Here is a 57671-nt window from a genome sequence, read left to right as displayed (position 1 = left end):
ACGAATAGCGCCTTGGGCTAAACTGAGTGAGTCATCGACAATCACTCGGTCTGGGTCAAAGTATTGCTGAACGCCGAGTCCATCACAGGTACCACAAGCGCCTGCTGGGTTATTAAATGAAAATAATCGTGGTTCGAGTTCACGCATGCTGTAGCCGCAATGTGGGCATGCAAAGTTCGCGGAAAACACCACTTCTTCACCGTCTCCATCCATTGGCGCAACAACAGCTGTGCCACCAGAGAGCTCAAGGGTCGTTTCAAATGATTCCGCTAGGCGCTGCTTGAGATCGTCACGAACTTTAAAGCGGTCAACCACCACTTCGATGGTGTGCTTTTTATGCAGTTCAAGCGTTGGAGGATCAGACAAATCACAAGTTTCTCCATCAATACGTGCGCGGATAAACCCTTGAGCTGAAAGGTTCTGTAAGGTTTTAACGTGCTCACCTTTGCGCTCTTTAACGATTGGCGCTAAGAGCATTAACCTTGATCCCGCCGGCTGCTCAAGCACTTTGTCTACCATTTGGCTGATGGTTTGTGCTGCGAGGGGGACATGATGATCCGGGCAGCGTGGCTCTCCAACACGAGCATATAATAAACGCAGATAATCGTAGACTTCGGTAATCGTACCGACGGTTGAACGCGGATTATGAGAGGTTGATTTCTGCTCGATGGAAATGGCTGGCGATAACCCTTCAATATGATCGACGTCGGGCTTTTCCATCAAAGATAAAAATTGACGGGCATAGGCTGACAAAGATTCCACATAGCGTCGCTGGCCTTCCGCATACAAAGTATCAAAGGCAAGAGATGACTTACCTGAACCGGATAAGCCTGTGATAACAATCAGCTTATCACGAGGAATCGTCAGATTAATGTCCTTGAGGTTATGGGTTCTTGCGCCGCGAATATCTATTTGATCCATGGGGTTCGCTCTGTAAATTATGCTGTGGGGCTAGTATTACATAGTGTGATAAATGTTCAAAGAACAACTGTATAAAAAAACAGCCCTTGTGCTGAGGATAAAAAAAAGCAGCGTTAATGCGCTGCTTTTTATGTTCAGTAGTTAGGGGGAATAACTGCTGAATTATTTCTGTGATTTTTGAGTCGCTTGCTTACCTAACGTCGACACTTTGTCGTCTTTTAGGTATAGGTTTTCGTAGCAGTAGTTCGTTGCTTCGATATAACCTTCAACGCTACCACAGTCAAAACGATGACCTTTGAATTTGTACGCTAGTACACAACCTGATTTTGCTTGTTTCAATAGCGCATCAGTGATTTGGATTTCACCGCCTTTACCTGGTTCAGTACCTTCAATAAGCTCGAAGATATCCGGTGTTAGAATGTAACGACCGATGATCGCAAGGTTGCTTGGCGCTTTACCTTTTTCTGGTTTTTCCACCATGTCTTCAACGCGGAAGATGTTATCTTTGATCATCTCACCAGAAATCACACCGTACTTGTGCGTTTCATCTTCAGGAACTTCTTGAACCGCAACAATTGAACAACGGAACTGCTTAAACAGTGATACCATTTGTGCCAGTACTCCGTCACCTTCGTTTACACAAAGGTCATCCGCAAGTACAACCGCGAACGGTTCATCACCGACTAATTCACGACCTGTTAAAATCGCGTGGCCTAGACCTTTCATTTCACGTTGACGAATGTAAGTGAAGTTTGCGCTGTCGATCACTTCACGAATATCGACTAATAGCTCTTCTTTGTTCGTACCGCTAATTTGATGTTCTAGCTCGTAGTTTTTATCAAAGTGGTCCATGATCGAGTGTTTGCCTCGACCTGTCACAATGCACATGCCATCCATACCAGCATCGATGGCTTCTTCTACACCATATTCAATCAATGGTTTGTTTACCACTGGCATCATTTCCTTAGGCATTGACTTAGTTGCAGGTAAAAAGCGCGTACCATAGCCAGCTGCGGGGAATAGGCATTTTTTGATCATTCTGAATCCCTTATCTTTCTTATTACGATAATTTGACTAGACAAACCTTAACATGCTTTTTGTGGAGAAATAACGACAGTCAGTTCGAAAATGTGCAATTTTAGGCTTTGGTTTAAATTTAAGACAATATGTGCTGTTTTGCCCACGAAATGGCTTGGGCACGATTTCGTACAGAAAGTTTCTTAAAGATCTGATACAGGTGCGACTTTACGGTGAACTCACTGATAAAGAGATCTTCGGCAATCTGTAAGTTCGACGCCCCGGTCCTTAAACTTTGCAGAATCTGAACTTCTCTGCAGGTGAGATCAACCACGACAGGGGTACGGCTTTGGTCTATCACATGGCGGTAATAGTGTAACAACTGCGCACATACCTTTCTTGGTAACCAGTTTTGGCCATTGATGATTTCAGCGCAGCCTTTGGCAATAGCCTTATTATCCTCTTTATACCCAAATAGCCCTTTTAAATTCCCGAGTTCTAAAAGCTGCTCTGTGGTTAGACGTTTCGGTACATTAAACACGATGGTTTCAAAGTTTTTATCGGTCAGCGGCAGGTCACGGACTTGCTCTGTGAGGAGGTGAATACTTTGATAATCAATTAGCAGAATTTTATGTTTGTGTTTTTGTAGTGCCATCATAAGGCCCTTGGGCGAGATTTTGGGAATATCTAGAGCGAGGTGATGTTCAATATCGTTTACTTGAAGGTAATTGGCGTTAGGGTTATCACATAAGTGATAAATTGTACGGGTATAACTAGACTTGCTGACCATCTCTATGTTCTCCAAAGATTTTTTGCAGAATATGGTGCATAGGGTCGGTACAGTGCTAATCGAATCATTGCTTTTGCGCCTAGTTTCATAATTGACGGTAAGTAAGTGGTTTGTCAGTAATATTGTTGTTGAGTTGACTCGTAAAATGTGAGGGTGAATGACGGTCAGCGATCGCAATCGATTCTGTTGGCAATACAATTTGTACCTCACACAAAGCGTGGTATGCTAATGCGCTATTTTTAAGTTACACACTCATTAATCAGACGGAGCAGAACATGGCGAGCCGTGGAGTAAACAAAGTCATCCTCGTGGGCAACCTCGGACAGGATCCAGAAGTACGATACATGCCAAGTGGTGGCGCAGTTGCGAACATTACTGTGGCAACTTCAGAATCTTGGCGCGATAAGAGTACTGGCGAGCAACGTGAAAAGACCGAATGGCACCGTGTTGCTTTGTTTGGCAAATTAGCCGAAGTGGCTGGAGAGTACCTACGTAAGGGCTCTCAAGTATACATTGAAGGTCAGCTGCAAACTCGTAAGTGGCAAGACCAAAGCGGTCAAGATCGTTTTACCACTGAAGTCGTGGTACAAGGTTTTAACGGTACCATGCAAATGTTGGGTGGTCGTGGTCAAGGTGGCGGTCAAAACCAAGGTATGGGCCAAGCACCACAACAGCAACAGCAAGGTGGTTGGGGACAACCTCAACAGCCAATGCAATCTGCGCCACAACAAGCGCCAGCACAGCAAGCACCTCAACAATCCCAGCCTCAATATAACGAGCCACCAATGGATTTTGATGACGATATCCCGTTCTAGGGATGTCATCGACGAAAAAAGCCGCGGTTTCCGCGGTTTTTTTATATAGTTAACAAGAGATTGACCTTCTCTCATGGACGGTTTTAACTACGCAATTTTTTTAGCGTAAGCGCTTTGGTTGAGTTAGCCCTTTGCGCGATGGATAAGGATGTCATTATACAATGAGGTATACCCCTACTTTAAAGCTCAGTACTCGCTTGGTGGCTTTTGTCACGATGATCGTCATCAGTGCGATGTTCATTTTGTTTATTGGTGGCACATTGTCGCTGCGCAGTTTGGGCCAAGAGTACGTAGAGCAATCTCTGCAAGGCATTGTGGAAGTGGTGGATAAGGAGATGGAAGATCCTGATGCTGCCTACTCGATGCAGCGTTGGATGCCCAAAATGCTGCAAGCTTCCAACATTGTTGAAATGCAACTGTCCTCCTCGTTTGGTGTCGTTTATCGCTACAAAGATACCTCGATGCGCATCGACGAACGTGCGTTGTACGAAAAAACTTATGTACTAGAAAGGAATGACGGATATTCCATCACCTTTAAAGTTCGCCCTCCTTATCTGGGATACAATTATTCTCTGCAAGCCTTCTCTTCGCTCTCTTTAGCTATCGCGCTGGTGGTGTTTTGTCTTGTGCGTGGTGTTAAGTGGTTGAAAGAGCAATTACTCGGTTCTGAATTGTTGGAAGAACGGGGAAGAATGATCCTCGCCGGGCGAGTTGAGCAACATGCCAAAGGCGATGAGCGTGAATGGCCGTATACGGCGAGTGAAGCCTTAGACCTTTTGATTGAAGAGTTGCAGGATGCACGTCAAGAACGCAGTCGGTTTGATACCTTTATTCGGACTCAGACCTTCTTGGACAAATTGACGGGCACGGCTAATCGCGTGCTGTTTGATAGCAAGTTGGAGTCGGCTTTATCTGAAACGGGTTCTCAAGGCGCTGTGTTCTTGATCCGTTTGGACGACTGGGAATCGGCGATTGAAGAAGTTGGGTTACAACAGGCGAATGAGTTTATTGTTGAGGTAGGGCGCAATTTATCTAACGTGATTCAGCGCTATCCGGATATTACGCTCTCACGATATTACGATGCTGAATTTGCGCTATTTGCTCCGCAAGTTAATAGTAAAGAAGCAAGCTCCATTGCGGCGCAATGTTTGAAGCAACTCAGTCGCATACAGCCGCCTAAACCGCTGGATCCAGAAAACTGGTGTCATATCGGAGTAACAAGTTATCGTGAAGGTGAGCGACAAAACCGGATCATGGATGAAGTCGAAACGGCGCTAAAGAGCGCACGAATTCAACAAATGAACACGTGGAACCGCTTTGATAAAGCGTTTGCTCAGCAAGATGAACGGGGGAGTGTTCGCTGGCGCTCTCTGTTTGATCAAGTAATGGTGCCAGAGAAAATATTAGTTTTTGAGCAGGCGTGCTATCTGTTCGATGAGCAAATGAAAAACGTGCTGGATCACCGAGAGTTATTTATGCGCCTTCGTGATCCTGATAAAGGTGTGATCAAAGCGTCGAAGTTTGCTTCAGCGGTTGAATTAGTCGGTTATCAAGCGGTGATGGATAAAACTCAGATGACGGTTGTGAGTCAACATCTTAAACAGCGAGATACCGAACAAAAGTTGTCCATCAACCTGCACGTGACACCATTTGCAGAGCGCGACTATTTTAAATGGTTTAGAAATGAGTTGCTGCAGCTCTCAATTCGGCAACGTAGCGCACTGGTTTTTGAGTTTTCTGAAGCTAAAGTTGTAAAACATTTGGATTATATGCGTCCGGTAATCAAAATGTTGTCGGGGTTAGGTTGCCAAGCCGCGATAAACCAAGCCGGGCGTTCGATTGTTAGTACGCATTACCTAAAAGAATTGCCTTTTGGTTATATGAAACTACACCGTAGTTTGATTAAGCGCATCGACCAACGGCATGAAAACCAGCTATTTGTACGTAGTTTGCTTGGCGCGTGTGAAGGCAGTGGCACTAAAGTTGTTGCGGTTGGGGTCGATAGCGAGGCTGAGTTAAAAACATTGCAAGATTTAGGTGTTGAAGGCGTTCAAGGGCGATTAGTCGCGAATGAGCATCAAATGTTGCCTCCTCCACAAGTTGAGAATCAAAAGCCGAAACAAAATAAAGTCCAAGTAGGTCGACGAAATCGGTGGCGTAAGAAATAATACAAAGGTATGAATATTCAAAGCTTGTTATCTAAATTCAGCAAAACGGCGTCTTACCATAAAAAATTTGTGGTCATTGTGCAGCCTGATGGGTTGTATTTTGCTGGTAAACATCTTGCGCAATTGCCGCAATACGTTGAGTTGTCCAGCCCGTGGCAAGACGTGTTGGTTGAGACGTTACAATCCGCTGATGTTAAAGAATCGGTGCTCGATGTCGTTTTGCATTCGAGTTTTTACCAAACCTACCAGATTGAGCGCCCGAATATTCCTGAAACCGAATGGGAAAGTGCTCTGCCTTTTTTATTAAAGGACTTAACCTCAGAAAAAGTAAGCGATATTGTCGCTCAAGCCTTTCCGCTGCCCTACGGTAATCGCATTCAATGTTATGTGGTCAATAAGCCACTGATTGTTCAACTCGCCATAAAATTGGCTGAGATGCACATTCAGCTTGGAAAAGTTCTGATAGAAGATGATGTTTGGCCACTTGTTGATGATGTACCGAACTCATTTTTGCTACTGCAGAAGAGTAAGCAAAGCCAATATAAAGTGAGCGCGTTGGTGTCTGGCTCATGTGTGTTTCAGCGTACCATTCGCGGCGTCACGTCACCGTTAGTTGGCGGGGCAACCAGTAGTTTACAACTGGACAGCATTGCCTTAGAGCTTCAACGTTCGGTGGATTACCTCTCTTCGCAACTTAAAGGCACCCATATCCACCAAATGAAGGTGTGTTGTGACGGTGAAGATTCAGCTTTACTGGCGAATGAGTTGACTCAGCGACTCAATGTGAATGTTTCACCACTTTCGAGTCACCAAGAGCTGTGTGGCCATATTCTTGCCGTGGCTGCCAGCCAAGGTAAGCCGACGCATATCGACTTATATCTCGAGTCCCTAAAGCCGAAAAAAGAGCATTTAGGGCTAAAGACAGTGCTCGCGGGTTGGGGCATTGTCGCACTGTCATTATTTGCGGCTTGGGGATGGTTGGTGTTTGAACAGCAAGGCCTTAAGCGCCAGGCCGCTGCGTTAAGTTCCCAACAACAAACGCTTGATGACCAGTCAAAGCAATTAAAACTGCAGCTCGCGCAACACAAACCCTCGGCTGACAAATTATCCGCAGTGGAACGCATCAAAGCCGAAATCGAGGCGCAAAAATCGGCGCTGAATTCTCTACAAAATTATGAGCTTCAAGATCACGCCGGTTTCTCTGGCGTCATGAGCGCGCTGGCCAACATAAACCGCACAGACATTGCTTTAAACTATATTAAAGTTGAGGGGCAATATTTTGATTTAAAAGGCTTAGCCAAAACTCCTCAAGCCGTTCCGAGTTGGATCAAGCAATTCAAACAGGAGCTCAATTTGGTCGGGCGAGCTTTTGATAAGCTCACTATCGGTCGAAACGATCAGCAAGTGATCACGTTTGAGCTGAATACTAAGCGGGAGAGTAACTAGTGGAACGCTATTTACAATTGATCAACGCTCGCTATTCCGAATTCACTGACCGTGAGAAAGGTCTGGTGATGTTGTGCGGTTTTGTTGCGATTATTTTTGGTCTGCTAACCGTATTACTCGACCCGAGTTATCAAGCCAACAAGAGGTTGGCAAATGAGATTTCTCAACGCCAACTGGCGATCCAAGCTCTTGAAAGTAACAACATGGTGATGAGTGCTAAGCTCAGGCGTGACCCAGATATCGAGGTTGATAAACAGCTTAAAGCACTGACCAAGCAAAGCCTTGCGCTGAGTGAGCGTTCCGCCAATGTGGTCAAGAATTTCATCACGCCGGAAGCGATGGCGCATCTGCTGGAAGATGTACTGAGCAGCAGTCAAGAATTGAGCTTGATTTCACTGGAGTCACTGCCTGCGAAACCGATTATCGGCCAGCAATCTCAAAGCAATACCGGATATTATTTACATCCTATGCGGCTTGAAATCAGTGGGAATTACTTTGCTATTCAGCGGTATTTAAGCACGCTGGAGGCTTTTGAAGCGAAATATTATTGGCAAAGTTTCGAGTACCAAGTGGCGAGTTATCCGACCGCAACCGTCGTACTTCACGTCTACACATTAGGGACGAGTGAGGAGTTTATCGGTGGCTAAATTTATCTCGAGGTTGTTATTTTTCATGGTGTTACTGGCGCCGACGCTACAAGCCGCGTCCAAGGATCCAACGGCGCCGCTGTCTTGGAGTGCGCCAAGTGCAACATCATCCCGCAGCCAGGCGGTCGTTGCTAAACTGCCCACATTACAAAGCATTACATGCAATTCGTCATGCCAAGCGGTGATTAACCAGCAGGTCGTCAATCAAGGGGCGAGAATCAATGGTTACCGAGTTCAAAGCATTAATCCGGATTTTGTCACGCTGACGCGTAACGGAAAATCTTGGCATCTTGAATTATTCTCTTTAGATATAAAACAATAAGGTATTGATAATGCGTCAGGCGGTCATCGTTCTCGTTATCTCATCTCTGGTTGGTTGTTCAATGGGGCACCGTGATCCGGTTGAAACCAAGCAAGCCTTGAATCAGGCGATCAACGAATCAAGCAGTCATAACCTTCAGCAACTGCCAGCCTCGGTTGAAGCTGACTTAATGCCCGATTTAAATAGCCATGACAGTGTGGCGTTGCAAGCCATGAAGCGTTTTCGCATTCAGGCGAATGATGTGGATGCGAAAGCGTTCTTTGCCAGTTTAGTCAAAGGCACTGAATTTAGTACTGCAATTCACCCGGAGGTTACCGGGCGAATTACGGTCAATCTCAGTGATGTCTCTCTGGATGAAGTGCTGAATGTCGTGGGCGATATGTATGGCTACGAGATTGAAAAGAACGGCAAGGTCATTCAGGTTTTTCCCGCTGGATTACGAACCGTGACTCTGCCCGTTGACTATCTGCAGCTAAAGCGTCGTGGACGCTCGCTGACTTCGATTACCACTGGCACCATTACCAATACCGATAACAGCAATACAAGTTCATCGTCAAACACCAATAACTCTTCAAACTCCAATGACAGTGATAGCGGCTCCAACTCCGAAAAAGGGGGGACTGAAATCGAAACCACCAGTGAAAGTGATTTTTGGCCTCAATTGCAACTGGCTGTTTCGCAATTAATTGGTAGTGGAAAAGGGCAAAGTGTTGTTGTTTCACCGCAAGCGAGTGTGATCACGGTAAGGGCTTATCCCAATGAGATTCGCGAGGTAAGACGTTTCCTTGGGGTTTCTCAACAACGGTTGCATCGCCAAGTCATTTTAGAAGCCAAGATTATGGAAGTGACATTGAACGATGGTTACCAGCAAGGTATTAACTGGTCAAAAGCCTTTTCGTCCAATGGAACCAATTACAGCTTAGGCCAAGGCTCGGTGGTACGTGATACTGATGGAAACATTGTGACCTCAGCATTAGCAGGTTTGGATGCGATTGGTAATCTACTTGGTGGTCAAACGAACTTAGTGATTTCCAGCGGCAGTTTTGATGCCGTGCTGTCGTTTATGTCGACTCAAGGTGACGTGAATGTGCTGTCGAGTCCACGTGTGACGGCCTCAAACAATCAAAAAGCAGTGATCAAAGTCGGTACTGATGAATATTATGTCACCGATTTTTCCAGCGTGGTTGGCAGTGGAGATAACTCAGAACCCTCCCCAGAAATCGAACTGACGCCATTCTTTTCCGGTATTTCGTTAGATGTGACGCCGCAAATAGATGATTCCGGAAATGTCTTGCTGCACGTTCATCCAGCGGTAATAGACGTGGCTGAGCAAATCAAAGAGATTGGTTATAACGATTCATCGATTACATTACCCCTCGCGCAAAGTTCGATCCGTGAGTCAGACTCTGTGATTCGTGCTCGAGATGGTGATGTTGTGGTGATTGGAGGTTTGATGAAGTCGAGCGTGGTTGAACAGGCGACAAAAGTGCCGTTTTTAGGTGATGTTCCAGTTCTCGGGCATCTGTTTCGTAGTAAGAGCAATGTGACCGAAAAAACCGAATTGGTTATTTTGTTGAAACCAAGTGTCGTCGGTGTTGATACATGGCAAAAGGAATTGGAACGATCGCGCTCTCTACTGCAAGACTGGTTCCCCGAGCAGCAACCGTAATTTGTTATGTATCTGACGCACTTTGGTTTTTACCAATACCCTTTTCACCTGACCCCAAATACCGAACTTTTTTTAGGGTTAGCGCCTCACTATGAGGCGATTCAAACCGTCAATAGCGCGCTGGCGATGGGGGAAGGTGTTGTGACCGTCACGGGTGAGGTTGGTACTGGAAAAACCATGGTGTGCCGAATGTTGATGTCACTATTTTCTGAACAAACTCAGCTGGTTTATTTGCCAAACCCATGTTTGTCTGACCAAGAATTGCGTCAAGCGATCGCCAAAGAGCTGGCGATTGTTGACAGTGATGCAATCTCTGTCGTTGATGACATTCAGCAACGTTTAGTTGCGCTCCATCGACAACAGAAGCAAGTTGTGGTGTTAGTTGATGAAGCTCAAGCGTTACCCGACAGTGCGATTGAAGCTTTGCGCTTGTTTGGTAATTTAGAAACTGCGCAAGATAAATTAATGCATATTGTCTTGTTTGGGCAGCCGGAGTTAGATCAGCGTTTAGCGCAGCATCACTTACGACAGTTTAGGCAGCGGATTTCATTTCGCGCTAAGCTACGTCCGCTCACTTTGCAAGAAACGGTGGCGTATATTGATAGCCGCTTGATGCAGTCGGGTGGGGATGAGCGCATTTTCAGCTTGAATCATAAGCGCGCAGTTTGGCGAGCCAGTGGTGGCATTCCGCGCTTGATCAATCAGGTGTGCCATAAAGCCTTGCTGATGACCTACAGCGCTCAGCAATCGAGAGTTGGCAGTGAGCGTCTGTTTGAGGCCATTCATGACACCCTAGACACCTATAAGCCGAGATTTAAACGCCCACTGTTATGGGGGTGGAGTCATCCATGAGTAAGATAAATCAAGCATTGAGTGAATTGGCTTCCGAGACCGGAAAGAGCCCAAAAACGTTACAGCGAGCGTCGTTACCTGAAGTGAAGCAGCGCCGGGGTCTACCTTGGCTTATTGCCGGCTTTACATTGAGCATGGCGGTAGGGGGATGGAGCTTAACGCTTCAAGCGCCAAGCGAAGCGATGATCGTTGGCAGTGAGCCGATTGCTTCATCGGCCCCTGAGAAGGCGCGTTCAACCCTATTATCACCTACCAGCAAAATGCTGACCACCAGTGGCGCAGTGTTTCCACTTACATCATCAACGACGTTACACAGCCGGGAGCAAGAGGCTAAGCGTTCTCAACCCCAGTTAACGGCAAAAGTGGATTCAAAACCCCAAGTCACACCAAAAATAAAAGCCGTCAGCCAGAGTTCACCGCCAGTGGCAGAGGCACCGACTGTTTCGCCTCAAGTGAGTCAACCAGGCCGCGTGCATATTGAACAAGTCGACATGACGCCACGACAGTTGGCGACGAATGCTGAGCAACGTGCGCAAAAAGCCCTTGATAGCAACAACCTGAGTGAAGCCATTAGCCAGTATGAAGATGCGCTGCGTTATATGCCAAGTGATGAGAAAGTTCGTCAGACATTATCTGCGCTCTATTACGGTAAAGGAGAAACTCGTAAGTCCGCCGATTTATTGCAACGAGGTATTGAGCGTAATGTGAATAGTCAAGCGTTGCGTATAGCGTTGTCTAAGTTATTGATCAAAGAAAGCCAACAGCAAGCGGCGTTAACGCCGCTTTTGTATTTGCCTGATCAAGCGAGTACTCAGTATTTATCACTACGAGCCGCTTTGGCGCAAAAAGTGAATCAAGATGAAATCGCCGAGCAGAGTTATCAAAAACTGGTGGAGATTGCGCCTGATAACGGTCGATGGTGGATGGGGTTAGGTATTCAGCAAGAGCGAGGATTAAAGCCACAACAGGCGCTTATTTCTTATCAATACGCTTTGCAAAAGTTGGGACTTTCTAGCCAATCACAGCAGTTTATTCGTCAACGTCTCGCATTATTGACGCAGCAAGGGGAGTCTTCTGGTGCAAATTAAATTACGTAAACGGCTTGGCGACCTGTTAGTTGAAGAAGGGATCATCACTGAATCTCAAGTAGAACAAGCCTTAAGTGCTCAAGCCACTACCGGGACGAAACTCGGTGCGACTTTAATCGAGCTTGGATTCCTTTCAGAACAACAGATGCTGACGTTCCTATCGCAGCAGCTTGATGTTCCTTTAATCGATTTAAGCCGCGCTCACGTTGATATTGATGCGGTGCAGCTGTTACCGGAGGTACATGCCCGACGTTTGCGTGCTCTGGTCATTGGCCAAAATAGCGATATTTTGCGTGTGGCAATGAGTGATCCCGCGGACTTGTTCGCTCAAGAAGCACTGCTGAGTCAGTTACCGCAATATGCGATCGAATTTGTGATTGCGCCAGAGAAGCAATTGGTCGATGGTTTTGACCGTTATTATCGTCGTACCAAAGAAATTGCGTCGTTCGCCGAGCAGTTACAAGCTGAACACCAAGTCACTGATGCGTTTGATTTCAATATCACTGATGCAACAGACAGCGACGAAGTGACGGTGGTTAAGCTTATTAATTCGCTGTTTGAAGACGCCATTCAAGTCGGGGCATCGGATATTCATATTGAGCCTGACATCAATGTCTTGCGTCTTCGTCAGCGTATTGATGGTGTACTTCATGAAACGTTACTCAATGAAGTGAATATTGCCCCCGCCCTAGTACTGCGCCTTAAACTGATGGCCAATTTGGATATTTCAGAAAAACGTTTGCCGCAAGATGGCCGTTTTAATATTCGAGTCAAAGGCCAATCTGTTGATATTCGTATGTCGACGTTGCCTGTACAGTATGGTGAAGCTGTGGTCATGCGTTTGCTCAACCAGTCATCGGGCGTGCGTAAACTTGAAGAATCAGGTTTGCCTCATCATTTGCTCGAGCGTTTTCGTCGTCAGCTTCGTCGGCCACATGGCCTGATTTTGGTGACTGGGCCAACCGGTTCCGGTAAAACCACCACCTTATACGGGGCGTTAAGTGAACTGAACCAACCAGGAAAGAAAATCATTACCGCAGAAGATCCGGTAGAGTATCGTTTACCTCGAGTGAGCCAAGTTCAGATCAATAGTAAGATTGCATTGGATTTCTCAACGGTTCTGAGAACCTTTCTGCGTCAAGATCCAGATATTATCTTGATTGGTGAGATGCGCGATCAGGAAACGGTGGAAATTGGTCTGCGAGCTGCATTAACGGGTCACTTGGTTCTGAGTACCTTACACACCAACGATGCGGTCGATAGCGCGCTTCGAATGATTGATATGGGCGCGCCGGGCTACCTAGTGGCGAGTGCAGTGCGAGCCGTTGTTGCTCAGCGACTAGTGCGTCAAGTCTGTAATGACTGTAAAACCGAAGACACTCTCGATACCGCACGTCAACAATGGCTGACTCAACGTTTCCCCAATCAGCAGCATGCAACATTTGTTCGTGGGCGCGGCTGCCAAAGCTGTAATTTGACAGGCTATAGTGGTCGAATTGGTGTGTTTGAAATGTTGGAGTTGGATCAGCCGATGATGGATGCTCTAAGAATTAACGATGCCGTGGCGTTTTCTCGCCAAGCACGTCTATCGAACGAGTATAAGCCTCTGATTGTCTCCGCAATGGAGCTGGCGCTCAGTGGCACCACCAGTTTGGATGAAGTGATGGTTCTGGGGGAGGGTGATAGCTCAGGCCATAGTGAAGCGATTTATTTGTAGGTTTTCATGGCGATATTTCGATACCAAGGTCGTAATGCGCAAGGCGCGCAAGTCTCAGGGCAAGTCGAAGCGGCGACACAGGAGTTGGCTGCAGAATCGCTAATGAGTAAAGGTGTGATTCCTACTTCGCTCAGCGAAGGTAAGGTCCGCACTCAAAGCAGCTTCGATCTTAAAGCCTTATTGACGCCTTCCGTACCACTGGAAGTGCTTGTGATCTTTTGTCGTCAGCTTTATAGCTTGACCAAGGCGGGGGTCCCTCTCTTAAGGGCGATTAAAGGTCTGAGTCAAAACAGCGACCATAAAACCTTAAAAGCGGCTTTAGAAGACGTTAGCCAAGAATTGGCCAACGGCCGTAGTCTGTCGAGTTCGCTGCAAATGCACTCGAATGTATTCAGCTCGTTATTTGTTTCGATGGTTAATGTCGGTGAAAATACAGGCCGGCTGGACCAAGCTTTGCTTCAACTCGCTAACTATTATCAACAAGAGGTTGAAACACGTAAGCGAATTAAAACGGCCATGCGTTACCCTAGCTTTGTGATTAGCTTTGTTGCTATCGCTGTTGCGGTATTAAATCTCAAGGTCATTCCGCAGTTTGCTAATATGTTCCAACGTTTCGGAGTGGATTTACCGCTGCCAACGCGAATTCTAATCGCAACCTCTGATTTTTTTGTTAACTACTGGGCCTTTATTGTGGCTCTGTTAGTTGGCTCTTGGTTTGCTTTTCGAGCTTGGCTGAAAACCGCTAATGGTCGAGAACGTTGGGATAAAGCGCGGCTGAGAATGCCGATTGTTGGCTCTATCGTCAATCGGGCTCAGTTGGCGCGCTTTTCTCGAACTTTTTCGCTGATGCTGACCGCTGGTGTTCCTCTCAACCAGTCATTATCGCTGTCTGCAGAAGCGCTGGATAATCAGTATTTAGAAAACCGTCTTCAGGAGATGAAGTCGGCGATTGAAGCCGGTTCGACGGTTTCTACCACCGCTACCAATACCGGAATCTTTACGCCCTTAGTGCTACAGATGATTTCGGTGGGTGAAGAAACTGGGCAAATTGATCAGTTGCTACTGGAAGTCGCCGATTTTTATGATCGCGAAGTCGATTATGATCTTAAAACTCTCACCGCGCGTATCGAGCCTATTTTATTGGTCTTTGTAGCGGGTATGGTGCTGATGTTAGCACTGGGTATTTTTCTACCTATGTGGGGCATGCTTGATGCGATTAAAGGCGGATAATTTCTTCCTTTTGACGACAAGAGTATTGCCAGTTTCCTGCGTTGGTGCATTTTCTTCTTATCTCAATGCCTCTTATCTAAAGGGGCTGTCCCGCTTATCCCTTTTGTGTTTAAGGTTCACTTTTACATCAGCAAAGTGATCTAACAACCAATATTTTCGTTTAAATTAAAAACAAAGCGCATTAGCGACAATTAATGCTTTTCTATTTAATGCAAAGTCTATAAATTTAATTTGCGTATAAACTTTTCGCTTTGTTTTATTTGTAGTTATATGTTCTATAGTAGTAAATACTATTTTGCGTATAATTAATTCGTTGAGTGTTGGTGTTTATTTATGCCTCATAAACAAGTGGGTTTTACTCTTGTCGAGCTGGTGGTGGTCATCGTTATCGTTGGTCTATTGGCGGTTGCAGCCCTACCTCGGTTTTTAGATATTACAAACGAAGCCAAAAAAGCCAGCGTCGAAGGCGTGGCTGGTGGATTTTCGACAGGTGTGTTATCTGCTCGTGCTCAATGGGAAGCAGAGTCAAGACCCTCAATTTCGGTTGATAGTGAGTCGTACAACAGCGTCAATTATGACGGGGTAAACTTTTGGCTAACTCGTTCGCGAACCAGCTCTGGGGCGAGTACCGGTTATCGTGATGGCTATCCGTTAGCAATCAACACCGGTAATTCCAGTTTTCCTACAGAAATAACAGCCGATGACTGTATCGACTTAATGGAGAATTTACTCCAGAATCCACCGCAAGTTGGGTCGGTTGGTGACGCAAACAGCAATTCAAATATTAAGTATTCAGCGCAAGCCGACGGGACAAATGCCACTTGCACTTATATTCAGCAAGAAGGCGGCTCAGAGCACCAATTTGTGTATGACGCTCGGACTGGGCGAGTCATGGTGACGTTGCAATAGTTTTGTAAGTACATAATACCTATGAGAGAAAATGTTATGAAAAGACAAGGCGGTTTCACTCTAATCGAATTAGTAGTGGTGATTGTTATTTTGGGTATCTTGGCTGTGACGGCCGCGCCGCGTTTCTTGGACTTACAAGGCGATGCGCGTAAAGCATCACTGCAAGGATTAAAAGGGGCAATGCAAGGTGCTGCAGGTATTGTCTATGGTAAAGCAGCTATTGATGGTGTGGAAAATTCTGATACCGTCGTTTCAGTCAGTTCAGGAAGCACAACAGTTGATACTTTGTTTGGCTTCCCGACGGCAACTAATTCGGGGATTGGTAGCGCAGTCGCTGGGTTAAATGACTCTCAAGGTGATTGGGCTCCAGTTAGTGGTAGTGTTACATCAACAAGTATCCAATACACCTTTAATGGGCGTGATACTGCAACTGGTTGTAATGTTCAATACAATCAGGCTACGTCTGCTTCAGAGCCGACAATTACTGTCAATGGCGAAAGCTGCTAATTAAAAAAAGGCCAGCAATGCTGGCCTTTTTTCACTTCCTTCTAACCATTTTCATCTATGTTTAGATAAACATCCTATCAAGCTAGAGAACCATGCGCCGCACTGTTGATTCCGGTTTCACCTTAGTTGAATTGATTGTTGTGATCATTTTGATCGGCATTGTGTCGGTTTATGCCGCAAGCCGTTTTTTTGGTGTCGATAGCGTCTCAGCACCGGTTGCTAAAGAGCAAATTATTTCTGTTATTCGTCAAGTGCAACTCACGCGAATGCAAAATAATATCAATGAATTAAGTTCCTATTGCCGTGACAGTGCGCCTGCGTCGTCAGCCCAGCGTCAACAATGTCTGCGCAGCCGTTTGGTCATTCAGCCTCACTGTATTGGCAGCGCTCAAGCATGTTCATTGACTGACTTGAGTCAACGCAGCGATGCGGTCGCTTTGTCCAACCTAAACTTTTCAACGACCACTGTACTAAACGAAGTGGATTTTGATTTGCTTGGTAATCCTCAAGGCAGTGCTGGTAATGGTTTCACCATTTCGATTCAAGGGTTGGACAGCCGTGCCAGCGTGTGTGTTAATCCACAAGGCTATGTTGGTGGAGTCTGCCTATGAAGTGCCCCAAAGCGCGTGGATTTACGTTAGTTGAGAGCGTCGTAGCGATGGTGATTATGGGCATCGCGATGGTCACGATAGCGTCTTTTTTATTGCCTCAAGTTTTACGTTCTGCTGACCCTTACTACCAAATTCGCGCTTTAGATCTTGGGCAAAGCGTGATGTCTAAAATGTTGGCGCGGGGCTTTGCGGATAACAGTGATTTTAACGGCGGTAATTGGCGTTGCGGCGACGATAACACCTTGTGTTCAACGCCGTTAGGGCCGGATGGCGAAAGCGCTCCACAACAATTTAATGATGTTGATGATTACATTGGCTGTTGGGTGCCAACTGGTAGTGCGCAGTGCGGTGACCTTAATATTTTAGCGGACGACACCAGCGGTGAAACCTACCGTAATTTTCGCCTTGATATCGCTGTGAGCAATGACAACTCTGACGGTTTTGCTCCACAGACCATGAAAAAAATCGAACTCTCGATAACCATTCCGAATCAGTCACCAGTTGAATTGCAGGCTTGGCGAGGGAACTACTGATGAAATTAGGTGCTCCACGCGGTTTTACATTAGTCGAAATGGTGGCAACGATTGTTGTTAGCTCGATACTGATCCTTGGCATCGCAGGTTTTATTGAACTCGGCACCACAGGTTACGTTGATTCTGTTGAACGAGGACGTTTACAAACTCAAGCCAAATTCTTACTTGAAAAGATGAGCCGTGAAGTACGTCATAGCATTCCGAATCTGGTTTCTACCGATTCTCCCGCAGGCTACGAAACTTGTCTAAACTTTTATCCTATCGACCATTCCGGTTTTTACACTGTTTCCGGTGCCGATCTGCAATTTGTTATTGGTGATGACTATACGAATGAACAGATCGTCGATGTAGGCAAAAAGCTGATTATTAACCCAGCGCGAATGGCGGATATCGACAATGCGATTGAACTGACCTCCAGTAATACCAGCATATCTGGCGCGGTGTTTACCGTCACAGATGGTCAACAAGCATTAGTCAGTGAATCTGTGGCTAAGCGTATGTATCTGTTTAGTCGTCGCGTCGCTTATTGTTTGCCAAGTACAGTGAAACCATCCCATTTACAAAGGGTTGATAACGGGCAAGCGGTCGCCATTTCGGACAATATCGTGACACAAGCCGAGTTTCGTTACGATCAAACGGATCTTCGCCGCGGTAGTTTGATTCATATTGATCTTGATCTCACTCAGAATGGTGAGAACAACCATTACCAGCAAGATATACAGGTGCTTAATGTCCCCTAGTTTACGTAAGCAAAAAGGTAACCTGTACATCGTGGTCATTTTTGTACTGGTCGTGATAGGGTTTTTGGCTAGTGGTTTGGCCAGAATACAGTGGTCAGATAACGATGCTCAGACGCGTAGCGTGCTGGGCGCACAAGCTTGGCTGATTGCTCACTCGGCCAATGAGTGGGCGCTGACTCAGCTTTATCCACTGAGAGAAAATGACCAGCCTTTTGATTTGGCAGCTCATTGTCAAAACCTTGCACCCGCGCCAGACACGCTAGAAACGGCGAGCTGCCGTGAAGTCGAAGTGACATGCAGTGCCTCAGCCAGTGAGGTACCTGACGCGTTAAAGTTTTATCGTGTTGAGGCGCGAGTGCAGTGCGGTAGTGGGATTAACTTAGTGGAACGACGCCAGCAAGTTTGGGTTAGAGAGGTGGAATAGATGAAATGGTCGCCGTTTTTTTCGGGAGTATTGCTGACCTTGTGGTCATCATTGGTCAGTGCTGCTTTTTTCCCTTCTCAGTGTTCCAGCATTGAAACCAGCCAAGACTTCTCGGTAAGCTTTAGTTTGCGTCCTGCGTTACTTCAAGAAACCGTATATATCACCAAGCGCAATCAAGATGGGTTTGTTGTTGCTTGGACTAACGATCGTCTGATTCGACGTGCTGCAATCCATGATAGGCAAACTCTGCCTCTATTTAACTACAATATCTTACTTCAGTATGAACACATTCGCGGAAAGCGAGGTGTGTTGACCTATTATCTTGAGCGCAATGGCAGTTGGGTTGAAATTGATGCCGTCGAGGCCGATGTTACCGATTTGTCGGCAGCGATAGAGGTCTCTGGGATTAATGTGCAGAACTTAGCGTGTTCTGAAGAGATCGAATTTCCTGAAGCTGAGTCGCTTAACCTTTGCGAGTATTTTCCCGATCCGATTCAAAGTAACCGTTACGTGTTAGGTGTGCCATTTTTCACTGACTTAGTCATTGGCGGCGATCGCAATAAACTCTATTTGCCAACGTATTCACCGATTTCTTTCTCATCCGTGGCGACTAACCCCTTTGGGCAAAGTGGTTGTGTGTACGGCAGTTCAAGCTCGGTCTCGGGCTGCCTATATAATCCATTTTTGAGTTACGCTAACTTTCCACCGCAACTGGCCACGTTTATCCCAAGTTCGAAAGATGTTTTTTGCACCAACAGTTGCACGGAAACGCTTTCTCCTGGGGCTTATCGCACCATTACGATTGGTTCTAATGGCAGTACGGTGACGCTTTCAGCAGGAGAGTATTGGATAAATACGCTTAATTTCTCAACCAACGATGCCAAGCTTAACGTCACCGGTCAGGTGGTGCTTCATTATAAAAACTTATTAATTAATGGTGACCGAGTAAAAATAAACAGTGAAGGGAATGCCGACAATTTGGTTTTAATTGGTCATGGCACGAATTCAGGGATCACCATCTATAACAATGATGTTTCCGACCGAGCACATTGGTATGTTGACCCGGATAATCTTTTTGGCGTCAATGGCATAGTGAGTTACGCAGACCGTTTCAATTGGCGCGGTGCAATAACCGCAACACGGGTACGATTAGGTGGACACGACAGTCAAATTTCCGCTTACGCGCCACAAAGTTGTGCGCTGTTTAATAATAACTATGCAATCACTATGTCGCCGAATACGGATATTAGCTTGATGTGCGGCGATGAACGCCCTGAGTTCTTAGTCAGAACGACCAACAACGCGTTAGGATTTTCAACTCAAGTGAATGTCGACGTGTTTGATTCGAGTGGTAACGCGGCTTCGGGGGTGACACTGGTGGTGACGGACGGCGTGGGCTCCGGTTCTGGGAGTGTTTTTACCTCTAACAGTGAAGGGCGTTTGCGTTTGCAAGTCGTGAGTGACAACCCGGCCCTAGTGGCTTTAAACCAAAGTTACTCATTGAAAGTCACAATGGCCGTCGATAATAATCAAGCGGATGTGAGCACATTTCGCTATGTTCCATTTAAGTTTGCTGTCGACGATCAGCAAATCATCGCAGGCCAAGAGACCACCATTGACGCTCAAGTACTGGCGTGTGATGTGGATGGTGGACAAGTGGTAGCAAGCAATTATGCTGGCTCACCGCAAGTTACCCAGCGCGTCGATTACCCGAATTCATCGGACGGGGGAATTGAAGGGGTATTAAGTTATCAACCTCAATTTAACCAAGGGCGTTCTACGGCGTCGTTAACCCACAGTGAAGCTGGTCAATTTACGGTCACGCTGCAAGATAGCCGTTATGATTGCTCTGAATTTGCCAGTTGTCCTGTCGATGGAAGTGGCGTGCTACAAGGTAGTTTCACTTTGTATTCTCGCCCATGGACGTTTGCAATTTGTGGTGACAATGTGCAACAGGGGACCAGTGAGTCAGGGCTTGGTATGGTTGCGGCTGGTGAAGGCTTCGACCTGATCGCAAGGCCGATCCGTTTTACGACTCAAAGTGACAATCGCTGCAATCTCGATTTGGTCACCCAAAATTACTTCTATTCTGATGCCAGCATTGATGCCAGTTATTCTCTGGATACCCCTGAGTCTGGTGTGCTAGGCGCTTTGTCTTCCAGTCGTGGTTTGAGCCAAGTGATTGGCGCCGCAGATGTGGTGAATCAGGGCTATCTATTTAACCAACTGCGTTACGATGATGTCGGAAGTATTGATTTTCACGTTACCGAAACAGGCAGTTTCTATTCCAATATTTTACAAGGAATAGAAACATCACGGACCTTAGGTCGTTTCTACCCTGCTCAGTTTCGAGTGTTGAGTAATGAGTGGGGTTACCCGGGAACGCAATCTTTTATCTATATGAACCAACCGTTTGAATCTGTTGGTTATCAAGTCGAAGCGCTTAATGCGCAGTTTGAACCGGTCCAAAATTACCCGTTGTTTAATCCGGGTTTACAGGCTCAGTTTGATATCACAGAGCCCAATTATGATGACCGTTTTAGCGCGCCGCGAATGGCAGGGGCTTGGCAACAGATTGATGGGCGGTCGATTGGCGCATTTACCCAATCCGGAAGCGATGATTGCTTAGACGGCTTATGTTGGAGAAAACTTGCTGATTTCACCCCTGACGGCCCGTTCAATATGTTGGCTGAATCATTGACCACCGATTTGCAGCTTACGGGCGACCTCATTCCCGGAGATGGTAATGACAACCAAGACCCAGTGAATTTTGCCGGTAATGACAATCAGTTTCTCATTCAGCCGGATATTCGTTTCGGACGAGCTCGGCTTGAAAGTGTCGGAGGGCTGGAAGATCAACAAATTCAGGTTCCTTTAAGTGTTGGGTATTGGAATGGCCAACAGTTTGAGAAAAACGTTGATGATGATTCCACTTCATTCAATGGTGAGCACTTTTGTTCACAACTCATTTGGTCTGAGGGCGGGAGTGGGGCATACTTGTCTGGCAGCGGTCGCGTGTCGAGTGGCTCTTTCTCGTCATTGCTTGCGCAACAAACGGTTGTGGGGAAACAACAAGTTCGCTTTTGGCTGCGTTTAGGTCTTCCTCAAACGGATGGTGATTGCGTTGCCTCAACCAATGTTTTACCTTGGCTTCGTTATGATTGGGCACAAGCTCAAACTGATGAACAAGATCCCTCCGCTGTTGTGACTTTTGGTCTATATCGAGGCAGCGATAAAGTCATTTTTCGTGGTGAGCGAGGAATGACTGGGCAGTAAATTTTGGATATTTTGGGGTTTTAGTTAGGAATCTGTTAGAAATTGCGGGTTTCAGCCCATCTTTCCACTTCATTGCCTTGCTGTAATGGCAAGGCATTGGTAAATTTAGAGCAATTTTCTTTCTTCTAATTCTTTCAGGACGAGCGAAGAGTATGTTCAAAAAACTTCGTGGCATTTTTTCTAATGACCTATCTATCGATTTAGGTACTGCCAACACTCTTATTTACGTTAAAGGACAAGGTATTGTTCTTGACGAACCTTCCGTTGTTGCGATTCGCCAAGACCGAGCTCGCGCAGGCAAAAGCGTCGCGGCTGTTGGTCACGCTGCTAAACAAATGCTGGGTCGTACTCCGGGAAATATTTCTGCTATCCGTCCGATGAAAGATGGTGTGATTGCAGACTTTTATGTCACCGAAAAGATGCTGCAACATTTCATCAAGCAAGTGCATGACAATAGTGTACTTAAGCCTAGCCCTCGTGTACTGGTCTGTGTACCTTGTGGATCAACTCAAGTTGAGCGCCGCGCAATTCGTGAATCGGCCCTAGGTGCTGGTGCGCGTGAAGTGTATCTGATTGACGAGCCAATGGCGGCGGCAATTGGTGCTGGGCTTCGTGTATCAGAACCTACTGGTTCCATGGTGGTTGATATCGGTGGTGGTACCACCGAAGTTGCGGTTATCTCACTCAATGGTGTGGTTTACTCTTCATCTGTTCGTATTGGTGGTGACCGCTTTGACGAAGCGATCATCAATTATGTGCGCCGTAATTACGGCAGCTTAATTGGTGAAGCAACCGCCGAGAAAATCAAGCACGAAATCGGTTCTGCTTACCCAGGCGATGAAGTGCAAGAAATTGAAGTTCGTGGTCGTAACTTGGCTGAAGGTGTACCACGCAGCTTTAGTCTTAACTCAAATGAAATTCTTGAAGCCTTGCAAGAGCCTCTAACAGGTATCGTATCAGCAGTGATGGTAGCGCTAGAGCAGTGTCCGCCAGAATTGGCATCAGATATCTCTGAAAACGGCATGGTATTGACGGGTGGCGGTGCGCTACTTAAAGACCTTGATCGTTTACTGACTGAAGAGACCGGTATTCCTGTGGTTATCGCCGAAGATCCATTGACCTGTGTGGCTCGTGGTGGCGGTAAAGCACTAGAGATGATCGATATGCATGGTGGCGATCTTTTCAGTGAAGAATAATAAGACTTTGACGCCGAATGGGGTCAACTCTCGATAAGCAGGAACTCAATCAATGAAGCCGATTTTTGGCCGAGGACCTTCACTTCAGATACGTCTGTTATTCGCCGTCATTCTATCAGCCAGCCTTATGCTGGCTGATAGTCGTTTAGGTGCGTTTACTCAAGTACGCTATATATTGAACAGTGTGGTCGCGCCAATTCAGTACGTTGCAGATTTGCCACGTAGCATGTTCGACGACTTTTATGAGCAGTTCAATACACGTCAGCGCTTGATGGATGAAAATCACAGCTTTAAACGTGAAGTCCTCAGACTGAAGAGCGATATCAGCCTGCTCGATCAGTATAAAGAAGAAAACCAGCGCTTGAGAAAGCTGCTGGGGTCTAGTTTCGTGCGCGATGAACGCAAAGTCGTCACTGAGGTGATGGCCGTCGACACCTCACCGTATCGTCACCAAGTGGTGATTGATAAAGGCCGCACTGATGGCGTTTATGCTGGGCAACCTGTCGCCAATGAACGAGGCATTGTCGGTCAAGTCACTTTCGTGTCGGCTCATAATAGCCGGGTGCTACTGCTTACTGACGCTAACAGTGCGATTCCGGTACAACTGCTACGCAATGACATTCGAGTTATTGCTTCCGGTAACGGCCAAATTGACCGTATTCAACTTGAGCATATTCCAATCAGTACCGATGTTCAGGAAGGTGATGTGCTTGTTACTTCAGGGCTCGGTGGTGTCTATCCAGAAGGGTATCCGGTCGCGAAAGTCTCACTGGTTGAGCGAGACTCACGCCGCGAATTTGCCTTGATTGAAGCCGATCCTGTGGTCGATTTTGAGCGACTTCGTTATTTGCTACTCATCTGGCCAAATGATGTGCGTCAAGATCGTGTTCAATCGGCGATGCCGGAACAGATGACAGAGGAAATCAGCAGTGACCAATAAGTTTTTTCAAGGCCGCTTTGTCATCATCGTAACCTTTCTTGTTGCGCTGACCTTACAGACCATTCCGTGGCCAGGTGTTCTCGACTTACTCAGACCGTCTTGGCTATTACTCGTCGTCTGTTATTGGGTCTTGGCGCTCCCTCATCGTGTGAATGTTGGCAGTGCTTTAGTCCTTGGTTTAATGTGGGACTTATTACTCGGCTCAACGCTGGGCATTCGCGGTATGATGATGTCTATCGTCGTGTATTTAGTCGCACTTAATTTCTTAGTGATGCGTAACATGGCGCTTTGGCAGCAGGCGATTTTAATCGGTTTGCTCTCTATGTTGCTGGATGTATTGATTTTCTTTGGTGAATATTTGATCCAAGACGTTGCATTTAATCCGCTATCACTGTGGAGTGGGCTAATAAACTGTATACTTTGGCCATGGATGTTTTTATTGCTGCGTCGTATCAGACGCCATTGGCATATTAAATAATATGGAATCACCAACACTGATCCTCGCGTCTGGGTCTCCCAGACGCAAAGAGCTTCTTCATCAACTTGGCTACCAGTTTGAGGTCGTCAAACCGGATGTCGAAGAGTGTCAAACCGCCGAAGAAAGTCCGGTGCAGTATGTAGAACGCCTTTCGCAAGACAAAGCATTTGCTGGTGTGCAATTAGCCCCACCGAATGCAGTGGTGATTGGTTCGGATACCATTGTCGTCGCGGGTAGTGACGTTTTGGAAAAGCCTCAAGATCTAACGGATGCCAAGCGTATGTTACTCAGATTATCTGGTACATCGCATCAAGTGATGACAGCCGTGACTGTCGCCACACAAACCAAACACAAGTCTGTTGTTGTGACAACGGATGTATGGTTTAAAGCTCTAGACCAAGCAGAAATAGAACAATATTGGCAGTCTGGAGAACCATGCGATAAAGCTGGCAGTTATGCTATCCAAGGATTGGGTGGGCGATTTGTAACTCGCATCGAAGGCAGCTATTACGCTGTTGTAGGATTACCGCTATTTGAAACTGACCAGCTCTTGCACGAATTTTTATAATTTACTTTGAGGTGTGCTCATGAGTGCAGAGTTGTTGATCAACGTGACCCCGAGTGAAACTCGAGTGGCCATGATTGAAGGAGGTTCACTCCAAGAAGTACATATCGAACGTGAAGCAAAGCGTGGTATTGTTGGCAATATCTATAAAGGCAAAGTGAGCCGTGTGCTGCCAGGCATGCAGGCGGCGTTTGTTGATATTGGCTTAGATAAAGCCGCCTTTCTTCATGCCTCCGATATCGTCCCCCATACTGAATGTGTTGCCGAAAACGAAAAACAGCAGTTTCAAGTTCGTGATATTTCTGAGCTGGTTCGTCAAGGGCAAGACATCGTGGTGCAAGTGGTGAAAGACCCACTCGGCACCAAGGGCGCACGTTTAACCACAGACATTACACTTCCCTCTCGTTATCTGGTCTTTATGCCTGGTGCCAGCCATGTTGGTGTCTCTCAGCGTATTGAAAGCGAGTGTGAACGCGAGCGATTGAAAAAAGTCGTTGCTGACTATTGCGATGAAAACGGTGGTTTTATCATTCGTACTGCGGCGGAAGGCGCAGATGAGAAAGAGTTGTCTCAAGATGCGGCGTTCTTAAAGCGTTTGTGGTCGAAAGTGGTGGAGCGCCGTTCTAAATATAAAACCCGCTCAACCCTGTACGGTGAGCTTGGTCTATCCCAACGTATTTTGCGTGATTTTGTCGGAACCGAACTGACAAAAATTCTTGTCGACTCTCGCCTTGAGTTCGAAAATTTGTTGGAATTTACATCTGAATACGTGCCAGAGCTGTCTGATAAGCTTGAGCTGTTTGAAGGTGATAAACCGATTTTCGATATGTTCGACACCGAAAATGAGATTCAACGTTCATTAGAACGTAAAGTCGAACTCAAATCTGGTGGCTATCTGATCATTGACCAAACAGAAGCAATGACCACAGTTGACATCAACACCGGAGCGTTTGTCGGTCGTCGTAATCTCGAAGAGACGATTTTTAATACCAACATTGAGGCGACTCAGGCTATTGCTCGTCAACTGCGCCTGCGCAATCTCGGCGGTATCATTATTATCGATTTTATCGATATGACATCAGAAGACCACCGTAAGCGAGTGTTGCTGTCATTAGAGGCAGCGCTGAATAAAGACCGAGTAAAAACCAACATCAACGGCTTTACCCATCTAGGTTTGGTTGAGATGACCCGCAAACGGACACGAGAAAGTATTGAACATGTTTTATGTTCGACTTGTCCTACTTGTGAAGGGCGAGGCAGTGTCAAAACTGTAGAAACGGTGTGTTTTGAAATTCTGCGTGAAATCACTCGTGTTAATCGTGCTTATGATTCGGATAAGTTCGTAGTTTATGCTTCTCCAGCGGTCGCTGAAACGCTACAAGGTGATGAATCGCATGCACTCGCAGAGCTTGAGGTGTTTATCGGCAAGCAAGTTCGTATTCAGTTAGAACCTTTGTATATTCAAGAACAATTCGATGTCGTTATGATGTAAGGCTGTTTGGTGAGCTCGACTGCTACGCGTATATCACGCTTTTTGCTTTGGCTATTGGTGATTTTTCTTGTCACCTTGGCCATTGCGGTAACCACACTACGTATTGCGTTACCTAAGTTAAACCACTTTCAATCTGAAATTCAAACTCTGGTTACGAAAGTGACAGGTGTAGAGATGCAGATCGACAACATCAGTGGTTTCTGGCGCAATACCCATCCGTCTATCTCGTTGCAAGGCATTCAAGCTAAGCTGCCCAAAGGCAGTCATGTTAAATTTGCCGCGGACAAAGTGGATGTCGAATTTGACCTCGTGCAGTCAGCGATGCAATTACAGCCTGTGATTGCAGAACTGACCATTCACCAATTGGGACTTGATGTCAGTTCCATCGACTTTTTCTCTTTGCAGCAAAACCCAGTGAACCAAGAGGATAAGCCCAAACGTAACGCGGTGCAGATTCTTGATGATCTCTTCCTTCGTCAGCTAGATAACTTCTCGCTTATTGACTCAAATGTGATTTACACCAGTGTTGATACCGGTGTTCGTCAATTGAATATTGAAAAACTGAATTGGCGTAACCATGGACGTCGCCATGTTGCTGATGGCTTGGTAAGTATTGCTGACAGCAATATTAACTCGCTGAGCGTCAGCGCCGATTTTGTCGATCATGGCTCATTGCTTGATGTCTCCGGTGAATTTTACGCCGCAGCTGATCGAGTGAGTATCACGCCATGGCTAACGGTGTACCTCAAAGATCAAACCGGCATTGAAAAAGGGGAAGTGGGCTTACGCAGTTGGATTACCCTTAAGCATTCACAGCCGACCAACGCTTATGTCGATCTCAAACCTTCGGAGCTGATTTGGCAAGAAGGACAGCAGCACCAACTCAATATTGAATCTGGTGTGTTTCAGTTATCTCGTAAAGGCGAAGGTTGGCTGGTGAGTGGTCACTCACTCAAGCTTAGAACTGATGATACACCTTGGCCTCAATTAGACTTAGCTCTGGATTATCAACCTCAACAGTGGCGTTTAAATGCCTCGCAGCTCGAATTAAGCGCAGTGAGCCCACTGGTAAAATTATTACCCGACTCGCAGGCGACCACCGATATTCTTGAGCAGCTTAAATTGGGTGGTTTGCTTGAAGATGTTCGAGTCTCTATGGCGAGTGGCTTGGAAACCCTTCGCTATTCCGCAACGCTTGAAAACGGTCAAATGGCGCAATGGTCGCTATTACCTGAGTTTCATCATTTAAGTGCTTCTATCGCTGGCAATGCGGATAAAGCAGATATTCACCTCTCGCTGATTGATGATATTTTACCTTATGGTGATGTCTTTCAAGCTCCGCTGAACATCAAGCAAGGACAAGTTGATATTGTCTGGCAGCGGCAGAAGTCGGGATGGTCTCTTTGGGCGGATAAAGTGACGGCCGCCACACCAGACTTACAGGTTTTAGGGGCGTTTCGTTTGGACTTTCCAAAAGACAAAAGCCCATTTCTCTCTTTTTACGCCGAAGCGGATGTCTATAACGCTGGAGAAACTTGGCGTTACTTACCCACATTAGCTCTTGGCCAAACCTTGACCGATTACCTGTCTACCGCGATTCAAGCCGGGAAAGTGGATACGGCGAAATTGGTTTGGTATGGCAATTTAAGCGATTTTCCATACAAAAATGAGTCAGGCATTTTCCAAGCGTGGGTGGGCCTGAAAGATGGCCAGTTTAGCTTTGATACCAATTGGCCAGCGGTCACCGATTTGCAGATGGATTTGCTGTTTCAAAACGATGCTATGTACTTGGACTCTGAGCACGCCATTCTCAACGAAGTTAAAGCATCACGGATTAAGGGACAGATTGCCCAGTTGGCAGAAGATGGTCATTTGCAGCTAGAAGCCATTGCCAGCGGTGATGGGCAAGCGGTACGTGATTACATGATGGCAACGCCGTTAGTTGATTCTGTCGGTGCTGCGTTAACCGCAGTTAAAGTCAAAGGGGATGTGGATGCGTCTTTCCAGCTTGATATTCCACTTAATGGGGATGAGCCTCGCGCCTGGGGCTATGCCGAATTAAAAGATAATCATGTCGATATTGATGCACCGCCGATGGCTTTAGAGTCAGTGTCAGGAAAAATCGAGTTCGATAATGATGTGGTCAATGCCGCAGGCATTTCTGCTCAGTTATTAAATCAACCCGTGGCCGTGGATTTTAAAGGCGAGAATGCCACCCAAGGTTATGCGGTCAACATCGATGTGTTGGGGGATTGGGATATCCAACCGTTAGCGCCCTATATCGGCGAGGTTTGGACTCAGCCATTATCCGGACATGCGCCTTGGCGAGCCGGTGTGGATATTCAACTTAACGACGTTGGTTTTAGCTATCAGATTAACGCCAATGCCGACTTAAGGCAGTTAGTTAGTACTTACCCTTATCCGCTCAATAAAGCGATGAATGTTAAAGGTAAAGCCACACTTCAGGCTTCAGGTAATCAGCAACGAGTGGCGGCGCGTCTGCAATTACCGAACACCAAGTTTCAAACCGATGTGGATTTAAGTGGTGATATTCCGGTATTGCAGGCCACCAATCTGGTGTTAGGTCGCGGTAGTTTTAAGATAAGCCCGATGGTGGGTCATCACGCTCAAATACGATTGAAGCGACTTGATCTGGATACTTGGGATAGCTGGTTTAAAACCCACTCAGCGCAACTTGAGCAGACTCAAGGCGCAAAAGACGACGTAAAACAGATACAAAAACCACAACTGCAGCGACTTGATCTTGAAGTGAAAGAGTTGAAAGCGGCAGGGATAGATTGGAATGATGTCAATCTTAATGCGCGGAATAAAGATAAGACCTGGACCATCAAATTGGATAGCCAGGAAGCAAAAGGGGAAGTGCAATACGATCCTTCGCGCAATAATACCGTTGTTAACTTAAGTAAATTGCACATCTTTGTTCCGGGGCTCGATGCTAAAAATGAGCATCCTTTGGAGGCGCCGACTCTTGAGCGTCCATTGGTCACCGACTTGGAACGCGATATCTACAAAGGTGTGACTAACGTGACAGTGAAAGTGGATGACTTTTGGCTGCAGGGCTACAAAGTAGGTACCGCAGACATGAGAGTTCGCCGCGAACTCAATCAAATACGCTTAGAGAACCTATCGTTTGCCAGTGGCAGCAACAAAATTGATATCGACGGTACGTGGGCACTGGGTAAAGACAAAAATCAGTCCGCGTTTAATCTGTTTGCCAAAGGGGATAATAACAGCGACCTGATGGAGCGTTTTGGCATCGCCTCTGGTGTTCAGAAAGCGCCGTTTGAACTCAAAACGTCGTTATCTTGGCAAGGCGCACCTTGGTCAATGCGAATTAATACCCTCGCCGGCAAAGTGAATACTGAGCTGGGGAAAGGGATTATTTCGGATGTCAGCGGCGCGGCAAGATTGCTTGGCCTGTTCAGTTTGGATTCCATCATTCGCAAGATGCAGCTCGATTTCTCCGATGTTTTCGACCAAGGTATGGCGTTTAACTCGATTACGGGGAGCGGTGAAATTCAAGATGGAGTCTTTGTCACTAACGATATCGAGATGGATGCGGTGGCTGGTGAAATGACCATCAAAGGATTGGCGGATTTGAATAAACGTACGGTGGATGCAGAAGTTAACTTTGTTCCGGATATTACGTCAGGAATTCCAGTGCTGACCGCATTTGCCGTTACACCGACGACCGCACTGTATGTGCTTGCGATTACGACGGTGATATCTCCCGTGGTGGAGGTATTTACTGAAGTCAATTATCAAGTTAAAGGTCCGTTAGATTCACCGACGGTAAAAGAGTTGTCGCGCAGTCGCGGAGAGTTTAAGCTGCCAGAAAAACTTCGTAAAGAAGCTGAAGCGGTGCAATAAAGGAGAATACTCATGGAACGAGTTGGTGTGATTCAAATGACATCAGGCCCCGACCCGCAAGCCAATCTAAAGGTCATCGAAAAGCGGCTTGAGACGTTGAGCCAGCAGGGTGTACGCTGGGTTGTGACCCCAGAAAATGCTTTAGTGTTTGGCGCGAAAGCGGATTATCATCAGCACGCCGAAACCTTTGTTGATGGCCCACTGCAGCACCAAGTGGCCGCATTGGCGAAGCGTTTTCAAGTTTGGTTTCTGATTGGCAGCATGCCGATTCGCCGCCCACAAGGTGTTTCCACAACCTCAATTCTTTTCTCTCCAAACGGGGAATGTGTAGCGGCTTATGATAAGCTGCATATGTTTGATGTTGATGTGGCTGATGGCCATAAGCGTTATCGTGAATCTGAAATATTCGCGGCTGGGCATCAAGTTGTTAGTGTGGATACGCCATTTGCCAAACTCGGATTATCGATCTGTTACGATCTGCGTTTTCCCCATTTATATGGTGAGTTAGTTAAACAAGGTGCAAATGTCATCGTCGTTCCTGCGGCATTTACCGCAGTGACAGGGCAAGCGCACTGGCAAACGTTACTTCAAGCTCGGGCGATTGAAACTCAGTGTTGGGTGGTGGCGGTTAATCAATGTGCGACTCATCCATGCGGGCGGGAGACATGGGGCCATTCGATGGTCATAAACCCTTGGGGAGAGATCGTCGCTTGCCTAGATAATCAGCCAGATACGCTTGTTGTAGAGCTAGATATCGACAAAGTACAAGACATCAGAACGGCGATGCCTGTAGCGAAGCACATCCGTTTTGATACCCAAATAAAACAGTAAAGAGTGAAGTATGACCATTAACCACGTTGAAGAAGCGCTGTTGGCACCTGCCGGTTTAACCGAGCAAGATGTGGCTGACACCTTATCGAGCATCGCGACTCGTCAAATCGACTACGCGGATATCTACTTTCAGTCCAGTTGGCATGAATCTTTGGTGCTTGAAGACCGCATCATTAAAGACGGTTCTTTTAATATTGACTGCGGCGTGGGTGTTCGCGCGGTAACCGGTGAAAAAACGGGCTTTGCTTATGCTGACCAAATTCAGCTTGATGGACTAAAACAGAGCGCCGTAGCGGCTCGTGGCATTGCTCAGCAAGGACAAAATGGTCAAGTTCACGCGTTTAAACGTAGTGATAACCAAGCCTACTATGCGGCGGTTAACCCACTGGTAAGCTGGGAAAAAGAGCAGAAAACGGCATTATTGAAAGAGTTGGATGCTTACATTCGTACCAAAGAACCTTTGGTGACGGAAGTGTCGGTAAGTTTAAGTGCTGTTCATGAACAGATGCTGGTGGCCGCAACCGACGGCACTTATGCGGGCGATATTCGTCCTCTCGTTCGTCTATCGATCAGCGTATTAGCGCAAAAAGGTGAACGACGCGAGCGTGGCAGTGCAGGCGGCGGTGGTCGTTTCGGTTACGATTTCTTCTTGAGTGATTATCAGGGCCGTGCGCAAGCATACCATTACGCTGATGAAGCGATTCGCATGGCATTAGTTAACCTTGAAGCTGTGGCGGCTCCCGCTGGAACAATGCCCGTCGTGCTTGGGTCAGGCTGGCCTGGTGTGCTTTTACATGAAGCGGTAGGCCATGGTCTTGAAGGCGATTTTAACCGTAAGGATTCCTCGGTATTTAGTGGTAAGTTAGGGCAAAAAGTGACTTCTTCGCACTGTACCATTGTCGATGATGGTACGCTCAAAGACTTACGTGGTTCTCTCAATGTGGATGATGAAGGGGTTGCGGGGCAATACAATACCTTAATTGAAAACGGGGTGTTGAAAGGTTACATGCAAGATAAACTGAATGCGCGTCTGATGGGAATGTCTCCGACCGGAAATGGTCGTCGTGAATCTTACGCACATCTGCCCATGCCTCGTATGACCAATACCTATATGTTGCCGGGTGAGCATGCTCCTGAAGAGATTATTTCGACCGTAAAACGTGGCCTATACGCCCCCAACTTTGGTGGTGGGCAAGTTGATATTACATCAGGTAAGTTTGTGTTTTCTGCCTCAGAAGCCTACATGATTGAAGATGGCAAGATCACGCACCCAGTGAAAGGTGCAACGCTGATTGGCTCTGGTATTGAAGCGATGCAACAGGTCTCGATGGTGGGAAATGACTTGAGTATCGACCGTGGGGTCGGTGTGTGCGGTAAAGCCGGTCAAAGCGTGCCTGTCGGCGTTGGGCAACCAACATTGAAGCTAGATTCAATCACGGTTGGCGGCACAGAATAATTCATCGTGTTGTGATCGAAATAAAAAAGCTGCGTTCATCGCAGCTTTTTTATTATCAGAAGTGTAGCCTTTCCATGCAGATTAAATATCGTCTCGCTCTATAGGGCAACTCATGCAGCGAGCTCCGCCGCGGCCGCGACCAAGCTCATTACCTGGAATGGTTAAGACTTCAATACCGGCTTTATCATACTTTTCGTTGGTATACACATTGCGTTCGTAGCCAATTACTACGCCAGGCTTGACGGTAAGTACATTATTGGCGTCATTCCACTGCTCTCGCTCTGCTTCATAGTTGTCGCCGCCCGTGGTAATGATCTTAAGTTGATTGAGGCCTAGCGCTTGTTCGATGGCATGGATGTAGCTTACTACTGGTTTGACTTCCATCTCTCCATTGGCGGTCGGTGTTAAAGACCACGTTTCCAAATCACTACGCATGACTTCGGGATAAACGGAAAAGGTATCGACATCCATATGCGTCATGACGGTGTCTAAATGCATGCAAGCACGGCTTTTCGGTAAGCGAATCGCGATCACTTGTTTAGCTTGTTGATGTTTAAACAGGTTCGCCGCTAGGTTTTCGACACCTTGTGCACTAGTGCGCTCTGACATACCAATGAGTACCGTACCTTTGCCGATTACCAGCACATCGCCGCCTTCAATGTTGGCGTTGTCATAATGTAAGTCTTCATCACCAAAGTATTTAATGAAGTCTTGTCCTGCAAAGGTAGGGTGCCAACGATAAATCGCACGTAGATGGTTGGTCTCACGCTGGCGAGCGGCTTTCATCATTGGGTTCAGTGACACACCACCGTAAATCCAGCACGAAGTATCACGCGTAAAGAGGTGATTGGGCAAAGGTTCGATGACAAAGTTTAGTGGGCGATGCAAGCTTGGCAGCATCGATGATGAGCGAATGGGAAGCTCGGAGTAGGCTAACCCCCCAAGTAAGATCGTCGCTAAATGCTCATTGTCCATTTCGGCCAAATACTGGCGAAGCTCTTTCGCAAACGTTGGGCCATAGCGCAAATCTGAAATCTGGGTTTCTAGCAACCAGCGACGCGCTTCTTCTACCGTGAGGGTTTCAACGAGCAAATCGTGTAGCAGTAATACTTCGACATCTTGCTGACGTAAGGTTTCAGCAAATGCGTCATGTTCTTGTCCGGCAGCTTCGACCGCAAGCACATCATCAAACAGTAATTCATGACAATTTGAAGGGGTGAGGTGGGTAAGGGCTCGTTCCGGTCGGTTTAATAATACTCGTCTTAACTGGCCAACTTCCGAGCCAACGTACAGCTTACTCATTTTGTATCCTTACAACTTAATCCTGAGTGTATTTATGACAAGCTTGTTATCAAGATGCAACCCTTGTAATTAGTCTTTAATTCTTAATTTTAAGGTGGAATAGGTAATTCTACCGACTTTTATTATGGGTATTTTGTATTTTTTAAATATTATCTCTGTTGGCTACTTTTTGCCGACTCTGCGTCTCTATTCGTTTACTTTAACCATGATGAATGCGCAATCTTACATCACGATAGAATAGCTATTCATTCTCTCGGTTAACTATCGGCTTAGAGTTAGTTTTTTATGCACTCGTATGTTTTTTGGTCAACTGAATGGGCTTAATATAAAATACGCATGTATAGGCAAAACCGAGCAAAAATGGCGATATAGATAATTCTGAATCTGGTTTTGAAAAGAAAATGTTAAACGACAGCGGTTTTTCTACTATTTGCTGCTAATTCTTCGCTAAGCTAAAGAAATATGGTCTTATCAACGGGGTTATTGGTGGCTTTTATCGCCGATCCATGCCATATTTCGTCGCAACCAATTAGCTATGAGCGGAGCCACAATATGTCTCATGAAGATGACTACTTATCAGTTGAAGATCTGATTGAAATTCAAAAAGAAGATACTCGAGATATCATTCAATCTTTACTGGAAGATGGCAGCGATCCTGATGCTTTATATGAAATTGAGCATCACCTGTTCTCTGAAGATTTTGATAAGTTGGAGAAAGCGGTCGTTGAAGCATTCAAAATGGGATTTGAAGTACTAGAAGCTGAAGAAACCGAAGATGAAGACGGGAATAAGCTTCTATGCTGTGATGCCACGATGAGCTCGACTTTGGATGCCAAACTAATTGATGAACAAGTGGAAAAACTGGTTCAGCTCGCTGAAAAATACGACATTATCTATGACGGTTGGGGAACGTATTACGAAGGCGAAGATGCGCTTTATCCCGAAGAGGATGATGACGAACTCGAATAAAAGAAATACCAGCTATAGGCTGGTATTTTTTATGGCTGTTATTGCCGTTTTATGTTTGACTATCAACAAATATAAAATAATTAGCTCAACGTTATGATTTCTCCACTATCCGGCTTATGGCAACTGTCTCCGCTGACCGATCTGTCCATTCCTCAGGATGATCTCACTTTTCCTGGACCATTGAGTCAAATCCTGCCCTCAACCCTGTCAGAACAAGATATTGCCGCGCAAGAATGGCATCTCATGCACGATATTGAACTGGATGAAGTTCAATTGGCGTATCCTGCGATCGACCTAGTGATCTCTGGTATCGATTATTTTGCAGAAGTGCGCGTTAACGGCGTGGCGGTATTTGATTGTGATGGCAGCAGCCGAGAGTACAAAAAAGACATTCGTCCTTATCTACAGTTAGGTCCAAACCGATTTGAGATACTGTTCCTTGAACAGGAGGAGGATTGGCTAATTGATGATGAACCAGAGCAGAGAGAGCCAATCGTTGCAACCGATTCACGCATGGGAATTTGGATGCAGCCGTATTTGCAATTCATCTCTAACCTTCGATTGGAGCAGGTGACCACGGAGCAAATTTGGCATCATGGTGGTGGCTGTGAGTTTCTGGTTGATCTGCAATACACCACTTATAAGCCGGGGTTGGTCTCAGCATCGGTCAAATTTAATAGCATGACTTATCATCTACCGATTGATGTACGAGCCAATCATGTCAGTGCGTTATTTCAGATAGACGCACCTGTTTGCATTGATGAGCGTGAACCTAATCCAAGTGATCTCTATCCTTTGGAAGTGAACTTAGATGGCCAGCATACTGAGTTATTGATCGGTTTAAGCCCCTCATTAACGGTGACCCATTATCGGGTTTAACGTCTCACCTTAGTGCGCGGATGCTAACATTGCGTGATGTTTACGTTGCCATTGTTTCTCATGAAAGTAATACGCAATGGTGTTAAAGCAGGGCTCGATGGCTGCCATGATCCCACCGACGAAGAGATCGCCACTGATCATATACGCAACGCTGAATGCGACACTGAAATGCACAATGGCAAAGCTGGTCGTTTTGTTGCGGGTTAGGTGGCCAATAGCGCGATGTTGGTTGAAGTGACTCCATACTTTTTCATGGAAGTAAAAGGCAAGCGTGTTGACGCTGGGTTCAAGCATGGCGATTAAGCTGCCCAATAGAATATCGCCAGTTAGCACGTAGGCGACAGTAAAGGCAATCGTAAAATGTATGGCAGCAAAGTTAAGTGTCTTTTTCATAATCTAGCCTTACTGAATCATGTAACCGTGGTGGATATGGTTATTATTGTAAATAATTCTCATTTGTAAAAGACGAAAAGAGCAATGTTTTTGATAGGTGAAAACGATGAAAAAAGCGCCGATAAGATCGGCGCTTTTGATTTGATATTTCGATGAAGAAATAACGTTTATTGCTGCGGTTTGACCACCAATACATTGATGGGCGAATTTTGCACCACTTTGGTTGCCACAGAACCAAGCATTACATTATCAACTCGAGAGCGCTTATGGCTTGGCATAATAATTAAATCTGCCCCTAGACGCTCAGCGTAGTCAAGAATAGTGGTATAGGCTTTTCCTTCGGCCACATGCACGTGATAGACCACGTCTTCATCGATATGGTCAACAGCAAACTGTTTGAGCTGCGCTTTGACATCCGTTTTCATTTTATTGGCGGCATCTTTAGGGAAATAAGTCGCAACCATCGACATATGGATACCGGGAAGAACATTCAGTAGATGCACTTCCGCATTTGAGTGCTTGGCATGCCAAACGGCTAATTCAACCGCTTTATCTGAAAACCCTTTTTCGTTCAGGTCTACAGGGACAAGGATTTGCTTATACATAAGTGATTCTCTTGATAATAACAAAGTATGCCTGTCGGCATTCGCCCTACATTACATGCAGGGCGAAGCGCTTAGGCGCTGGCTTTCTTATTACCTGCTCGGCGTCGTTGATTCCAAGCCATTAGCAATAAGAGTAAACCTGCAGGAACAAAGACCCACTCTTTCATTGGTCTTGGCATCTCTTCAACAACGGATTTGATTTCCCAATCGAAATCAATGCCAGCTGCTTCTGCTGGACTGCCGAATTCAACCATATCGACAATCATTTTTTGCTCGTCTTGGCGTAGCATCAAACCTGTAGAAGCGATACGTTGCTCTGCAGTTTCCGCTTCAGGATCAAACGGAAGCATGACGACTTTTTCAACATGATCTCCATCAAGCGTTTCGCCCGCGACGACAAGCTCTAATGATTCTCCCACGTTTAACTGTTCAGTAACTTGCGCTATCTCAATCCCAGGAGAAACAACTTTTGGTGGATAAATCATGTCCCACCAAAAACCCGGACGGAAGAAAGTAAAGGTAAGAACTAAAAGCAGTACTGTTTCCCACCATTTATTTTTGGTAAACCACCAACCTTGTGTGGCTGCGGAGAAAATCAGCATTGCGGTGATCGCCGAGATAATCGTCAGTCCCAAATGCCACCAAGTATCAATACCCATTAATAGTAGTTGAGTATTGAAGACAAACATAAAGGGCAAAATCGCGGTTCGAATATCGTAGGTAAAGCCTTGGATACCTGTACGAATTGGGTCAGATTTCGCGATCGCCGCGGCCGCAAATGCCGCTAAACCAACTGGCGGCGTATCATCAGCCAAAATACCGAAATAGAAGACAAACAGATGCACGGCAATCAGTGGAATGATCAAACCGTGTTGAGCGCCTAGCGTAACAACCACAGGAGCCATCAATGTCGACACGACAATATAGTTGGCCGTTGTTGGTAAGCCCATTCCCAAGATCAAACTGATCACTGCGGTAAATAGCAACATCAAGAAAATGCTACCACCGGAAATAAACTCAACAAAGTCGGTCATGACTAAGCCGATACCGGTTAGAGTCACGACGCCCACGACCGTACCCGCAGCGGCTGTCGCAACACCAATACCGATCATATTGCGAGCCCCGGATACCAAGCTTTCGGCTAAATCGACAAAACCGGCTTTGAGCTGTTGTGCTACGTTGTCCTTATTTGTCATCCACGCCATGATTGGGCGCTGAGTGATCAAAATAAAGATCATAAAGACGGTGGCCCAGAATGCAGATAGCCCCGGTGAGAAACGTTCAACGGTCAAACACCAGACCAAAACCACGATCGGCAATAAAAAGTGTAATCCAGATTTTACCGTTGGGCCTGGATCAGGAACTTCCGTTAATTCTTGATCAATCTCTGGCGCTTGGTCTGCATATTTTGCGGATACGCGCAGCAAAGCGACATACACAAGCAGCAGGGCAATACCAACAATTGTAGTGGCTGCGCCGCCAAACACGTCTTTAGTCCAACCCACACCGTAGTAAACTAAGGCACTGAGTGCACCCAGTGCGACGATAGTGAAGCTAAATGAGAAAATGCTTTGAAGCCATGTTGGCGTATGGCGACGAGGTAAGCCCGTCATACCGGCTTTGCAGGCTTCTAAATGGACAATATACAACAGTGCAATGTATGAGATTAATGCTGGTAAAATCGCTGCTTTGATCACTTCGACGTAAGAGATACCGACATACTCGACCATCAAAAACGCTGCGGCACCCATAATTGGTGGCGTTAACTGACCATTCGTCGAAGCGGCGACTTCCACCGCGCCCGCTTTGGTGCCCGGGAAGCCCACGCGTTTCATCAAAGGAATAGTGAACGTGCCTGTGGTCACGACATTGGCAATCGAAGAGCCCGATACCAAGCCTGATAGACCGGATGCGACAACGGCGGCTTTCGCTGGGCCGCCACGCATGTGACCAAGAAGTGAAAACGCGACTTTAATAAAGTACGCCCCTGCGCCTGCGCGCTCAAGCATCGCACCAAACAGAACAAATAAGAATACAAAGGAGGTTGATACGCCTAAAGCAACACCAAATACCCCTTCCGTGGTTAACCATAGATGTGACATCGCTTTATTAAGGCTCGCGCCTTTATGTGCGATCACATCCGGCATGTATGGACCGGCGAAAGTGTAGAGCAAGAACACGGCGGCAACACACATTAATGGAGGACCGAGTGCTCGGCGCGTGGCTTCAAGTAGTAACACCATTCCGATAACGGCGACCACGATGTCTAAAGTGGTGGGAGCGCCAGAGCGGTTTGCCAATTCGGTATAAAACAAATAAATGTAAGCGGCTGAAAAACTGCCTGCTAAAGCGAGTATCCAATCGATGGCTGGAATACGATCGCGTGGCGAATTGGTGAGCGCTGGATAGGCCGTAAACGCTAAGAAAACCGCAAACATGAGATGAATGGAGCGTGCTTCTGTGTCGTTAAGAATACCGATATCCAGAATAAAAGGCAGTGGAGACGCGTACCAGAGTTGGAATAGTGACCAACACAAAGGCACAAACCACAAAATGCGCCCAGGTAGACCGGCGGGGTTTCGCGCACCAGTGTCTGCTTGAGCGACCATCTCTTGCACATCTTGAGACGAATTATTTGTCTGCGTCATGTACGTTGTCCTTATTATAATTAATTGATTATCGCTTAACAGCGAGTATCTATGTTCGTGTTGCTTTTCAAGTCTAGTTAAAGACCAAATCAACGCGGAACGGTTTGTCTTGTTGTATAGAGATTAAGAGAGAGTGGGATTCGAAAAGGAGAATACCCAATTTTTGATTTGTTATTGAAATTAGGCTTTTTATTTATAAGGAGATGGTGACAGAACCATCTCCTTGTTGTTCGGATTCTATTATTTTAATAGACCCGCTTCTTTATAGTATTTGATAGCGCCAGGATGAAGAGGAATTGAGATACCTGCTTTCACCATGTCTTCTTTGCTTAAGTTCGCAAATGCTGGATGTAGGCGTTTGAAGGTGTCAAAATTTTCAAACACGGACTTCACAACATTGTATACCGCGTCTTCAGAAACATCTGAAGTGGTCACTAGGGTGGCAGCTACACCAAAGCTTTTCACATCCTGATCGGTTCCGCGGTACATGCCAGCTGGCACGTTTGAGTATGCGTAGTATGGATTGTCTGAAACAATCTTGTCGATTTCAGGGCCGGTCACAGGAACCAGTTTTGCATCACAAGAGGTGGTTGCTTCTTTGATTGATCCATTTGGATGACCAACTACATAGACGAACGCATCAATTTTGTTGTCACACAGTGCTTGTGAACGTTCAGAGCCTTTTAGCTCAGAAGCAAGTTTAAAGCTGTCGTTTGTCCAGCCCATTGCGTCCATGACAACACCCATGGTTGCACGGTCACCAGAACCTGGGTTACCGATGTTGACGCGTTTACCTTCAAGATCTTTCACGTTGTTGATGCCTGCATCGGTGCGGGCAATAACGTTGAAAGGTTCAGTATGTAGAGAGAAAACTGCGCGAAGTTTTTTGTATGGACCTTGTTCTTCGAACTTACTCGTACCGTTGTAGCCATGGTACTGCCAGTCTGATTGAACAATACCGAAGTCCAATTCACCCGCACGGATGGTATTAACGTTATAAATAGAGCCGCCAGTTGATTCTACTGAACAACGGATGTTGTGGTCCTTACGTCCTTTGTTCACCAACTTACAGATCGCGCCACCAGTTGGGTAGTAAACCCCAGTAACAGAACCTGTACCAATGGTAATAAACTCTTGTGCGTTGGCAGCGCCGGCACCTATAACAGCCGCTGCAAGTGCGCCGACTTTTACTAGTTTGCTAAATGCCATGAATTATCCTTCCTTATTCATTATTGTCCCTAAGCAAGTGTAGATGCTTGGGCGTTTTCTAGGTGAAAACGGGCATCTTTTTCAATCCATCTGTTGAAAAAGTCGCAGAATAATACCAAAAAACAATAGATAATGACGAGAAACTGACAAATTCTAGTAAGAATGACTAATTTATTACTGAGGTTCTACGCGTTTAGTTTGGAATAAATTTGTGCTTACTCAATGAGTTAGTGTAGGTTGGCAAGGAATGACAAATTTATTTGTAGTGTGATATAAATCACACTAATGTCAGTGTGATTTAGACAGAAAACCGACGATTTTGAGTAATTACCCCGAATATTCAAAGAGTTCGCATACGGAGTGAAAAAGCTCTTTTGCGCTGGTGCTCAATGTTGGCGTGATGAAAATGGTGTCGTCACCCGCAACCACACCTAAGATCCCTTCTGATTTACCTAAAGAGTCGAGTAGGCGGGCAATCAATTGCGCGGCGCCAGGGCCTGTATGAATAACAACTAATGCATCGTTGTGGTCGATATCCAGTACTAGCTCACGCAACGAACTTGAAACGGTAGGTACTCCAAGTTCTGCGGGTAGGCAGTAAACCATTTCCATTTTTGCGTTACGAGTTCGAACCGCTCCAAACTTGGTCAGCATACGAGATACTTTAGATTGGTTGATGTTATCAAAGCCTTCACTTTTGAGGGCATCGACAATATCGCCTTGAGAGCCAAAGCGCTCTTCTTTTAGTAGTGATTTAAAAGCACGAACGAGATTGTCTTGTTTGTCTGAATTACGCATGGTATTTCCAGTCGAATTCCAAAAAAAGAAGTGAATATTCTCGCATAGCTATGCAGTCAGTACCAATCACTAAGGTAAAATCTGTCTAACACATCACTGTAAACATTGCGGATATTTAAATGTTGACAAGGCGAACTTAAACCAAGGTATGGGATACGGATAACCACCGCGTACCACGTAATTTCTGGGTTGCGCAACGTCGCAAAGATGACGTTAATTGTTTGTAATCAGTATGTGATTACTATAGCTTTAATTTTCCTGATTTAGATTAGCCTAACTATATTTATAAGAGAGTCATCTCAAGGAGAAGAACAATGAAAGTCGCCGTTATTGGTGCCGCTGGCGGCATCGGTCAAGCCCTCGCCCTACTACTTAAAAATCGTCTTCCTGCTGGATCTGATCTTGCCCTTTATGACATCGCCCCTGTTACTCCGGGTGTCGCTGCCGATCTTAGCCATATTCCAACCCCTGTTAGCATTAAAGGTTACGCTGGAGAAGATCCAACACCAGCACTTGAAGGTGCTGATGTGGTCTTGATTTCAGCCGGTGTTGCACGTAAGCCGGGTATGGATCGTGCGGATCTTTTCAACGTAAATGCTGGAATTGTTAAATCTCTGGCGGAAAAAATTGCCGTCGTGTGCCCAACCGCGTGTGTTGGAATCATCACCAACCCAGTGAATACAACGGTACCTATCGCAGCTGAAGTTCTAAAGAAAGCAGGTGTTTATGATAAGCGCCGTCTATTTGGTGTGACGACTCTGGATGTTATCCGTTCTGAAACTTTTGTGGCTGAACTTAAAGGAAAAGATCCAAGTGATGTTCAAGTTCCTGTCATCGGTGGTCACTCCGGGGTTACCATTCTACCGCTGCTATCCCAAGTCGAAGGGGTTGAGTTTACCGCTGAGGAAGTCGATGCCTTGACTAAACGTATTCAGAACGCAGGTACTGAAGTGGTTGAAGCCAAAGCGGGTGGTGGCTCAGCAACACTTTCAATGGGGCAAGCTGCATGTCGTTTTGGTATTGCTTTAGTGAAAGCACTGCAAGGTGAAGAGAATGTGATCGAATGTGCTTATGTTGAAGGTGAAGGCGAACATGCTCCATTCTTTGCTCAACCAGTAAAACTCGGCAAGCAGGGGGCAGAAGCAATCCTAAGTTACGGCGAGTTGAGTGCTTATGAGCAAGCTGCGCTGGAAGGTATGCTTGATACTTTGAAAGGCGATATTCAAACAGGTATCGACTTCGTCTAACGACGCACTCTATTTATATAGAAAAAGCCGACATTGCGTCGGCTTTTTTGATCGTCATCGATCGTTAGCGATGGTGCACTTTCGCTATGTGTTATTTTGAGCGATTCACAGCCAAATGCGCCAACGTAACAAGCGCTTGTTTGTAGTCCGACTCAGGTAACACCGCTAACTCTGCAATCGCTTTATCGGCTTCTTGTAGCGCTTTCTCTGTGGTGTAAGCCAGAGAGCCAGCTTGATCCATCGCGGCAAGGATCTCATTGAGTCTATCCATACCGTTAGCGTGTTCAATCGCATCGCGAATCATGGCCGTTTGCTCGCTATTTCCATGACGCATCGCATGAAGCAGAGGTAACGTTGGCTTGCCTTCCGCGAGATCATCCCCCACGTTTTTGCCCATTTCTTCGCCATCCGAAGTGTAATCCATCACATCATCGATGAGCTGGAAAGCGGTTCCTAAGTATTTACCGTAATTTTGCAGTGCGGTTTCAATCTCAGGCGAGGAGTCGGTCAAAATAGCGCCTATCTGGCTTGCCGCTTCAAAGAGACGAGCGGTTTTTGAATAAATGACTTCCATGTAACTCTCTTCGGTCGTATCGGGATCGTTACAGTTCATCAATTGTTGCACTTCGCCTTCGGCAATGACGTTCACCGAATCACTCATCAATTTAAGGATCTTCATCGATCCTAGCTCTGTCATCATTTGAAAAGAGCGAGTGTAGATGAAGTCACCAACCAATACGCTGGCGGCGTTACCAAATGCGGCGTTAGCGGTGGCTTTGCCACGCCTCATGTCTGATTCATCAACCACGTCGTCATGCAACAAAGTGGCAGTATGAATAAATTCTATAAAGGCTGCTGCGAGTGTATGCCCTTGGCCTTGGTAACCCAAAGCTCGGGCGGATAAAATGGCCAAAAGAGGGCGCAGACGTTTACCACCACCACTGATGATATAGAAACCAAGTTGATTAATAAGAGAAACGTCAGAATTCAGTTGGGCATGAATAGTTTCATTCACTTTTGCCATGTCATCGGCAGTCAGCGATTGGATAGCTTTAAAATCCATGATATATCCGGCTGAGGTTAGTACCTGTAAGGTATTTTTATCGACTTTATTCGTTGAATAATACACTAAAAACCGTTGATAAATACATGCTTTAAGGGCATGATTGCGGCACTTTTGTTTGGCGAGTGCATTTTCGCCAATTATTTTAAAATATGGCTTGTCATGGTCAGATCCTTTCTGTAGAATCTGCGCCCTATTGATGATTAGTTTAGCGCACACCCGAAAGAGAATATTCATAAGGCTGTGCGGAAAAAGCGGAGTAAAATATGTACGCTGTTTTCCAATCTGGTGGTAAACAACACCGTGTAAGCGAAGGTCAAACTCTTCGTTTAGAGAAATTAGACGTTGAAACTGGTGCAACAGTTGAATTTGATAAAGTTCTACTTGTTGCTAACGGTGAAGAAATCACTGTTGGTGCACCTCTTGTAGCTGGTGGCAAAGTAACTGCTGAAGTTGTACAACACGGTCGTGGCGATAAAGTAAAAATCGTTAAGTTCCGTCGTCGTAAGCACTCTCGTAAGCAGCAAGGCCATCGTCAGTGGTTCACTGAAGTGAAAATCACAGGCATCAACGCTTAAGAACTTGTAGGAGAGTTTAACAATGGCACACAAAAAAGCTGGCGGTTCTACTCGTAACGGCCGCGATTCAGAAAGCAAACGTCTTGGTGTAAAACGTTTCGGTGGCGAATCTGTACTTGCAGGTAACATCATCGTTCGTCAACGTGGTACTAAATTCCACGCTGGCAACAACGTTGGCATCGGTAAAGACCACACTCTTTTCGCTCTTGCTGAAGGCAAAGTGAAATTTGAAGTGAAAGGTCCTAAAAACCGTAAATTTGTAAGCATCGAAGCTGAATAATTTAGGTTTTAAGCTGAATTCAAAAGCCCTGCCAATTCGGCAGGGTTTTTTATTGGTCAAGATGAATCAATAACCCACCTTTTTAGTGGTGAGAAAGGTGAGTTATTGGTTTCTTGTATTAGCGACCTCAAGATCTAAGGTGATCGATCTAACGCTTAGGTCTGCTAGAATTTATATCATTGCTATCGCAGTGATATCGCAACGCAATATGCGGAGTATGAAATGAAATTCGTTGATGAAGCGGCAATTAAAGTTCAAGCCGGTGATGGCGGTAACGGTATCGTCAGCTTTTGGCGTGAAAAATTTGTCACTAAGGGTGGCCCTGATGGCGGTGACGGTGGTGACGGTGGTGACGTGTATATCCAAGCGGATGAGAACCTCAATACCCTAATTGACTACCGATTCCAGCGCTTTTATGAAGCTGAGCGTGGTGAGAATGGTCGCGGTGGTAACTGTACCGGAAAACGCGGTAAAGACATCGTAATGAAAGTGCCTGTGGGAACTCGAGCTGTGGATATTCACACCAATGAAATCGTTGGTGAGGTTGCCGAACACGGTAAAAAGGTCATGGTCGCTAAAGGTGGCTGGCATGGTTTAGGGAATACCCGTTTTAAATCATCAGTTAACCGTGCACCACGCCAAAAAACCATGGGGACTAAAGGTGAAGTTCGCGAGTTGCGCTTGGAGCTATTACTCCTGGCTGACGTTGGTATGCTTGGCCTTCCTAATGCGGGTAAATCGACATTTATCCGTTCCGTCTCGGCGGCGAAGCCAAAAGTTGCGGACTACCCATTTACAACCTTGATTCCAAGCCTTGGCGTGGTGAGTGTGGTTCCCGAGAAAAGCTTTGTGGTTGCTGATATTCCAGGGCTTATCGAAGGTGCTGCAGATGGCGCAGGTCTTGGTATCCGCTTTTTGAAACACCTTGAGCGTTGCCGAGTGTTACTGCATATGATCGATATTATGCCTATTGATCAATCGGATCCGGTGCAAAATGCATTGACCATTTTGGATGAGCTTGAACAGTACAGTGAAAAATTGGCGAATAAGCCGCGCTGGTTGGTGTTTAATAAAGTTGATCTGATGTCGGAAGAGGAAGCCGATGAAGTGATCCAAAATGTCCTTGATGCATTAGGTTGGGAAGATCAATATTTCAAGATCTCTGCGATCAACAAAGCTGGCACCAAAGAGCTCTGCTTTAAACTGGCTGAATTTATGGAAGCACTGCCTCGTGAAGAGGAAGAGCTTAGCGAAGAAGAGAAAGTCGAGTTTATGTGGGATGATTACCACAAAGATGCGATGTCTGGCGATGATGTGATCACAGAAGACGATGATGATTGGGACGACTGGGATGACGAAGAAGATGACGGTCACGTTATCTACGTGCGTGATTAATCGAAATCGTTAATATTGAGCCGCTCATTAAAGCGGCTCTTTTTGTATCTAAATCAAATCATTTTTGTGTATATTTGTTCACAATGATCTCATCTTTTTAGGTTCTAAACGGAGTTAGGAATAATCAATGATATCCAAGCAACGAGCCGTTTCTCGTCTTATTGCACAGGCAGGGCAAATGCTATTAGCGCATGGGGCTGAAAGTACCTTAGTTGGCGATATTATGCGCCGCATGGGCATTGCCAGTGGTATGGATGAAGTGGAAGTGGCTTTGACAGCCAGCTCTCTGGTGGTGACTACGGTTTCTCAAGAGCACTGCATTACGACCGCCAGACGTTGTCCTGATCGCGGCATTAACATGCGTGTTGTCACTCAAGTTCAGCGCATTTGTATTATGTTAGAGAAGAAGATCATTGATCCGGAACTCGCGCAGACACGACTGAATCATATAAACCCAGAGCGCTACAATCGATGGATTGTCGTACTGATGATTGGCCTATCTTGTGCGGCATTTAGCCGTTTAGCCGGTGGTGATTGGACAGTATTTATGATGACGTTCATCTCTTCTGCATGCGGCATGATTGTGCGTCAAGAGATCGGTCATCGTCATTTTAATCCGTTACTAAACTTTGCCTCGACGGCTTTTGTGACCACTGTCATTGCGGCGCAAGCGGTGATTCATCAGTTGGGCAATCAGCCGTCTTTGGTCATGGCTTCGTCAGTGTTGATGTTGGTTCCCGGTTTTCCGCTGATCAACTCTGTTGCCGATATGCTCAAAGGGTATGTCGATATGGGGGTTGCTCGCTTCGTGATGGCCAGCTTGTTAACACTAGCAACTTGTCTTGGGATTATCGCGGCGATGAGCATCGTCGGCGTTTGGGGATGGGCTTAATATGATGGATTTATTGCTTGGCTTACTCAACGATATGTTTTTTGCTTCGATTCCTGCTGTCGGTTTTGCGCTTGTATTTAACGTACCATCGCCAGCCCTTAAGTACTGCGCACTCGGTGGTGCAATAGGGCACGGTTCTCGTTATTTGATGATGCAGTTTGGTATTCCTATTGAGTGGGCCACCTTCTTTGCAGCCACGATTGTTGGTATGGTGGGCGTATATTGGTCGCGGCGTTTTATGGCGCATCCCAAGGTGTTCACCGTTGCTGCGTTGATACCTATGGTTCCCGGCGTGTTTGCTTATAAGGCAATGATTGCCATGGTTGAAATTAATCATCTGGGTTACGCCCCTGAACTGATCGCCACGTTATTTGAAAACTTTTTGAAAGCGATGTTTATCATCGCCGGTCTTGCGGTTGGTCTTGCGGTGCCTGGGCTGTTATTCTACCGTCGCCGTCCTATTGTTTAAGCTCAAAGGGCAAAGATAGATTCACATTCAGGAAGTTATAAATGATCATTAGCATGATTGCTGCCATGGCTGAGCAGCGCGTTATCGGTAAAGACAATGAGATGCCTTGGCATTTACCTGCCGATTTTACATGGTTTAAGCGTTGCACTATGGGCAAGCCCGTGATTATGGGGCGCAAAACCTACCAGTCCATCGGTCGGCCTCTGCCTGGCAGAGCCAATATTGTCATTAGCCGCGATCCTGAATTGAAGATAGAAGGGGTGACAATCGTTGCTTCTATTGAGCAAGCTTTATCATGCGTAAGCGATTGTCCTGAAGTGATGGTCATTGGTGGTGGTTCAATTTACCAAGCTTGTCTTGAGCGAGCTCAGCGTCTGTATTTGACGTTTATTAACGCGCAATTAGAAGGGGATACACAATTCCCAGATTGGGGAGAGGCATTTATCGAAGTCTCTCGCGAGTCGTTTAAAGCTGATGAGAAAAACGCTTACGACATGGATTTCTGTATTTTCGAGCGTAAAGAATAAGATGTATATCGCGTAAAAAGGCAGGTCAATGACCTGCCTTTTTAATCATTGAGCGCGGTTTGCGTAAAGTAGCGTTGATCGTCCCAGCGCAGCATGGTTAAACAACCTCCCCATACACAGCCGGTATCCAAACCCACGACTTTTTGTCCTTGGTACCCTTCTAGTGCTGCCCAGTGACCAAAGAGCACGGTTTTTTCTAATTGGACTCGATTAGGCACTAGAAACCAGGGCATCAGTTGCTCATTGGTGATCTGTGACGGTGGCAGTTTGCAGGCCATATCGAGATGTCCTTGAACGTCACAAAAGCGCATACGCGTATAGGCGTTGATGATATAGCGATAGCGAGCAAGACCCGTTAAGGATGAATCCCATAAATTGGGCTGATCAGCATACATGTTGGCAATCAACCAGCGCCAATCATCACTTTGTAAGATGGCTTCGACTTCTCTTGCGGCATCACGTGCCGTGTCTAAATCCCATTGCGGAGAAATGCCCGCATGACACATCACAAATTCATCGTGTTCGGCAAGTAGGGGTTGTTGACGTAGCCAAGTCAGCAGTTCTTCGCTGTCTGGAGCCGTAAGAATATTTGCGGTTTTATCTTTGGCTTTAACTGGGTGAATACCGAGAGAGACCGCGAGTAGGTGGAGGTCATGATTGCCCAAAATCACTTCAGCACTGCCACCGAGCGACTTAACAAAGCGTAAGGTTTCTAAAGATTTTGGGCCACGAGCGACTAAATCACCTGCTAGCCAGAGGGTATCGTGGTCTACTGAAAAGGCGACCTTTTTCAGTAGCGCCTGCAGTTCATCAAAACAACCCTGAATATCTCCAACAATATAATTGGCCACGTAACCTCCCGAACAACTTAAAAAATTAATTTAACACGTTAGGGACGGCTAAGCGAAATGGTTCGATTTCAGCGCTGAACTCTTGGCCATTTTCATCCAACAATTGATATTGACCCTGCATGACGCCAACAGGCGTTTCAATTGCGGTACCGCTACTGTAAGTATACTCATCAAAGCCAGCGATATGAGGCTGCTGACCCACGACGCCATCACCTTCCACCGTCATCTGTTTGCCATTGGCATCGGTAATTAGCCAACGTCGACTGATAAGCTGTACGGTTTGTGAACTGAGGTTTTTTATGGTGATGATATACGCAAAAACATAGCGCTTGAGCTCTGGGTTAGACTGCTCAGCGATGTATTTGGTATGCACTTGAACTTTAATACACGGGGTTGATGAATCCATAATTACTCCTTTGATGGCGTGCAGAGCAATAAATAAAAGGTCATCGCGAGCGATGACCTTATCGATGTGATCACTGTTTAGCGTCTAGCCAGTTAGCCATTGCGACAAATTGTTGTAACGTAAGACTTTCTGGTCGAACACTTGGATTAATACCCAGTTGTTCTAAGGTCTGTTCATCAAGCAAGCCTTTATAGCAGTTGCGAACGGTTTTTCTGCGCTGGTTAAACCCATCACGGCAAACACGATCAAGCCATTTCAAGCTGGTTGCTGGGTGAGGGAGCTCTTCATAAGGTTCTAAACGAACCACGGCCGAATCCACCTTTGGTGGTGGCACGAATGCCGTTGGTGGCACTTCTAATACAGGTACCACCTTACAATAGTATTGAGCCATAACGGTCAGACGACCATAAGCTTTACTGCCAGGGCCTGCAGAAAGGCGGTTTACGACCTCTTTTTGCAGCATAAAGTGCATATCCGCGATCTCTTTATGAAACTCAAAGAGATGGAACATCAGTGGCGTTGAAATGTTGTAAGGCAAGTTACCAAAAATTCGTAACTTATTATTTGGCTTCACCAACTGATTGAAGTCGAAGCGCATCGCATCGCCTTCATGAATCGTCAGCTTATCTGCCAAATCTGGATGATTACGCAGGCGTTCTGCTAAGTCACGGTCAAGTTCAATGACGGTGAATTTATCCGTTTGAGCACCAACAGGCTCAGTTAATGCACCGAGACCAGGGCCAATCTCAACCAGATTTTGACCTGGTCGTGGATTGATGGCAGAGACAATGCCATCAATGATATAAGGATCGTTTAGAAAGTTTTGACCAAAACGTTTTCGCGCTTTGTGCCCCAAGTGGACATCATTTCTCATAGTGTTCTCAAATCGTTTCGCTTTTTTCGACCAAGTCAACGGCATGGTCTAAGGCTGTTTTGAAGCTCCCTGTATCCGCTGTGCCTTTCCCTGCAAGATCTAGTGCGGTACCGTGGTCAACCGAAGTTCTTATAAAGGGTAGACCAAGAGTGATGTTTACTGAACGTCCAAAACCTTTGTATTTCAATACAGGTAGAACTTGATCATGATACATACCCAGTACTGCGTCGGCTTCTTGAAGGTATTTCTCACTGAAAATCGTGTCAGCCGGAAGAGGGCCAACTAGGTCAATACCATCGCGTTGGCGAATTCTATCTAAAGTTGGCGTGATTGTCTCAATTTCTTCACGTCCAAGTACACCATCTTCACCTGCGTGGGGATTTAAACCGCAAACGTAGATTTTTGGCTTAGCGATGGCGAACTTGTCGACCAAGTCTTGGTGCAGGATCGCGATGATTTTCTCAAGCCTGTCCGCTGTTACCGCTTGTGACACATAGGCGAGAGGAATATGTGTCGTTACTAGTGCAACACGGAGCCCTTGAGTTGCAAGCATCATCACGACCAATGGTGTATTGGATTTCTCGGCAAAAAATTCGGTATGGCCACTAAAAGCCACACCGGCACGATTGATGACACCTTTATGGACAGGGCCAGTCACCACTGCAGCAAACTCGCCATTCATACAACCTACAGCCGCACGTTCCAGTGTTTGCAGAACATAATGACCATTGAGTTCATTCAGTTCTCCGGCGGTGGCGTCGACTGCCAGAGGAATATGATCGACGACCAATGACCCCGCTTGTTGCGGTGTTGGCGCTTGTTCACTGCAGTAATCTCGAAGCTCGACCTCAATACCTAACTGCTGGGCTCGTTCTGCAAGCAGCTGTTTATCGGCACTGACCACGATTTGATGTGGCCAGTTTTCTTGCGAAAGTGCGAGAACCAAATCAGGCCCAATACCGGCAGGTTCTCCGGCGGTAACGACGATGCGTTTAACTGTCATCTTCGTCGTCCTTGACCACTTCCACGTAGGCACTGGCGCGCAGTTCTTGAATCCATGCACTGGCTTCTTCATTAAACTTACGGCTAAACAAAATGCGATATGCTTTGTTTTTTAATGCAGAATCCGTACGGTCGACTTCGCGGCGATCCAGCACTTCAACAATGTGCCAGCCATGAACCGTTTTAAATGGTTCGCTTATTTGACCGACGGGTAAGGTTTCAACTTGGTGCTTAAATTCAGGCACGTATAAATCTGGAGTTTGATAACCAAGTTCACCATCTTGCGCGGCTGACCCTGGATCTTGACTGTATTGATGCGCCAGTTCTGCAAACGTCGCTTTACCAGACTTGATTTGGTCGATGAAGTCGTTGAGCTCTTTTTTGGCCCCGTCATCACTGAGAATTACGGTCGGTTTGATCAAAATATGGCGAGCGTTGACTTCAGTTACTGCAACGGTTTCAAGACCTTTGACATCTTCGATTTTTAGAATATGAAAGCCGACGCCACTACGGAATGGGCCAATAATGGTGCCTTTATTTTGCATCTGGATTTGATCGGCAAAGATGGTGGGCATCTCTTCTTTACGCATCCAGCCCCAATCCCCACCTTGCATTGCTTTCGGGCCTTTAGAATAGGTATACGCGAGGTTATTAAAGTCCGCCCCTTGGTTCAGTTGATCAACCAATTTTTGTGCTTGCGCTTCAATCGCCGATTTATCATCTCCTTCATTGACGCGCAGTTGGATGTGGCCAATTTTATATTGAACCGTTGAGTCAGACTCTTGAGCCAGTAGGCTGGCCATGTTATCAACTTCGGCCGGCAGAATGTTGATACGGCGACGAACTAAGGCATTACGTGCTTCTGAAGCGGCGATCTCATTACGAATCTGCTCACGAAACTCCGTGTAACTCAATCCTTCAGCACTGATCGAAGCTTTAAGCTGATCGAGGCTTTGATTGTTCTTTTGGGCTATATCGTTGATTGCGCTGTTGAGCTGAGCATCATCGATACGTACGCCAATACGCTCAGCTTCTTGTTGCTGAATGGTATCGGTGATCAGTTTCTCGGTGACTTGCTCGCGAAGCACGTCATTGCTTGGTAGGTTTTGACCATTGCTGGCGGCGTTCGCGCGTACTGTTTTTAGCGCAGCATCAATATCGCTTTGCAGAATGACGCCCTTGTTGACGATAACTGCCACGCGGTCCAGTTCTTGAGGCGCTGCTTGCGCAGTGCTTAGGCTGCATACCGAGATCAGAGCGATCAGGGTTTGTTTCCACAACTTCATGTATTGTCCTACTGTTGCAAGCCCACCTTAAAAGCAGGCTGAAATTCATTAGTTATTTAAGATAAACGGACGACCGTAACCGAGCGAGTTTGAGCTCGACATTTCAGTTCCCATATTGGTGCCAAAGCCGATAATACCGAAGTTGATTTGAAAATCATTTTCGTACTCAGGTTCAGAATCTGGGTAATTGGAGAACGCGGGTTCCCACTCTTTTAGACGGTTAGAGTAGCTAAATCCGATATACCAACAGTCAGAGGTATAGCGCACTCCGGCAAGCCATTCCAAATCTTGTTCTGTGGTTAAATCATAAAAATATTGGCCGTTTACGCTCCACTTTGGCGAAATTTGATACGAGCTCAATAAGCCAGCTTGAGAGATACCATCTTCGGTGATGGCATCAAGGTTGAGATCAACGGTTTCCGCGATGTATTCACGAGTCACATAGCGGTAGTTACCTTGGATATAGCCGCCATTAAAGCGGTATTCCAACGTGCTATTACCAAATTGGACTTCATTGCTGTCGACATCGTATTGAATACCACCGTGATAAAACAAGAAATCGTCGTAGTTGAAATCTAACTCGACTGCGAGTGCAGAGTAGTTAGAGTCATGTTTATCATCGGTTGGTGCATTGGCATTCTTATACTCTTTATCTAAGTAGAAAATCTGCCCAAATGAGAGTGCAAGGCGCTCTTTATAGGCGCTATCAAAGAAGCGAGTCGAAGCGCCATAACTGAATTGGTTAGCTGGTGCGATGCGATCGACACTGCTGTATCGACGACTGCGGAATAAGCCGTAGTAGTCGGTTTGCAATAGCGTTGTATCATACAGGTAGATGTCGTTTTGCTCTTCCTTTGGTACATACAAATATTGCATTTGTGGCTCAAGTGTTTGCGTGTAGCTATCAAGGACGATGGTGTCGCGCTCAAGCACAATTCCCGCATGAGAGCGAAACTCAGGAATTACACGTGACACATCTTCTTTGAGGTCATAACCATCAAAAATACTTGAGCCCAAATTCACATTGGACAAATCTTGGTGATAGTAAGTTCCGAGAACTCGCGCTTCTGTGGTCCACGACCCCCAAGTTGTTCCTAATGGAACTTTAAAGCCCGGCTCAATATGAACACGAGTTGCCGAAGGTTTATTACCGTCATCAGTTTCAAAGCGAGATATCTTACTTTTTACATCAAAGTCGAGATAGCGCATTAATTCCGGCGCGTAGTAGTTGAGATCGACCTGCGGCAGGAGTTGGTATGGGGTATTGCCGCCAGAGGTTAGAATTTGGAAATCACGCGTTTGAATGGACGCATCCCAAGAACTTGAACGATAAGAGGCTTTTACTTCTTGAATCAATTGGCCATCTTCACGATTACCAATACTTGAACCTAAATCGGTAAAATAATCGATGTCGCTGACTTTGGCGTAGTCGATATCAAACTTCCAGACTTGGTCAAAAATCCCTGTGTGTTGGTATTGAACGCCCCAACGTGCGCCTTTGTCTTGATACTTTTCATCATCGGGCAGATATTCTGAAACGATGGAGCCAGTACCAAAATCATTTAAGTAACGGAATTTACTGTTCAGTTGGGCGCCACGCTTATCCATGTATTTCAGCGTCGTTTGCAAATCATAATTAGGCGCTAAGTTCCAATAAACTGGAACCTCCACTTCATAGCCATCACTGGAGCCGTAAGATACGGTTGGGTACAAAAAACCCGTTTTACGTGTATCGCCAATTGGCACAGTGAGAAACGGCAAATAAAACACCGGTACATTTTGAATTTCAAAGCGCGGGTTATAAAACGTGGCTTCTTCTTCATCTTGGTCGACGTCGATGCTGGTCGCCACCATTCGCCAAGAGCTGTCGTTTTCAGGGCAAGAGGTAATGGAACCGTCTTGAATCTCGTAGACCGCTTTACCCGTTTTAGACACGTACACCGCTTCTCCACGGCCGGGTTCACAAAGGAACTTATACTTGGTGTTTTCGAGCGTAATTTGCTCGGTGGTTAAATTGTTGGTGGCTTTATCGGAAACGGTTTTAAATTGCCCATCATTAAAATTGACATCGCCTTCAGCCACCACAATGTTATCTTTTTGATGTAAAGTAACGCGATTCGCATTGATGCGTTTTTTCCCTTGGGTGACAACCACATTCCCGTTGTAGACGGCTTTATCGCCGTTTATCGCTTCAAGTGAGTCTGCTTCAACGTTAATCGGTTGCTGAGTCGGGTTTTCGGGTTCGGGCTCATTGATCAAACATTGATCTGTAGTGGGCAGATCCTGCACACTAGCATCTGGCATCGATTCTGCTAGAGTCTGAGGCACAAATAGCGCTGCACTGATTGAAGCGGCTAAAAAGGTGCGGGGAAAACATGACATCGAGTTTTACTATCCTGTTCAACTTGAATGATCCGGTAAAAGAGATGACCGAACGTGATTAAAAACGAGGTCTATCATAAAGGAATTTAACGCTTCCGGCACTATCAGACCACGTTACGATAAAAAAATTCAGACATTGAGAGCACATAATGCAGTTTTTTGGCAAAATTCTTGGCGCCTTTTTTGGCTTCTTATTTGGTGGGCCGCTTGGAGCCGTATTCGGATTTTTTCTTGGACATCAGTTCGATAAAGCGCGTCGCTTGAATCAAGCTGGCTTTCGTACTGGCGGTTTCGGTTCTGGTCCAAGCCAAGCTGAGCGCCAAGAAGAGTTTTTTAAGGCCGCGTTTGCGGTGATGGGGCACGTCGCCAAAGCGAAAGGCCAGGTGACGAAAGAAGAAATTCAATTGGCCAGCGCGATGATGGAGCGTATGAACCTGCATGGCGAGCAACGTCGTGCGGCTCAAGATGCGTTCCGTGACGGAAAAGACGCGGACTTTCCATTAGAAAGTGTGTTGGAAAAAGTGCGTCTTACCACGGGAGGACGTTTTGATCTTTTGCAGTTTTTCTTGGAGTTACAAGTGTCAGCTGCATTTGCAGATGGTGATCTTCATCCGAGTGAGCGCAATGTGCTGCATAAGATTGCCCGTGGACTGGGTTTCTCTTCTGAACAGCTTGAACAGCGACTTCGTATGCAAGAAGCCGCGTTTCGTTTTCAACGTGGCGGCTCATCGCACTCTGGCCAGCAAGGTGGTCAGTATTCTGGTCAATGGCAGCAAGCAAGCCAAAGCGATCAATTAGCCGATGCTTATGATGTTCTGGGTGTGAGTGAAAGTGCCGATAGCAAAGAAGTGAAGCGTGCTTATCGCAAATTGATGAACGAACACCACCCAGATAAGCTGATGGCGAAAGGGTTACCCCCTGAGATGATGAATGTGGCGAAAGAGAAATCTCAGGAAATTCAAAGCGCTTATGATTTAATTAAAAAGGTCAAAGGGTTTAAATAACCGTCTTCGCCATTCAATAAAAAAGCGAGCTTAGTGCTCGCTTTTTTATTAGCCACGATAGCTATTTACGCAGTGCAATCGCTTCGATTTCAATGCCGACATCTTTTGGCAAACGTGCCACTTCCACACATGAGCGTGCTGGGTAGTTCGCGACATTGTGGTCATCGAAGAATTTGCCATAAACCTCGTTAACCGTACCGAAATCGTTGAGATCTTTAACAAATACCGTCATTTTGATGATGTCTGTAACGCCAAGGCCTGACGATTCAATCACTGCTTTCACGTTATTAAGAGATTGCAGAGCTTGCTGTGCAATATCCGCAGGGACTTCGCCCGTGGCTGGGTTGACAGGAATTTGTCCAGAGGTCATCACCATGTTGCCAATATCAACACCTTGAACGTAAGGGCCAATTGCTGCAGGTGCGGATTCGGTATGAAGCACTTTTGTCATTGTTATATATCCATATGTTGTGGTTGAACGCTGAAAACAGTGTGCCGCGAAAGGATTGAGTCGTAAAGAGTAAATCCGTCACTTCTCGGCGTTGTTACGACTTAGCCTTCGCCCATAACATCTCTGGAGAATACTTTTTCGCAATATTTGCATTTCAAACGAATCTCTTGATGTTTTTCAAATACTCGAAAGCTGCTGTCTACGGGCTCGTTATGGGTAATACAGTTGCTATTTGGGCATCGAAAAACGCCTTGAACTTGCTCTGGTAATTCAAGCGCAAGTTTCTTCACCACTTGATAATCTTCAATTTGATTGACGGTCGCATGTGGCGCATAAAGGGCTAACTTATTCGCTTGCTCTTCATTAATAAATACATTTTCAATCTTAAGAAGGTCTTTACTGCCTAATGCTGAAGAGGGCAGGTTCAGCCCGACTGTTACACGTTGCTCAGATTTATCCATCGCAAACAGTTTGAGGACCTTAATGCCGATTTGCGCCGGAATATGGTCAATCACGGTGCCGTTTTTGATTGCTTCGACTTGAAGTTGTGTTTCTTTCGCCATGATAGATTCCTTGCTTACAGTGTTTGGTTGAGAACCAGCGCGAGTAGGGCTTCACGCGCATAAACGCCATTTTCGGCTTGCTCAAAGTAGTAAGCGTGCGGCGTTTTATCGACATCGGTGGTGATTTCATCGACGCGAGGCAGCGGATGGAGAACTTTGAGGTTACGGCGTGCATGTGTTAGTAGCGCAGCATTTAACACATAAGCTGACTTGATATGCGCGTATTCCGACTCATCAAAGCGCTCTTTCTGAACTCGCGTCATGTAAAGGATATCCAATTCAGGAATCACACTTTCCATGTCGGTATGCATGCTGTACTGAATGCCAGCTTCATCTAATTCTTCACACAAATAATCCGGCATCGCTAATGCTTCCGGTGCGATAAAGAAGAAGCGGATATTGTTGAACTTAGCCAACGCTTGAGTGAGCGAGTGTACGGTACGACCGTATTTTAAATCCCCAACAAAGGCCACATTGAGATCATCAAGGCGTCCTTGAGTTTCTGAAATCGTAAACAGATCAAGCAAGGTTTGTGTTGGATGCTGGTTGGCGCCATCGCCCGCATTAATCACTGGGGTTTGGTTAGAAAACTCAGAGGCTAAGCGTGCTGCCCCTTCTTGGGGGTGGCGCATCACGAACGCATCAACGTAAGAAGAGATGACACGAACCGAGTCGGCAAGGGTTTCCCCTTTATTCGCTAGGGATGTATTACCGCCGCTATCAAAGCCGATAACGTCGCCGCCGATGCCTTGAATCGCCGTTTCAAAAGAGAGGCGAGTTCGCGTTGAAGGCTCAAAAAAACAACTCGCAATCACTTTGTTTTTAATTAAATTAGGATTGGGATTCGCTTTAAGTTCCCCGGCGGTATTTACGATCAACTCCAGCTCTTGGCGAGAGAGTTCTGGTATCGAGATAATGTGCTTATGATAAAGCGTGTTGGTCATAATCTTCTTCCCTTCAGGTAATAAAAAAGCCTCCCATAACGGGAGGCTTTAACATTTTTGAGCAATAGAAAAAAAGCAGCCGTGTAAGCTTACAGACAGCTTACCGAACGTGTGTCGCAGTGC

Annotated in this window: 54 protein-coding genes (1 of these 54 only partly in view); 35 read left to right on the top strand and 19 right to left on the bottom strand. The window is 46.1% G+C overall.

Annotation, left to right across the window (positions count from 1 at the left end; translation table 11 throughout):
• From uvrA to ACFFUV_RS19600, 3 genes are all read right to left on the bottom strand, one after another.
• A protein-coding gene (gene uvrA, locus ACFFUV_RS19610; RefSeq protein WP_390196286.1) for an excinuclease ABC subunit UvrA crosses the window boundary here: on the bottom strand, window positions 1-921 show its 5' end (the start). 1902 nt of this gene lie to the left of the window's left edge; only the first 921 of its 2823 coding nucleotides appear in the window; the start codon lies at window positions 919-921; the stop codon falls past the left edge of the window.
• Window positions 922-1083: 162 nt separating this feature from the next.
• Window positions 1084-1959, bottom strand: coding sequence for a UTP--glucose-1-phosphate uridylyltransferase GalU (gene galU, locus ACFFUV_RS19605; RefSeq protein ID WP_390196284.1), 876 nt, complete (start codon window positions 1957-1959; stop codon window positions 1084-1086).
• A 118-nt stretch (window positions 1960-2077) separates the two neighbouring features.
• Window positions 2078-2728 (bottom strand): LuxR C-terminal-related transcriptional regulator, encoded by a 651-nt coding sequence (locus ACFFUV_RS19600; RefSeq protein ID WP_390196281.1) that lies wholly within the window; start codon window positions 2726-2728, stop codon window positions 2078-2080.
• Between the two features lie 275 nt (window positions 2729-3003).
• Here ACFFUV_RS19600 and ACFFUV_RS19595 point away from each other — a divergent pair, with 275 nt between their 5' ends.
• The 25 genes from ACFFUV_RS19595 to tldD all read left to right on the top strand — a co-directional run bounded on the left by ACFFUV_RS19595 (window position 3004) and on the right by tldD (window position 32531).
• On the top strand, window positions 3004-3543 hold the full coding sequence (locus ACFFUV_RS19595) for a single-stranded DNA-binding protein (protein WP_390196278.1): 540 nt from the start codon (window positions 3004-3006) through the stop codon (window positions 3541-3543).
• A gap of 161 nt (window positions 3544-3704) precedes the next feature.
• On the top strand, window positions 3705-5711 hold the full coding sequence (csrD, locus tag ACFFUV_RS19590; RefSeq protein WP_390196276.1) for an RNase E specificity factor CsrD: 2007 nt from the start codon (window positions 3705-3707) through the stop codon (window positions 5709-5711).
• Window positions 5712-5720: 9 nt separating this feature from the next.
• Window positions 5721-7157 carry an MSHA biogenesis protein MshI gene (locus ACFFUV_RS19585; protein ID WP_390196273.1) on the top strand — a complete coding sequence of 479 codons (1437 nt, stop codon included), beginning with the start codon at window positions 5721-5723 and terminating at the stop codon, window positions 7155-7157.
• Window positions 7157-7804, top strand: a complete 648-nt coding sequence (locus ACFFUV_RS19580) for an MSHA biogenesis protein MshJ (protein ID WP_390196270.1) — start codon at window positions 7157-7159, stop codon at window positions 7802-7804. The genes ACFFUV_RS19585 and ACFFUV_RS19580 overlap by 1 nt, the downstream gene beginning before the upstream one ends.
• The gene (locus tag ACFFUV_RS19575; RefSeq protein ID WP_390196268.1) at window positions 7797-8126 is read left to right on the top strand and encodes an MSHA biogenesis protein MshK; all 330 of its coding nucleotides are present in this window, start codon (window positions 7797-7799) and stop codon (window positions 8124-8126) included. Before ACFFUV_RS19580 ends, ACFFUV_RS19575 begins: the two co-directional genes overlap by 8 nt.
• A gap of 10 nt (window positions 8127-8136) precedes the next feature.
• Window positions 8137-9795, top strand: coding sequence for a pilus (MSHA type) biogenesis protein MshL (mshL, locus tag ACFFUV_RS19570; protein ID WP_390196265.1), 1659 nt, complete (start codon window positions 8137-8139; stop codon window positions 9793-9795).
• 6 nt (window positions 9796-9801) lie between these two features.
• Complete coding sequence (locus ACFFUV_RS19565; protein WP_390196263.1) at window positions 9802-10647, top strand: ExeA family protein; 846 nt, start codon at window positions 9802-9804, stop codon at window positions 10645-10647.
• Window positions 10644-11735, top strand: coding sequence for a tetratricopeptide repeat protein (locus ACFFUV_RS19560; protein ID WP_390196260.1), 1092 nt, complete (start codon window positions 10644-10646; stop codon window positions 11733-11735). Before ACFFUV_RS19565 ends, ACFFUV_RS19560 begins: the two co-directional genes overlap by 4 nt.
• Window positions 11725-13452, top strand: coding sequence for an MSHA fimbrial ATPase MshE (mshE, locus tag ACFFUV_RS19555; RefSeq protein WP_390196257.1), 1728 nt, complete (start codon window positions 11725-11727; stop codon window positions 13450-13452). The genes ACFFUV_RS19560 and mshE overlap by 11 nt, the downstream gene beginning before the upstream one ends.
• A gap of 6 nt (window positions 13453-13458) precedes the next feature.
• The gene (locus tag ACFFUV_RS19550) at window positions 13459-14682 is read left to right on the top strand and encodes a type II secretion system F family protein (RefSeq protein ID WP_390196254.1); all 1224 of its coding nucleotides are present in this window, start codon (window positions 13459-13461) and stop codon (window positions 14680-14682) included.
• Window positions 14683-15015: 333 nt separating this feature from the next.
• Window positions 15016-15591 (top strand): prepilin-type N-terminal cleavage/methylation domain-containing protein, encoded by a 576-nt coding sequence (locus tag ACFFUV_RS19545; protein WP_390196252.1) that lies wholly within the window; start codon window positions 15016-15018, stop codon window positions 15589-15591.
• A 36-nt stretch (window positions 15592-15627) separates the two neighbouring features.
• Window positions 15628-16098, top strand: coding sequence for a type II secretion system protein (locus tag ACFFUV_RS19540; protein WP_390196249.1), 471 nt, complete (start codon window positions 15628-15630; stop codon window positions 16096-16098).
• A 92-nt stretch (window positions 16099-16190) separates the two neighbouring features.
• Window positions 16191-16709, top strand: coding sequence for a prepilin-type N-terminal cleavage/methylation domain-containing protein (locus ACFFUV_RS19535; RefSeq protein ID WP_390196247.1), 519 nt, complete (start codon window positions 16191-16193; stop codon window positions 16707-16709).
• Window positions 16706-17242: a prepilin-type N-terminal cleavage/methylation domain-containing protein gene (locus ACFFUV_RS19530; RefSeq protein ID WP_390196244.1), complete on the top strand. Its 537-nt coding sequence runs from the start codon at window positions 16706-16708 to the stop codon at window positions 17240-17242. The genes ACFFUV_RS19535 and ACFFUV_RS19530 overlap by 4 nt, the downstream gene beginning before the upstream one ends.
• On the top strand, window positions 17242-17982 hold the full coding sequence (locus tag ACFFUV_RS19525; RefSeq protein ID WP_390196241.1) for a PilW family protein: 741 nt from the start codon (window positions 17242-17244) through the stop codon (window positions 17980-17982). The genes ACFFUV_RS19530 and ACFFUV_RS19525 overlap by 1 nt, the downstream gene beginning before the upstream one ends.
• On the top strand, window positions 17972-18406 hold the full coding sequence (locus ACFFUV_RS19520) for an MSHA biogenesis protein MshP (protein WP_390196239.1): 435 nt from the start codon (window positions 17972-17974) through the stop codon (window positions 18404-18406). The genes ACFFUV_RS19525 and ACFFUV_RS19520 overlap by 11 nt, the downstream gene beginning before the upstream one ends.
• On the top strand, window positions 18407-21682 hold the full coding sequence (locus tag ACFFUV_RS19515) for a DUF6701 domain-containing protein (RefSeq protein ID WP_390196237.1): 3276 nt from the start codon (window positions 18407-18409) through the stop codon (window positions 21680-21682).
• A 152-nt stretch (window positions 21683-21834) separates the two neighbouring features.
• The gene (locus ACFFUV_RS19510) at window positions 21835-22878 is read left to right on the top strand and encodes a rod shape-determining protein (protein WP_093274359.1); all 1044 of its coding nucleotides are present in this window, start codon (window positions 21835-21837) and stop codon (window positions 22876-22878) included.
• 52 nt (window positions 22879-22930) lie between these two features.
• On the top strand, window positions 22931-23818 hold the full coding sequence (gene mreC / locus ACFFUV_RS19505) for a rod shape-determining protein MreC (protein ID WP_390196233.1): 888 nt from the start codon (window positions 22931-22933) through the stop codon (window positions 23816-23818).
• Window positions 23808-24296, top strand: coding sequence for a rod shape-determining protein MreD (gene mreD / locus ACFFUV_RS19500; RefSeq protein ID WP_390196230.1), 489 nt, complete (start codon window positions 23808-23810; stop codon window positions 24294-24296). Before mreC ends, mreD begins: the two co-directional genes overlap by 11 nt.
• A gap of 1 nt (window position 24297) precedes the next feature.
• The gene (locus ACFFUV_RS19495; protein WP_390196227.1) at window positions 24298-24864 is read left to right on the top strand and encodes a Maf family protein; all 567 of its coding nucleotides are present in this window, start codon (window positions 24298-24300) and stop codon (window positions 24862-24864) included.
• Window positions 24865-24883: 19 nt separating this feature from the next.
• On the top strand, window positions 24884-26353 hold the full coding sequence (rng, locus tag ACFFUV_RS19490; RefSeq protein WP_390196225.1) for a ribonuclease G: 1470 nt from the start codon (window positions 24884-24886) through the stop codon (window positions 26351-26353).
• A 9-nt stretch (window positions 26354-26362) separates the two neighbouring features.
• Entirely contained in the window at window positions 26363-30244 is a 3882-nt protein-coding gene (locus tag ACFFUV_RS19485; RefSeq protein WP_390196222.1) for a YhdP family protein, read from the top strand.
• 12 nt (window positions 30245-30256) lie between these two features.
• On the top strand, window positions 30257-31075 hold the full coding sequence (locus ACFFUV_RS19480; protein WP_390196220.1) for a carbon-nitrogen hydrolase family protein: 819 nt from the start codon (window positions 30257-30259) through the stop codon (window positions 31073-31075).
• Between the two features lie 10 nt (window positions 31076-31085).
• Window positions 31086-32531, top strand: a complete 1446-nt coding sequence (gene tldD / locus ACFFUV_RS19475) for a metalloprotease TldD (protein ID WP_390196217.1) — start codon at window positions 31086-31088, stop codon at window positions 32529-32531.
• Window positions 32532-32612: 81 nt separating this feature from the next.
• Here tldD and arcA read toward each other — a convergent pair whose 3' ends face one another.
• Window positions 32613-33833: an arginine deiminase gene (arcA, locus tag ACFFUV_RS19470; RefSeq protein WP_390196215.1), complete on the bottom strand. Its 1221-nt coding sequence runs from the start codon at window positions 33831-33833 to the stop codon at window positions 32613-32615.
• Between the two features lie 552 nt (window positions 33834-34385).
• Here arcA and rraB point away from each other — a divergent pair.
• Both rraB and ACFFUV_RS19460 read left to right on the top strand, forming a co-directional pair.
• Window positions 34386-34802 carry a ribonuclease E inhibitor RraB gene (rraB, locus tag ACFFUV_RS19465; RefSeq protein WP_390196213.1) on the top strand — a complete coding sequence of 139 codons (417 nt, stop codon included), beginning with the start codon at window positions 34386-34388 and terminating at the stop codon, window positions 34800-34802.
• 93 nt (window positions 34803-34895) lie between these two features.
• Complete coding sequence (locus ACFFUV_RS19460; protein ID WP_390196210.1) at window positions 34896-35681, top strand: glycosyl hydrolase 2 galactose-binding domain-containing protein; 786 nt, start codon at window positions 34896-34898, stop codon at window positions 35679-35681.
• 9 nt (window positions 35682-35690) lie between these two features.
• On the opposite strand, the gene ACFFUV_RS19455 is transcribed toward ACFFUV_RS19460, so the two are convergent.
• The 5 genes from ACFFUV_RS19455 to argR all read right to left on the bottom strand — a co-directional run bounded on the left by ACFFUV_RS19455 (window position 35691) and on the right by argR (window position 41334).
• Window positions 35691-36074 (bottom strand): DUF2061 domain-containing protein, encoded by a 384-nt coding sequence (locus tag ACFFUV_RS19455; RefSeq protein WP_390196208.1) that lies wholly within the window; start codon window positions 36072-36074, stop codon window positions 35691-35693.
• A gap of 167 nt (window positions 36075-36241) precedes the next feature.
• The gene (locus tag ACFFUV_RS19450) at window positions 36242-36679 is read right to left on the bottom strand and encodes a universal stress protein (RefSeq protein WP_390196205.1); all 438 of its coding nucleotides are present in this window, start codon (window positions 36677-36679) and stop codon (window positions 36242-36244) included.
• Between the two features lie 71 nt (window positions 36680-36750).
• Window positions 36751-39327, bottom strand: coding sequence for a TRAP transporter permease (locus ACFFUV_RS19445; protein ID WP_390196202.1), 2577 nt, complete (start codon window positions 39325-39327; stop codon window positions 36751-36753).
• A 240-nt stretch (window positions 39328-39567) separates the two neighbouring features.
• Window positions 39568-40536, bottom strand: coding sequence for a TAXI family TRAP transporter solute-binding subunit (locus ACFFUV_RS19440; protein WP_390196199.1), 969 nt, complete (start codon window positions 40534-40536; stop codon window positions 39568-39570).
• A 327-nt stretch (window positions 40537-40863) separates the two neighbouring features.
• Entirely contained in the window at window positions 40864-41334 is a 471-nt protein-coding gene (gene argR / locus ACFFUV_RS19435) for a transcriptional regulator ArgR (protein WP_390196196.1), read from the bottom strand.
• Window positions 41335-41648: 314 nt separating this feature from the next.
• Here argR and mdh point away from each other — a divergent pair, with 314 nt between their 5' ends.
• The gene (gene mdh, locus ACFFUV_RS19430) at window positions 41649-42581 is read left to right on the top strand and encodes a malate dehydrogenase (protein WP_390196193.1); all 933 of its coding nucleotides are present in this window, start codon (window positions 41649-41651) and stop codon (window positions 42579-42581) included.
• A gap of 91 nt (window positions 42582-42672) precedes the next feature.
• Here the strand turns inward: mdh and ispB are convergent, their stop codons facing one another.
• A complete protein-coding gene (gene ispB, locus ACFFUV_RS19425) occupies window positions 42673-43644 on the bottom strand; it encodes an octaprenyl diphosphate synthase (RefSeq protein WP_390196190.1) in 972 nt (323 codons plus the stop codon).
• Between the two features lie 266 nt (window positions 43645-43910).
• Here ispB and rplU point away from each other — a divergent pair, with 266 nt between their 5' ends.
• The 6 genes from rplU (at window position 43911) to folA (ending at window position 47785) form a co-directional block, all read left to right on the top strand.
• Entirely contained in the window at window positions 43911-44222 is a 312-nt protein-coding gene (gene rplU / locus ACFFUV_RS19420; protein WP_093274434.1) for a 50S ribosomal protein L21, read from the top strand.
• Window positions 44223-44244: 22 nt separating this feature from the next.
• Complete coding sequence (gene rpmA, locus ACFFUV_RS19415; protein WP_076586054.1) at window positions 44245-44502, top strand: 50S ribosomal protein L27; 258 nt, start codon at window positions 44245-44247, stop codon at window positions 44500-44502.
• 222 nt (window positions 44503-44724) lie between these two features.
• Window positions 44725-45897 (top strand): Obg family GTPase CgtA, encoded by a 1173-nt coding sequence (cgtA, locus tag ACFFUV_RS19410; protein ID WP_390196182.1) that lies wholly within the window; start codon window positions 44725-44727, stop codon window positions 45895-45897.
• 127 nt (window positions 45898-46024) lie between these two features.
• Window positions 46025-46789, top strand: a complete 765-nt coding sequence (locus tag ACFFUV_RS19405; RefSeq protein WP_390196179.1) for a threonine/serine exporter family protein — start codon at window positions 46025-46027, stop codon at window positions 46787-46789.
• 1 nt (window position 46790) lies between these two features.
• Window positions 46791-47258: a threonine/serine exporter family protein gene (locus ACFFUV_RS19400; RefSeq protein ID WP_390196177.1), complete on the top strand. Its 468-nt coding sequence runs from the start codon at window positions 46791-46793 to the stop codon at window positions 47256-47258.
• Between the two features lie 41 nt (window positions 47259-47299).
• Window positions 47300-47785 (top strand): type 3 dihydrofolate reductase, encoded by a 486-nt coding sequence (gene folA, locus ACFFUV_RS19395; protein ID WP_390196174.1) that lies wholly within the window; start codon window positions 47300-47302, stop codon window positions 47783-47785.
• 41 nt (window positions 47786-47826) lie between these two features.
• On the opposite strand, the gene apaH is transcribed toward folA, so the two are convergent.
• The 6 genes from apaH to lptD form a co-directional block, all read right to left on the bottom strand.
• Window positions 47827-48636, bottom strand: a complete 810-nt coding sequence (apaH, locus tag ACFFUV_RS19390; protein WP_390196171.1) for a bis(5'-nucleosyl)-tetraphosphatase (symmetrical) ApaH — start codon at window positions 48634-48636, stop codon at window positions 47827-47829.
• 25 nt (window positions 48637-48661) lie between these two features.
• A complete protein-coding gene (gene apaG, locus ACFFUV_RS19385) occupies window positions 48662-49042 on the bottom strand; it encodes a Co2+/Mg2+ efflux facilitator ApaG/CorD (protein ID WP_390196168.1) in 381 nt (126 codons plus the stop codon).
• Between the two features lie 70 nt (window positions 49043-49112).
• Entirely contained in the window at window positions 49113-49916 is an 804-nt protein-coding gene (gene rsmA, locus ACFFUV_RS19380) for a 16S rRNA (adenine(1518)-N(6)/adenine(1519)-N(6))-dimethyltransferase RsmA (protein ID WP_390196166.1), read from the bottom strand.
• Window positions 49917-49923: 7 nt separating this feature from the next.
• Window positions 49924-50919, bottom strand: coding sequence for a 4-hydroxythreonine-4-phosphate dehydrogenase PdxA (gene pdxA / locus ACFFUV_RS19375; RefSeq protein ID WP_390196163.1), 996 nt, complete (start codon window positions 50917-50919; stop codon window positions 49924-49926).
• Window positions 50909-52204: a peptidylprolyl isomerase SurA gene (gene surA / locus ACFFUV_RS19370; RefSeq protein ID WP_390196160.1), complete on the bottom strand. Its 1296-nt coding sequence runs from the start codon at window positions 52202-52204 to the stop codon at window positions 50909-50911. Before surA ends, pdxA begins: the two co-directional genes overlap by 11 nt.
• 48 nt (window positions 52205-52252) lie before the next feature.
• Entirely contained in the window at window positions 52253-54586 is a 2334-nt protein-coding gene (lptD, locus tag ACFFUV_RS19365; protein ID WP_390196157.1) for an LPS assembly protein LptD, read from the bottom strand.
• Between the two features lie 149 nt (window positions 54587-54735).
• Between lptD and djlA the strand changes: the two genes are divergently transcribed.
• Window positions 54736-55590, top strand: coding sequence for a co-chaperone DjlA (gene djlA, locus ACFFUV_RS19360; RefSeq protein WP_390196154.1), 855 nt, complete (start codon window positions 54736-54738; stop codon window positions 55588-55590).
• Between the two features lie 61 nt (window positions 55591-55651).
• Here the strand turns inward: djlA and ACFFUV_RS19355 are convergent, their stop codons facing one another.
• From ACFFUV_RS19355 to pyrB, 3 genes are all read right to left on the bottom strand, one after another.
• Window positions 55652-56041 (bottom strand): RidA family protein, encoded by a 390-nt coding sequence (locus ACFFUV_RS19355; protein ID WP_390196151.1) that lies wholly within the window; start codon window positions 56039-56041, stop codon window positions 55652-55654.
• A 101-nt stretch (window positions 56042-56142) separates the two neighbouring features.
• Window positions 56143-56604 (bottom strand): aspartate carbamoyltransferase regulatory subunit, encoded by a 462-nt coding sequence (gene pyrI / locus ACFFUV_RS19350; RefSeq protein WP_390196148.1) that lies wholly within the window; start codon window positions 56602-56604, stop codon window positions 56143-56145.
• Between the two features lie 14 nt (window positions 56605-56618).
• Entirely contained in the window at window positions 56619-57548 is a 930-nt protein-coding gene (gene pyrB / locus ACFFUV_RS19345) for an aspartate carbamoyltransferase (RefSeq protein WP_390196145.1), read from the bottom strand.
• Between the last annotated feature and the right edge of the window lie 123 nt (window positions 57549-57671).

This window comes from Vibrio olivae (assembly GCF_042428525.1).
Classification (GTDB): Bacteria; Pseudomonadota; Gammaproteobacteria; order Enterobacterales; family Vibrionaceae; genus Vibrio; species Vibrio olivae.
This window is presented reverse-complemented; position numbering and strand designations above follow the sequence as displayed.

What these genes read in the sequence shown, in the direction of transcription:
- ACFFUV_RS19530 (WP_390196244.1), top strand. Translation starts at nt 16,706, where the DNA reads ATGAAGTGCCCCAAAGCGCGTGGATTTACGTTAGTTGAGAGCGTCGTA.
- ACFFUV_RS19460 (WP_390196210.1), top strand. Translation starts at nt 34,896, where the DNA reads ATGATTTCTCCACTATCCGGCTTATGGCAACTGTCTCCGCTGACCGAT.
- csrD (WP_390196276.1), top strand. Translation starts at nt 3,705, where the DNA reads ATGAGGTATACCCCTACTTTAAAGCTCAGTACTCGCTTGGTGGCTTTT.
- ACFFUV_RS19550 (WP_390196254.1), top strand. Translation starts at nt 13,459, where the DNA reads ATGGCGATATTTCGATACCAAGGTCGTAATGCGCAAGGCGCGCAAGTC.
- tldD (WP_390196217.1), top strand. Translation starts at nt 31,086, where the DNA reads ATGACCATTAACCACGTTGAAGAAGCGCTGTTGGCACCTGCCGGTTTA.
- rraB (WP_390196213.1), top strand. Translation starts at nt 34,386, where the DNA reads ATGTCTCATGAAGATGACTACTTATCAGTTGAAGATCTGATTGAAATT.
- ACFFUV_RS19595 (WP_390196278.1), top strand. Translation starts at nt 3,004, where the DNA reads ATGGCGAGCCGTGGAGTAAACAAAGTCATCCTCGTGGGCAACCTCGGA.
- argR (WP_390196196.1), bottom strand. Translation starts at nt 41,334, where the DNA reads ATGCGTAATTCAGACAAACAAGACAATCTCGTTCGTGCTTTTAAATCA.
- ACFFUV_RS19440 (WP_390196199.1), bottom strand. Translation starts at nt 40,536, where the DNA reads ATGGCATTTAGCAAACTAGTAAAAGTCGGCGCACTTGCAGCGGCTGTT.
- ACFFUV_RS19520 (WP_390196239.1), top strand. Translation starts at nt 17,972, where the DNA reads ATGTCCCCTAGTTTACGTAAGCAAAAAGGTAACCTGTACATCGTGGTC.
- ACFFUV_RS19585 (WP_390196273.1), top strand. Translation starts at nt 5,721, where the DNA reads ATGAATATTCAAAGCTTGTTATCTAAATTCAGCAAAACGGCGTCTTAC.
- ACFFUV_RS19540 (WP_390196249.1), top strand. Translation starts at nt 15,628, where the DNA reads ATGAAAAGACAAGGCGGTTTCACTCTAATCGAATTAGTAGTGGTGATT.
- surA (WP_390196160.1), bottom strand. Translation starts at nt 52,204, where the DNA reads ATGAAGTTGTGGAAACAAACCCTGATCGCTCTGATCTCGGTATGCAGC.
- ACFFUV_RS19525 (WP_390196241.1), top strand. Translation starts at nt 17,242, where the DNA reads ATGAAATTAGGTGCTCCACGCGGTTTTACATTAGTCGAAATGGTGGCA.
- ACFFUV_RS19450 (WP_390196205.1), bottom strand. Translation starts at nt 36,679, where the DNA reads ATGTATAAGCAAATCCTTGTCCCTGTAGACCTGAACGAAAAAGGGTTT.
- ACFFUV_RS19355 (WP_390196151.1), bottom strand. Translation starts at nt 56,041, where the DNA reads ATGACAAAAGTGCTTCATACCGAATCCGCACCTGCAGCAATTGGCCCT.
- folA (WP_390196174.1), top strand. Translation starts at nt 47,300, where the DNA reads ATGATCATTAGCATGATTGCTGCCATGGCTGAGCAGCGCGTTATCGGT.
- lptD (WP_390196157.1), bottom strand. Translation starts at nt 54,586, where the DNA reads ATGTCATGTTTTCCCCGCACCTTTTTAGCCGCTTCAATCAGTGCAGCG.
- ACFFUV_RS19600 (WP_390196281.1), bottom strand. Translation starts at nt 2,728, where the DNA reads ATGGTCAGCAAGTCTAGTTATACCCGTACAATTTATCACTTATGTGAT.
- ACFFUV_RS19405 (WP_390196179.1), top strand. Translation starts at nt 46,025, where the DNA reads ATGATATCCAAGCAACGAGCCGTTTCTCGTCTTATTGCACAGGCAGGG.
- mshL (WP_390196265.1), top strand. Translation starts at nt 8,137, where the DNA reads ATGCGTCAGGCGGTCATCGTTCTCGTTATCTCATCTCTGGTTGGTTGT.
- ACFFUV_RS19455 (WP_390196208.1), bottom strand. Translation starts at nt 36,074, where the DNA reads ATGAAAAAGACACTTAACTTTGCTGCCATACATTTTACGATTGCCTTT.
- arcA (WP_390196215.1), bottom strand. Translation starts at nt 33,833, where the DNA reads ATGAGTAAGCTGTACGTTGGCTCGGAAGTTGGCCAGTTAAGACGAGTA.
- cgtA (WP_390196182.1), top strand. Translation starts at nt 44,725, where the DNA reads ATGAAATTCGTTGATGAAGCGGCAATTAAAGTTCAAGCCGGTGATGGC.
- pyrB (WP_390196145.1), bottom strand. Translation starts at nt 57,548, where the DNA reads ATGACCAACACGCTTTATCATAAGCACATTATCTCGATACCAGAACTC.
- ACFFUV_RS19535 (WP_390196247.1), top strand. Translation starts at nt 16,191, where the DNA reads ATGCGCCGCACTGTTGATTCCGGTTTCACCTTAGTTGAATTGATTGTT.
- pyrI (WP_390196148.1), bottom strand. Translation starts at nt 56,604, where the DNA reads ATGGCGAAAGAAACACAACTTCAAGTCGAAGCAATCAAAAACGGCACC.
- ACFFUV_RS19545 (WP_390196252.1), top strand. Translation starts at nt 15,016, where the DNA reads ATGCCTCATAAACAAGTGGGTTTTACTCTTGTCGAGCTGGTGGTGGTC.
- djlA (WP_390196154.1), top strand. Translation starts at nt 54,736, where the DNA reads ATGCAGTTTTTTGGCAAAATTCTTGGCGCCTTTTTTGGCTTCTTATTT.
- ACFFUV_RS19565 (WP_390196263.1), top strand. Translation starts at nt 9,802, where the DNA reads ATGTATCTGACGCACTTTGGTTTTTACCAATACCCTTTTCACCTGACC.
- ACFFUV_RS19495 (WP_390196227.1), top strand. Translation starts at nt 24,298, where the DNA reads ATGGAATCACCAACACTGATCCTCGCGTCTGGGTCTCCCAGACGCAAA.
- pdxA (WP_390196163.1), bottom strand. Translation starts at nt 50,919, where the DNA reads ATGACAGTTAAACGCATCGTCGTTACCGCCGGAGAACCTGCCGGTATT.
- apaG (WP_390196168.1), bottom strand. Translation starts at nt 49,042, where the DNA reads ATGGATTCATCAACCCCGTGTATTAAAGTTCAAGTGCATACCAAATAC.
- galU (WP_390196284.1), bottom strand. Translation starts at nt 1,959, where the DNA reads ATGATCAAAAAATGCCTATTCCCCGCAGCTGGCTATGGTACGCGCTTT.
- ACFFUV_RS19560 (WP_390196260.1), top strand. Translation starts at nt 10,644, where the DNA reads ATGAGTAAGATAAATCAAGCATTGAGTGAATTGGCTTCCGAGACCGGA.
- ACFFUV_RS19515 (WP_390196237.1), top strand. Translation starts at nt 18,407, where the DNA reads ATGAAATGGTCGCCGTTTTTTTCGGGAGTATTGCTGACCTTGTGGTCA.
- ACFFUV_RS19480 (WP_390196220.1), top strand. Translation starts at nt 30,257, where the DNA reads ATGGAACGAGTTGGTGTGATTCAAATGACATCAGGCCCCGACCCGCAA.
- mdh (WP_390196193.1), top strand. Translation starts at nt 41,649, where the DNA reads ATGAAAGTCGCCGTTATTGGTGCCGCTGGCGGCATCGGTCAAGCCCTC.
- mreC (WP_390196233.1), top strand. Translation starts at nt 22,931, where the DNA reads ATGAAGCCGATTTTTGGCCGAGGACCTTCACTTCAGATACGTCTGTTA.
- ispB (WP_390196190.1), bottom strand. Translation starts at nt 43,644, where the DNA reads ATGGATTTTAAAGCTATCCAATCGCTGACTGCCGATGACATGGCAAAA.
- ACFFUV_RS19445 (WP_390196202.1), bottom strand. Translation starts at nt 39,327, where the DNA reads ATGACGCAGACAAATAATTCGTCTCAAGATGTGCAAGAGATGGTCGCT.
- rsmA (WP_390196166.1), bottom strand. Translation starts at nt 49,916, where the DNA reads ATGAGAAATGATGTCCACTTGGGGCACAAAGCGCGAAAACGTTTTGGT.
- rpmA (WP_076586054.1), top strand. Translation starts at nt 44,245, where the DNA reads ATGGCACACAAAAAAGCTGGCGGTTCTACTCGTAACGGCCGCGATTCA.
- rplU (WP_093274434.1), top strand. Translation starts at nt 43,911, where the DNA reads ATGTACGCTGTTTTCCAATCTGGTGGTAAACAACACCGTGTAAGCGAA.
- ACFFUV_RS19510 (WP_093274359.1), top strand. Translation starts at nt 21,835, where the DNA reads ATGTTCAAAAAACTTCGTGGCATTTTTTCTAATGACCTATCTATCGAT.
- rng (WP_390196225.1), top strand. Translation starts at nt 24,884, where the DNA reads ATGAGTGCAGAGTTGTTGATCAACGTGACCCCGAGTGAAACTCGAGTG.
- ACFFUV_RS19400 (WP_390196177.1), top strand. Translation starts at nt 46,791, where the DNA reads ATGATGGATTTATTGCTTGGCTTACTCAACGATATGTTTTTTGCTTCG.